Here is a 51,565-nt window from a genome sequence, read left to right as displayed (position 1 = left end):
CCCTTTGCTGACGACAATAGCACGATGGAACCACCTGATCCCTTCCCGAACTCAGAAGTGAAACATCGTAGCGCCAATGGTAGTGTGGTTCGCCCATGTGAGAGTAGGTCATCGTCAGCTCCCTATACCTAAAAGCCCCCTTGACTTAATTGTTAAGGGGGCTTTTCTTTGTGCGGGGATTAGTACTAGAAGCCAGTTATTCTTAATGAAGCGTTTGTCTATCAGTTCTGTAATTAAGTAGCAAAAGCACTAGCGCAGCCTGTGAGACTTAATCAAAGAGACGGTCCGTGTCATTGTTCGCCAAAGTTGGTGCTCTCATTACTAAGATATGTCAATTCATTGGCGCTATCCGCTGTTTTTTTATATTGTTAGGTGCTGAAGTACTAGGCTACTTGATCTCTGTCTCACGACTCTCTTATTTACTAGTGATATGGACTAGCGCTTTGGCTGTTAGCCCCATCATCGTTTTATTGTCTATCCTGATGATGTCGTTCGACTATAAAATAAGATACTTTTGAATGATTGACTTTTTTAGCTTATAGCGACCTTTTATGACCACATTATTGCCATAATAATGTGGTTTTTTTTGCAAAGTAGGCAATGGTATGATGGGGCTATCTACATTTTGTCTTTTATGAGCGCTTGCTCATACTGTATTGATTTAAATTGCGATTATACATTCGTGTTTTTATAGTACTTTTAAATCATAACTTTTTATAATAAGTGGCATCTAAATATGGCAGTTGATCTTTCTAACACCCTTATCGTCGCGATATCTGCGACGGCTTTATTTGACTTGAGCGAGTCAGAACAATATCTACAGACGCTTAGCGAGCAAGATCCACATACTGCTTTAGATAAATTCCGCGAGTATATGAAGCTGCGCGAAAGTCAGCCACTAGCGACAGGAGCTGGCTATCCTTTAATAAAAGCTTTGCTCAATCTAAATCACTGGAATCAACAGTCGCCAGATGAATATCAAAGCACTACGCCCCTTGTAGAGGTGGTGATTGTCTCCAAAAGTAGCCCTGATACGGGGATTCAAGTACTCAATGCCATTCGCCATGAAGGGTTGAACATTACGCGCTCGGCGTTTATCTCAGGCTGCGCGGTATCAGACTATATTGCAGATTTCAATGTCGATCTGTTCTTAACCACCAATCGAGAAGATGCTCAACAGGTAACGGATGCGGGTATCTGTGCTTGCGCCATCCTTGATGCTACGCCAGTGAATACCTATGAGCTAGATACCGATCAGCTACGCATAGCCTTTGATGGGGATGCGGTATTATTTGATGATTCAGGAGAGCTACTTTATAAGCAGCAGGGCCTTAAAGCGTTTCATGATAGAGAAGCTAGAATGAGTGACTTGCCTATCGAAAAAGGCCCTTATGCTGATTTACTAATTAAGCTGTCCAAACTACAAAAGCGCTTGCCAACGATGTTAACTCAGAATCCTATCTGCATTGCTTTAGTCACTGCCCGAAATGCACCAGCAGACCTGCGGGCGATAAAAACACTACGCGAATGGGGCGTTAACGTGGATTTGGCATTTTTTTTGGGTGGCTTAGAGAAGACAGCGGTATTGACGACTTTTGCTCCGCATATCTTTTTTGATGATTCTATCAAGCACATTGATGCAGCGCGGCATGCGGTACCGTCAGCGTTGGTGCCTTATCATTCAAAATCCTTGCTGAATGGTCATCACTCAAGCCAAACTAAAAAAATTTTAAATGAGTTATCAGAGCCATTGACTCCCGTAGCGCCTGAACAACCATGCAATCAAAGCGAGTAACTTTTAGAAGGTTGCCAAGATTGTAGAGTTGTTAAGATTATAGGGCGGCGCACAGCAGTCATTTTAGAGACTATGAAAACTTCTCCCATTCTCACTGTTGTCGCTTAAAATGATAGTGATAATAGCTGTTTAATTTAACACCGCCTTTTCTACCACTGTTTTTATCATTTAGTACCGAGATTAAACCCTATGAATCAAATGACTTGGCAAAACATTACCAGCTTAATTGCTCATCGAATCAAGCAAGTTGTTGGGCTGTATTTGTGGGTACTAGTGCCAATGTGGCTCATGTATTTTTTAAATACCACGCTACTGTTCGGGCTGTGGAATCGATTCGGTATTGTCCCACGTAGCTTAGATTTGGGTAGTCTGATAGGCATAGTTGCATCTTGGACGATGCATGGCAGCTTTGCTCATTTGCTGGGTAACTCATTGGTATTGATTCAGGTCTTATTTTTATTTGGACTGTTTGAGCGCCGCGCTTATCGCACTATATTGATACTGATAGTCGCCTCAGGATTTATGACATGGGGACTAGGGTCACCATTTTCGATACATATTGGCGCGTCAGGACTGGCTTTTGCCATGCTTGGATTTATGATCGGCGGTGCTGTATTCGCCAAGCGTTGGGGCTACCTGCTAGCGTGTATTATTATGGGTACAGGCTATTGGCTGACCATTAAGCAAGGGCTGATTCCGCAAGATGGTATTTCATTTGCTGGTCACTTTGGCGGTCTATGTGCAGGACTACTGCTAGGTGCTAATTCAAAGCATGATTATCCCAAAGTTAGCTATCGCTAATAGGACTGAGGCTATGTGTTTGGCGTACCCCTTAGTTTAGGGCGTTTGTTAAAAGCTTATTATTGTTAAAGATTTTGGGCCTTTGCTACCTACTCATCTAATACTTGATAAATTATTGGCAAACAGTCAGCAGTAAGGGGTCGTCAGCCGCCACTTTACGCCACTGCGCCGCTGTTAAATCAAAAATGGCATTAGTCGCTTGCGCAGAAGAATAGTCGGCTCGAGCGTGCTCGGTACAATCTATCAATTGCGCAATTCGCTTGACACTCATCCGCCGAGAAAATAAATAAAGGTTCACCAGCTTGATCTCTGGATTTTCTTTGTACCATTTTGCTTGACCGATATCCACTGCCATAAAACGTACTGTTTGTGGTTTGAGATAGGACCAAGGTCGATACCACGCTGTGTCTTCAATCTTTTTGATAACCTCAACCCCCTCTGGTAGTTTGTTGACCTCCTGATTGTACCAGTAATACTCTTGATGAATCTGAAAGGCAAATATACCCACGGCAGCAAATAGGGGAATAAGCCACTTGGGTGCGCGAAAGCCAGCGAGCTTGGCTAGATGGGTCACGATTAGTGCCATGCCTGCCATGCCAAAAGCTGCCGCCAGTGTGGCGATAAATTCATAAATCATTGGTAGTTTCCTCAACTCAAATAAAAATCACTCATAAGCGAAGTTAACTTATGAGTGATGTAGAATAATCAAATCATGTGCTCAATAGTGGCCATCGGTTAATGATCGACTGCACCGCCAGCGCCGCGAGGATAACGGACGCTTTCGACCAATTGTTGAATCTCAATCGGTGGTGCTTTGGTCATCATTGATACCACAAATGCGACGATAAAGTTGAGTAGCGCGCCGATAGCACCAAATGACAATGGTGAGATACCTAATATCCAATACTCAGCGGTATCAGGTAGGTTAGCGGTACCTGCGACAAAGAACCAGCCTTTGTACATAAAGATATAAACCAAAGTAGTGATTAGTCCCGTCAGCATTCCAGCTACTGCACCATGGTTATTGATACGTTTGGAGAAGATACCCATCATCAGGGCAGGGAACAAGGAGGCTCCCGCGATACCAAAAGCAAGTGCTACAGTTTGAGCCGCAAAGCCTGGTGGGTTGAGTCCTAACCAAGTCGCCACTGCGATCGCTACCCCCATTGAGATTCGGGCTGCGCGCAGCTCCCCTTTATCACTAATATTCGGATTAAAGTGCTTTTTTATTAAGTCATGACTAATCGCAGAAGAGATAGCGAGCAGTAGGCCTGCGGCAGTAGATAGGGCCGCCGCTAAGCCACCCGCTGCAATCAAACCGATAACCCATGGTGGTAGATTGGCAATTTCTGGATTGGCAAGGACTAGGATATCGTTATTGACATCAAGCTCGCTACCTGCCCAGCCTGCATCAGCAAACTTACCGCCCATCTGTGCATCGTGACTCGCTCTTGCAGTAGCAACTGCAGTCGTCGCTGCACCCACATCTCCGCCTTCCGTTTGAGTATTGGTAAGTGCTAGCTCAGCCGCGCCAAGCCCACTATCATTATACATCTGGATTCGACCATCATTATTGAGGTCGTTGTACTGTATTAGACCGGTATCTTCCCAGGTTCGCATCCAGTCGGGACGCTGATCATAAGGTAGAGCAGGCTCATTAACCCCTTGTGGGTAGATAGTATCAATAAGATTTAGTCGTGCCATAGAGCCAACGGCAGGTGCGGTGAAATAAAGCAGAGCGATAAATACCAATGCCCAACCAGCAGACCAACGGGCATCAGCTACCTTAGGGACAGTGAAAAAGCGAATGATAACGTGAGGCAGACCCGCGGTACCGATCATAAGTGACAGGGTGAACAGTACCATATTGAGCTTGTTTGGCACATCAGCCGTGTAAGCTTCGAAGCCTAAATCAGTGACCACTTGGTCTAACTTAGTTAATAGCGGCAGACCGGACTCAGTGTGAGTAGAGAACATACCAAAGGCTGGAATAGGGTTATCAGTCAACTGTAATGAGATAAAGACAGCAGGAATGGTGTAGGCAATAATAAGTACCACATACTGGGCTACCTGAGTATAAGTGATCCCTTTCATACCACCGAGCACAGCGTAAAAAAAGACTACAAATGCAGCAATAATTAGCCCTGTAGTATTGTCTACCTCTAAGAACCTAGAGAATGCCACACCAGCGCCGGTCATCTGTCCGATGACATATGTGGTGGAAGCAATAATTAAACAGGCCACTGCCACCAGTGCTGCGGTCTTTGAATAAAAGCGATCACCAATAAAATCAGGTACGGTAAACTTTCCAAACTTGCGCAGATATGGCGCTAGCAACATGGCCAGTAGCACATAGCCCCCTGTCCAGCCCATAAGATAAGTCGAGGAGGCATAACCCCCAGCTGCTAACAGACCTGCCATTGAGATGAACGATGCAGCACTCATCCAATCTGCGCCGGTAGCCATACCATTTAGTACAGGATGGACGCCGCCCCCCGCGACATAAAAATCACTTGTAGAGCCTGCTCGGGCCCAAATCGCAATACCAAAGTACAGAGCAAAAGATAACCCTACAAAGATGATATTAATCATAAACTGGCTCATAGGTTACTCCTCATCTAGACCATATTTTTTATCTAGCTTGTTCATGCGCCAAGCGTAGAAAAAAATAATTGCGATAAAAAATGCAATTGATCCTTGTTGAGCGAACCAAAAGCCTAGATCGGTACCACCTACGGCAATGCCAGATAATAGCGGACGCAGTAATATTGCGCATCCATAAGAGACGAACGCCCAGACGGCAAGGCAGCCGAGAATAAGACGCACATTGGCTTTCCAATAGCCGGATGGGTCAAGGTTATGATCCATAAGACAACTCCTTTTGTCAGTGAAAAATCAATTAATACCTAGAGGCAGTCAACACAAATAACTCGCTTCAACCACAAGTTAAATAGCGACACCTATTAAACACAGTACTAAATCAATGCTAATAACGACTGATGACAGTACTATTTAGAGGACTCTGAACTTTGATAGCTTTAGAGCCACTAGCGACGACCATTAAGGTCGAAGTTGGACTCATTCATAGGAGGACTCAAAGTGATAAGTGGCTTTGATCTTATAAAGCCACTCCTAACGATATGGGCAGACAATCGCGCATCGCTAAGTCACAAATTGTGTAGAGGGGGAGAAATAGAAAGGACGAACGTAACCACTCCTTGGTCTATTTGACACTCTATCTTCCTTGAAAGAGCTTAGTTAATCATTAATTTATTGATTAACAATTTTTTTAATTTATTGGTCAAAACCAATTAAGTATCTAAGCCAAATATTAAATTAACTGTAGTTAATAGTCGCTTTAATCAAATGAAACATAAAGTCCATATTACCTTCATTTGTAAGATCACCGCTTATTTACTTTAATAGGCTAAAACAAGTTCTAAACCTCATTAGTGTTATCATAGTGTATCACTTTAATGATAAAACATGCATTTTTCAACGAAATACTAAGGTGTTAGTCTATTTAATTTCGTTATTAAGGTGAGTGAGTTTGGCACTTCATAATGTACCACCGTTGTAGAGTTGTAGTTTAGAAAACGACAGTAGCTATTGAGAAAGTCGCAATATGACCTGACACTACTTGAGGGTAGAGTTTGGCTTTTACAGATACAGCGTAGAAGACTATGAAGCATGATACAAACTAAAGTCTGATAAATAAGTTGTTACAGCTGCTCTTTATGAAGTGACAGTGTGACGAGGTAATGACGTGCTGACGTAATAACATGATAAAACTGCTTAATTTTGAATACTTGAGTGTCTATGAGCATTCAAATTTATAATTTTGAATGTCAAGCTCCAGCCCCAGTGTGCTAGCGCTGGGGTTTTTATTTTGTGATTTTTATTAGAGCTTATCTCTAGCGAGAGCGCTAGCGTTATGATTGTCGTCACCCCCTCTAGCAAAACACGATATAGTAAGTTGATTATAAAAACGCTACAGCGGTACTGGGATGAATTTTTTGCAGCCTCCAACATATCGCAGCAAGCCAGAAAAATTGATGCCAGTTGTGCGTCATATTACGATGACTGCATTTTATTTAGACTCGTACTATGCATTAGTTATCAAGGAGGACTGTTAATAGTATTTATAATAGTATTTAGATTAATTTTATAAAAAATTTAGTTAATTTTACCACCTATTCAAGGCCACTGTCTGTATAAAAATTGGAATCAATAAATCCCTTGTTTACAAGCTCATAACACGTTATAAAACCCTGTCAAATTTAAGTAGCATTATAAATACTACCTTAGTCGAAGACTTAGGTTGGGTTTTGTTGCTGATATATAAGAGTTAAGCTAAAAGGACAGAGTTATGGTTGAGTGGTTTAATGAGTTGGTCAGTACCGGTGTCGGTCTGATCTGGGGTAATGATAACTGGTTAATTATGAATAACCCATGGTATGGGCTGTTGGTATTCGTACTTATCGGTGCAGGGATTTATTTCACTATTGCCTCAAGATTTATTCAAATTCGGCATTTCACTCACATGTGGGGGCTGCTTCGCACCTCAGGTCAGGGGCGAAAAGATGGCGGTATTAGCTCGTTTGAGGCATTGATGACTTCGCTTGCAGCAAGGGTTGGTACTGGTAACCTTGCTGGTGTGGCTATTGCTATCTATATTGGTGGGCCTGGCGCGGTATTTTGGATGTGGATTACGGCGCTGGTAGGAATGTCAACCAGCTTTGTTGAATCGACATTGGCGCAGGCTTATAAAGTACCGCACAATGATAACGTCTACCGTGGTGGTCCTGCTTACTATATCCAACGCGGCCTTGGTCAGCGCTGGATGGCGATTTTTTTCTCTGTGTGTTTGTTGATCGCTTTTGGTTTAGCTTTCAATGGCGTTCAGTCCAATACTATCGCCCAAGCAACCCATGAGGCATTTGGCATACCGACTTGGATGACGGGCGCAGTGTTGGTGGCTTTGGTAGCGCCAGTAGTCTTTGGTGGTCTACGTTCAGTTGCGCGAGTCGCTGGTAAGGTCGTTCCGATTATGGCGATAATGTATATCGTGCTAGCGCTATTTATTATCGTGACCAATATTACGCAGTTCCCTGCCGCCATCGCCTTGATTGTGAAGTCGGCATTTGGTTATGAGCAAGCTGCTGGCGGGGTGTTGGGTTATGGGATTGCGCAAGCGATGATTAATGGTATTAAGCGTGGTTTGTTCTCTAATGAGGCGGGTATGGGCTCGGCGCCTAATGCTGCGGCTACCGCTAAGAGTCATCCTGATCACCCAGCCGTTCAAGGCTTTATGCAGATGCTAGGGGTATCTATAGATACGCTAATCATCTGTACCGCCACTGCCTCAATCATTATCCTCTCAGGCGTGGTCAATCCAGATGTTGAGCAAGAAGGCATTCAGCTTACCCAGCTAGCACTGTCGCAGTATGTCGGTGATTGGGGTGCTATCTTTGTTGCTATCGCTATCTTCTTTTTCTCATTTACTTCTATTATCGCTAACTATAGCTATGGTGAGTCTAACTTGGAGTTTATCTCCGGTGAAAAGAGCGCCAAGGTAGCCATCATGGTCTTCCGCTTTATGGTTCTTGCTATGGTCTTTATTGGCGCGATTGCCAGTCTTCCTGCTATCTGGAACTTCGCGGATTTATCAATGGGGCTTATGGCATTGACCAACTTAATCGCTATCGTGCTATTGTCTCCTGTGGCGCTGCGTATCTTAAGAGATTATGAGCGTCAAGTGAAAGAAGGTAAGACGCCAGAGCAGATCAAGTTTGACCCTGATAAATTTATTAAGCTTAAAAACGAAGTCAACCGTGACGCTTGGAGCGATTAAGCTACGCTTTAGTTGACTACTAATAAGAAAGCCCCACTCATTGAGCGGGGCTTTTGTTAATTCTGTGATTGTATTAACGCTTACATATTTGGATAGTTCGGACCACCGCCGCCTTCAGGCGTCACCCAAGTAATATTCTGAGCGGGATCTTTGATATCGCAAGTCTTACAGTGCACACAGTTTTGTGAATTGATCACAAACTTCGCCCCATCGGCATCGCGAACCACTTCATAAACACCAGCTGGGCAATAAAGTCTCGCAGGCTCTGCGTATAAAGGTAGATTTACTTCAATCGGTACCGTAGGGTCAGTCAGCTTTAAGTGGCAAGGCTGGTTTTCAGCGTGGTTGGTGTTAGAGATAAATACTGATGACAGCTTATCAAAGGTCAGCTTACCATCGGCTTTTGGATAGTCTGGCTGATAGGCATGTGCCGCACGCTCTAACTGATCGTAATCAGGCAGATTGTCGTGGATAGTCAAAGGCATCTTGCCGCCTAGCAAATTTTGCTCAATAAAGTTAAACGCGCCTCCCATCCATTGGCCCATTCGGTGCATTGCAGGAGAGAAGTTGCGGGCTTCATAGTTGTCTTGATATAGCCACGACTGTTTGTACAAGCTGGCATAAGCCGTTACTTCGTCATGCTGACGACCCTCTTGAAGGGCTTCATAGATAGCCTCAGCTGCTAGCATTCCTGACTTCATTGAGGTATGCGTGCCTTTAATCTTCGCCGCATTCAAGAATCCAGCATCATCACCGACCAAGACACCGCCTGGGAAGGCAAGCTTTGGTAGGGAGTTCAGACCACCTTTGGTTAGCGCCCGAGCACCGTAAGAGATACGTTTGCCGCCCTCTAAGATATTACGAATCAAGGGGTGTAGCTTGAGGCGTTGCAGCTCATCAAAGGGAGATACGTAAGGGTTGTGATAGGATAAATCCATCACCATACCAAAGCTGACTTGATTGTTCTCATCGAAGTATAACCACCAACCTCCAGATGACCCGGTGTCGGTTAGCGGCCAGCCTGAGCCGTGCATGACCACGCCTTGCTCATGCTTTTCAGGCGTCACTTCCCAAAGCTCTTTGAGACCAATACCATAGTGCTGAGGATCGCTGTCTTTATCTAGGGCAAAGCGACTAATAAGACGTTTTCCTAAGTGCCCACGGCAACCTTCGGCGAAGATAGTATACTTGGCGAGAAGCTCGTAGCCTGGCTCATAGCTTGGTTTTTCTGAGCCATCTTCTGCGACTCCCATGTCCCCTGTTAAGATACCTTTTACTGAGCCATCGTCGTTGTATAAGATGTCAGAGGCAGGGAAGCCTGGGAACATCATGACTTCAAGCTCTTCTGCTTGCTCTGCCATCCAGCGCACAACATTACCTAGTGAGACAATATAGTTGCCATCATTGTGCATACTGGTAGGAATGATAGCATCTGGAAGTCGCGTAGATTTTTTGGCAGAGTTCAGCATATAAACGCGATCTTCGGTTGCGGCTACATTAAGCGGTGCGCCTTTTTCTTTCCAATCAGGAATCAGCTCATTAAGAGCACGAGGTTCAATCACCGCGCCAGATAAGATATGAGCACCAAACTCCGAGCCTTTTTCGACCACACAGACCATAAACTCATCATTGCCCGCTTCAATAGCCAGTTGGCGCAAGCGAATGGCTGCAGCAAGGCCAGAAGGACCGCCACCGACGATAATTACGTCGAATTCCATAGATTCACGTTCGACCTCAGGTTCTGGCTCAGGCTCAGGTTCGATGACGGCCTCTTCGGCAGTAGTAGGCGCTTCAGTTGTTACCGCTGCATTAGCAGGTTCTACTGCTATCTCCTTCTCTAATGCCACTGTGTCTGTTACCTGTGCGTCTTCTACAGGAGTATCAACTGCGGCGGTCTTGGGGGTTAACTCGTTGCTATCTTGCTCTTGCATAAAGACTCCTAAACTCTTGGTGGCTTATCTTATTGCTGCCAATGTCACTCATTCATTATCCGGTTGTCCCACCTGCTAACCATTCGCAGTATCTTGATTGCGATAATATAAAATCGCATTAGCGTGACTCAATGAGTCTTGCCTATGGTTTGCTCTGCGCTCAGTGATATCACACTCATAGCGTCTCGTCGCAGTCACATCACATGGCTAAATAGCGATAGACGACTCAATATCTCAATGGCTATAGAGAAGGCGATAAAATGAACGCACCGGGTGGTAATAGATAAAATAGCTGCCTGCTTTATCGAACTTTACGACCTGCTGCCGTAGTAAAGTAGACTTTGAAGGGCTGTCTTATCACTATGGTAACTAAGGCAAGGCCATCGAAAACCACAGGGATAAAAAACGTTACTCATTATAAAAGAAAAGTCCTACAAACACGATACGATTTTGCCTCTATCGATGTTATGGTAATTACTATTCGATACGGCAATACTATTATATAGATAGCTTAAACCGCAACCTAACATTACGACGCTGTTACTATTGTAGCGCTAGCATATGAGTTAGTGGCCGGTAATTTATAAATAAATGGGACTAAAAGCATGAGCAATTCTTCAATAGATTACAGTAATAAGTATAATGAAAACAATAACTTAAATTCTATAGAAGGGTTGAGTCAGTATTTAAAAGCCCACGCAGGGACTCGAGAAGGGCGGCCCATTCCACCCTTAGATAAATGGCATCCTAGCAGTGTCGGTGAGATAGATATGGTCATCAAAGCCAATGGTGAATGGTGGCATGAGGACAGTAAGGTGACTCGTCAGTCACTTGTGAGCCTGTTTGCGACAGTCCTGTGGAAAGAGCAGGCAGAAGATGGGTCGCAGCAATACTATCTCAAAACCCCTGTCCAAAAGCTGAAAATTACTGTCGAAGATGCGCCTCTACTCATTAATGATGTCGGGATAGTAAACGAAGAGGGCGAAAGCTGGCTAGAATTCACCACTTTTACTGGCGATGTGGTGCGCTTAGATCCAGAGCATCAGATTGAATTAAGAGCTTATCAGCCTAATGGACTATTAGATGACAAGCAGTCAGATGATAAGACGTTAGACACTGCTCAAGTCAGGCCTTATATGCCAGTTAGAAATGGCCTTGAGGCGCTGATTGGTCGCAATACCTTTTACCATTTGACCGAGTTGGGTGAGCTATCAGAAAAAGAGGGGCAGACGATTCTGACCCTGCAAAGCGGTGGTCAAGACTATACGCTATCAATGCCTAGTGAGTAATACTGATAGTAAGGGATGCTAAGATTAGTGATGCTAAGCGAGTAAAGTTAGAAAAACCGAGTAGCGAATGAAATAACTTATTTTTAAGCCACGTAAGCTTTATACTGCCTAGAGCAGATGACTGACGAAGTTGGCTGTTATTTTGGGTAACTATATATCTATATATCTACCATCACTAAATGTGTAGGAAGTATAGAATATCTAGCGCTGAAGAGGGCCTTTGACCTAGGTTTTTATGGATTTATCCATTCATCTAGGCGTAGAGGGTAGTATAAGGATTTTGGTAGTGTACCTGCTGTGAGACAAATGCAATTATCTGATGAGTCGGCGCCTATAGGGCTGTTTGATTCAGGCGTGGGTGGTCTGTCGGTATATCTGCATCTGGCCAAGCAGCTTCCCAATGAGCGCTATATCTACTATGCCGATACCAAAAATGTGCCTTACGGTGCGCGCAGTAGTGATGAGATTGTACGATTTACTCTTGCGGCAGTCTCATGGCTGTATGAGCAAGGCTGTAAGCTTATCGTTATCGCTTGCAACAGCGCTTCTGCTTATGCTCTAGATCAGGCGCGAAAGCTCTACCCTCAGCTGCCTATTGTCGGACTAGTACCTGCTCTTAAGCCTGCGGTATTAGCCAGTAAGACCAAGCATGTCGCAGTGTTAGCAACGCAGGCGACCTTAACAGGAAAGCTGCTTAATCAAGTCATTACGGAGATAGCGCAGCCCCTAGAGACGAGTGTCACTAAGTGCTTTGATCCGCAGCTGGTGCCTTGGGTCGAAGCAGGAATGCCAGCACAAGATGTCACTGCCTTACGTTTAAGTGAACGCCTTGATGAGTTTCACCGGCTAGGTATCGATCATCTGGTATTGGGCTGTACACACTATCCATTTTTCAAGCCCATCTTGCAGACGCAAATTGCGCAGCAAAATCTTGGCATTACCGTTGTCGACTCTGGCGCTGCCATTGCAGCTCGAGTCCAGCAGCTATTGGCCGAGACTGCGCCGCCCTCTTATCGTCAGTTGACGCTTTTGCCATCTGATACTATCTCATCACCAATGCTTGATTTTTATGCCACTAATTACTATCCGGGCATAGGCGACTTGGTACAGAGCTTGATTAGTCAGCCTGTTCGGTTATTGAGTGAGCAGTCTATTGCTTATCAGTAAAGTACAAATTAGCGGCCACTAATTACCTTTAAGTTGGCAGTTAAAAGTCTAGATTATTTAATTATTTGCGCCTGTAATTTGTTAGAATACTTTGCATGTACATTGTAGGCTTAATTCTTTACTAAACAGGCTTAAATCTAGCCATTCTGCCTTATCATGCCGCTTGTTATAGTCTGTACTGTTATCAACTATCCTCTGACGCTGAGTAAGGTTTTGGGCGGTTAAAGTTAATTATTATAATAACAATTAAGAAAGATGGTCGGCGTTGTTGAGCCGATCTCGTTAGACAATGAAGTTAGAAAAGTATGATTAGATCAATGTGACATTTACTCAATCTATAGGACGCTAGTTAGGTGCTGAATCGTCAATATCATATTCATGTTGCTTGCTCTCAAAATATGGCGGCCGAGCTTCATGATAGCCTTGTGTTATTTTTTGAAAAAAAAGCATTTTTGACTTTTGATCTGCTGACGAATAAACAGCAAGCCTTAGCTTATAGTCACCGCTGTATTGAGCGCTGTGATTATGTGTTGATAGTCATTGAGGACAGCTACGGTGAGTGTAATAGTGCTGGGGTCAGTCAATTACACTTAAGCTATTCATATGCTAGAACTAAAAAGAAACCTATGCAAGTCTTGGTGAAGGCGCAGGCAAGCGTTCAGAGTGGCTTGAATCAAAAGCGAGCTGACTTTATCAAAGTGATAGAGCAGCAAGTCCCTCAGCTTTACTACTTTAATAGCCAGCTTGAGATGTCACGGCAGCTGGCGGAGGCCTTTGCTGAGCTGACCAACAACCACGCCAGACTAGGCTGGGTGCGAGGTATAGAAGCTGCGGATACGACGAAGATGGCCGTGACCCCACTCAAGCAAAATCCGCTAGTCAATACTGTAAATAATATGAGCAGTATTGATACCACGACATACGCATTTAAAACCAATGAGCCGACAGAAACCATACGCTTTGAGCTTGAGGCAACCCCCATCGACCCTAAATATCCCGCAGCCGATAATCTACTGAAATCAAATATTGGCGCTATAGACGATATGTCATTGGACGATGTGTCATTAGACGATACGATTACTTTGAATTATTCAGCGCATGCTTATGAAGAAGGTAATCTTAGTGAGGTCAATATGACGTTAGATGTGCGCTGGGAGGCAATACTTAGACCACTGATAAATCTATCGATGCCATTTAGTGACTATGGCTTGCAGCGCTGCCTTAACGATCTTGCCGCAGGCTCTGCGAACCGAGATATCAAACTAAAAAGACCACGTGTCCATGCCATCTCTCGCTGTCAGGTCAGCTCATTAGATATAAAAAGGGTACAGCAAACGCTAGAGCACATGGGTTGGATTCGGCGGATACCGACCTCCTACCTACAATCACGAAGGCTTTGGCAAGTTAACGACGATATCGCCCTTACTCTCACCGCGGCACAAGACTAAGCCTGCCTTACCTAAAATGCTAGCTATGGTTATATTTATAGCGATCAATAGCTCTCCGCTGTCTAAAGGTCTGCTTATCCTAGCAGACAGCCGCTTATAAGTAGCATTTAAACAAAGTTAAAGATAATGTCATTATTTTTAACCTAAACTACTTTGCATAAACGCTATTCTTACAAATTTACCTTTGCGTCATCGCCGTATATTTGCTTCACTATAGGTCATTAAATCGGTATGGTTCTCAGTACTAAATCTAGCTTATGAGCCGTTAGTCCTCTGTATTTAGAGGCTATTAATACGTTAAGAAAGGCATTATAAGGTAGTAGTAGCTAGAGATAATGACAGTAAATACTGTTATAACCACACTTGAACTAACGTGATGACAGGTAAGGAGCCAATCATGAGCACTCCAAAAAGCGAAGCACTTAAACACGAAATCGATGATCTAGAAAACACCATGCACGAAGCCGATCAGTTTCACACTTTAGAAGAGCAGGTCGCTGATATGAAGCGCCGTGGTATTGACCCAAGTGCTGCCTACAAAAAGTGGGATGATGAAAAAGAGGACGACTGGGGTGATAAAAACTGGAAAGAAAATGGTAAGTGGGAACCAAAAACGCCAGCTGATTTAGACGAAAAAGCTCGTGAAAACTGGGATGGTGATAATGGTAAGCTTAATCCACCACCATTTGTTTAACTGCACTGCTAGCGTTTAATTAATGGCGAAACCACAGCTTACTGGGTCGATTAAAGCCTCATGCTTATAGCAGGCAAGTCTAAGTGTAAATACAGTTCGCTGTTTAGCCGGCTAAATGTATTTGCCAGTTGAGTAACTTGGTATATTGAATAATTTAACCTATTAAGTAGCTTAGCCTGTTCAATAATAAGCTTCGCCAAATAAAAGCCACCAAGCTTATAGTTTGGTGGCTTTTTTGCAGACTATTGGTGCAGCTTAAGCCAGTGAGCGACTATTATTCATAGCACACTTAAGAATAGTAGTGGCTTCATTCTTAAAGCTTAGCCTCGATGGCTTCACTATTGAGCACCATCATCTATACGCACCAAGCTAATCGTTCCATCAGCATTCGTCACACGGCGATAGCCTTGCTGGGATTCAATCAGCCGTGCCATATTATCAGGGCGCGTGGCTGGCGTAGGTGCTTGGTACTGCGGTACAGGACGATTGAAGTCGTTACTTGGTTGGCGATATTGACCGCTTTGCTGGCTTTGCCCATTTTGTATGATCAACTGATAGAACTTCTGACCAGCACGACCATCAGCAGGGAAGACACCACGACTGGTCTGATATTGTTGAATGGCTTTGCGGGTATTATCACCAATAATGCCATCGACTTCACCGATATCGTAGCCAGCATTCAATAACGCTTGCTGGATATCTTTGGCTTGCTGACGGCTAATACCGGGGTCATCGGTCGGCCAAGCAGTAATAAAGTCAGTCTTACTGCTGTCTTCACGAGTGATAAGGTCAGACAAATGGGCGATGGCTAGCGCGTAGTTTTCTGAAGCATTGTATGAGTAGAAGGTATCGAAGTTTTTACCCACTAAAAATGCAGGACCATTGTCACCGGCTGGCATAATAAGCCCGGCTTGGTCAAGATCATAAGGTAAGGGGCGACCATCAGCTAGGGTAAAGCCTTTGCTACGCCAATAGCTCATTGACTTTTTGTCTTTTCGATTGCTGGCTGCCCAAAATCCTGATGGCTTTTTGACTTCATAGCCCCATGGCTCACCAGTGCGATAGCCGCGTTTGTCCAAGAAGTTGGCGGTCGAGGCTAGGGCGTCTGGAACGCTATTAACCAAGTCGCGACGACCATCGCCATCAAAGTCGACGGCCAGCTCTAAAAAGGTGCTGGGCATAAACTGAGTCTGACCAAAGGCGCCCGCCCAAGAGCCGGTCATGTCGCTTGGCGCAATGTCACCCTGCTGCACAATTTTGAGCGCATTGGCGAACTCGCCCTGAAAGTAAGACTGGCGACGATCAAAGCAAGACAAGGTCGCCAATGATTCAAACAATGGCTTTTTGCCCAATGTCTGACCGAAGTTGGACTCTACGCCCCAAACGCCAAGGACGTGCTCCGCTTTGACGCCATAGCGCGCCTCAATCTGGCGCAGGGTATCGGCCCATTGATGCTTGGCACGAATGCCATCTTCGACCCGTTCTTTATCTACTAAAGAAGCTAAGTAGTCCCAAACGTCTTTTTGGAACTCTGGCTGGTAATTGAGCGAAGAGATGACACTAGGATCAGGCTGGCTAGGACGATAGTTATTGAAGGTATAGCTGTCTACACCGCTAAATTTGCTAGAGTTTTTTAGCCCGTTTAGACATTGCTGAAACTCTGCATTGGATAAGTCTGGTGCTGGAGGTCTGGCGGCATGAGCCATGCTAATACTAAGGGCTAGTCCTACAGCACTGGCCAGTGGCTTTTTAAACGAGGTTATAGCAATGTTTTTTAGAGTCATAAATATATTATCCTGAGTTTCTATTTGAGAGAAAACGTTAAACAATTGAGGTATGAGCAACGTTATAAATGTCATCAATGTCCGTGTATTACTAATAATAATATAGAGTAAGTACCATTATAAAAATGATACAGCGGTGCTGGGATGATTTTTTTGCAGCCTCTGCCGGCATGTCCGCAGTAAGCTAGAACAATTTATACCAGTTGTGCAGCATGGTATAACGACTCTATGTTATTTAGAATCGATATTAAGAGCATATCCTTTACAAACTGAGTATCGTCATTTTTATTCAATTGCACGAGAGTATCGGGTACGATTTGACAGCTCAATGGTGCGTTAAGCCTAGTATAAAAATATTTAGAACATAACGTTTGCTAATAACGTCATAGCGTAGCGAAGCTTTGATTGAAAAGGAAGCGGCGGGGCGATGTGGTTACGATAATATAGTGAAGTAACCATAAAGCCGTTACTCAGAGATGGCCTTGTAGGTACCGATTATAATTAGCAAGTTACTGATTAATCTCGCTGTATAAATCAGCTATCCTAAGAACACTATAGCATGGCAATGAAGATCCTCATCTTACGCTGCTAATTTAAACGTGTTTATAACGCGCAGTGCGTTACGACCGTTAAAAAATACGTTAAGCCGCCGCCATTAAAGAAGCGGGGCAGATCGTAATATTGACTGTATCTTAAGATGGCTATACAGCCTAATTAGAGCGGTCACTATTATATGCTTTTACCACATGATAGCAGCATTCATTATGATGACCGTCGGCTCTAGGGCTGTGTTCATAATAGCTGCTGACTTCGATATCTACAAAGCCGGTCTCAACGAGTAGCTCACGAATGGTATACGGCTCATACATGATCATTCCGGTGAAATCTAACGGCGCTGTCACTAGCGTGCGGATATCTTTAAAAGCAATCGCCACGCAGCCTCCAGGCTTTAATACGCGCCGATACTCCTGTAGCGCCGCCATGATTCGGCTGTAAAAGTAAATCACATTCACTGTGAGTATTTTTTCAAACTGATTGTCTGTAAATGGCAATAAGTAGCTATAAGCTGCCACCTTGATAAATTGGCAGTTAAACTGGGTTAGTGCCTCATTATTAAGACATAAATGATGCATGGTATGGGCATGCTCGACCCCAGTATATGTCACTCCTTCATATCGTTGCATCAACTCAAAAAGATGCTGACCGCTGGCTTGCCCTATCTCCAATAGTTGATCGTCAGGCTGGATAGCTAAGACATCAGCGGCATGAAAAATCATCGATTCATTACTCTCATACATGAGGTTGGCTAGCTGTCTACCAACAGGCCCCTCAGGTCGCGCAAAGTCCGCAGCGCTTAAGCCGTCATTGGGTAAATTCAACATAAGAGCCTCTATTACTTCGCTAAATAGTGACTATATCATTTTTTAGTTGATAATGATTATCATTTTCATTATTATGTAAATTGATTCGACAAAAGTTTTCTAAATAATTGAGTTATTCAACCTATTAACGGGACAAGTTTTTAGCAAATTAACAAGGAGCCGTCATGCAGTCGAGCAGTGAGCAGAGTCAAAATTATCCTACAGAGGTTCAACAACTGGCCAAGTTTGTGGTTCAGGCCGATAGCGCTGTGATGTCATTAGAAGCCAAGGATGAGCTAAAAAAGCGCCTTTTAGACAGTATCGGTGTCGGTATTGGTGCTTTAGAAGGCGAGCCTATTCAGTATCTGCGAACCCACATCGAAGATTTTGGCGGCAATCCACTGTCAACGATGATCGGCGGTGGTAAAACATCACCAGATAGAGCAGCACTGTACAACGGCGCGCTAACCCGCTATCTCGACTTTATGGATTCTTACTTGGCCAAAGGGGAGACCTGTCACCAAAGCGACAACCTTGGGGCAGTACTAGCAGCTGGTGAGTACGCAGACTTAGATGGCAAAGGGCTGCTGACGGCAATGGCAGTAGCCTATCAAGTGCAGGGTCGCCTGTGCGATGAGGCACCCGTTCGCGCTAAAGGCTTTGACCATACTGTCCAAGGGGCGTATGCCAGTGCGGCCGGTGTGGCAAAAGCCCTAGGATTCGATGCGGACAAAACCGCCAACGCTATTGCCATCTCAGGCACTTGCAATAACGCGCTGCGTGTCACCCGGACAGGCGCACTCTCGCACTGGAAAGGACTGGCTTATCCCAATACTGGCTTTATTGGTACGCATGCAGCATTTCTCGCCATGCGCGGTATCACAGGGCCAGAAGCGGTATTTGAAGGCAATAAAGGCTTTAAAGAGGCTATTGCCGGAGACTTTACTATTGATTGGGCGCAAGAGGATCTTGAGAACGTAAGTAAGTCAATTATCAAAAAATACAACGCTGAGATCCACTCGCAGTCGTCTATTGAGGGCGCCCTCGAGCTGCAAGCCGCTCACGGCTTTAGCGCTGAGCAAATTGAAAAAATTGAGATCGACATCTTCGATGTGGCTTATCACATCATTGGCGGCGGTGAAGAAGGCGACAAGACCATAATCCGTACCAAAGAAGAGGCCGATCACTCGCTGCAATACATGGTTGGGGTGGCCTTGCTAGATGGCAATGTGTTGCCCGCACAGTATGATCCCGAGCGTATCTTAAAAGATGATATCCAAGACCTGTTGCAACGTTTTGTGGTGCGGCCTAAGCAGGCCTATACCGACCGCTTCCCGCAAGAGGTCTGTACCGATCTGACGGTCTATCTCAAAGACGGCACGCAGTTTGCGATTACCAAGACTGACTATGAAGGCTTTAATACGCGGCCGATGAGTTGGGAGACGGTAATTAGCAAATTCAATGGTCTAACTGAACCGTTTACCAGCCAAGCCGTTCGTACACGCATCATAGAAGCCATAAAGGATATAGAGTCTGTGACGGTGCGTGAGCTGATGCAAATTCTGAGTAATCTTCAAGGTTAATATCAGCTGCATTAGCAAGTGCAGCGCCAAGTATTAACTGTCATTCGCCAAGTGTCACTCATCAATCAATGGCATATCAATGTCTAATATGACTAACATCAAGGAGTTTTCCATGAGTTATGACAATCAAGATAATGCGCAAGAACAGAAAAGAGAACAGACTGAAGTCTGGAAAAATCGTTCGTTCCCTTATGTTCCTATGAATGGCCGCGAACCAAAACCGCGAACCAAGTCTATCACTGAGATCCGTGGGCCGTACTATGCCATGGTCACCCCGACTTACACCAAGGAGCTGTTAGAAGGGATGGGCGAGCACGTTGATGGTTTTAAGTTTGCGGGAGGCTCTTTTTCTTTAATGCCTGCCGACTATGTCAAAAAGCTCAATAATATCTGCCATGATCATGGTGTCTATGTCTCTACTGGAGGCTGGATTGAAAACCTTCTGGTGCGTGCGCCGAATCATATTGATGACTACATAGCTGAGTGTAAAAAGCTGGGCTTTGATATGATCGAGTTATCGACTGGCTTCATTCAGCTAGCCATTCCTGACCTACTGCGACTGATCGAAAAGGTGCAAAAGGCTGGCATGAAAGCCAAGCCTGAGATTGGGATTCAGTTCGGCGCGGGCGGCGACTCTACCAAAGCGGAGCTTGAAGCCGAAGGCACCCGCGATCCACAGATCCTAATCGACACTGCCAACGCTTGCCTTAATGCGGGTGCGTCTATGATTATGATTGAGTCCGAAGGCATCACTGAGAATGCAGATCCTTGGCGTACCGATGTGGCGGCAAAAATCATGAATGAAGTCGGTATGGAAAACGTTATGTTTGAGGCCGCAGATCCACAAGTGTTTGACTGGTATGTCAAAAACTATGGTATCGATGTCAATATGTTCATCGATCACAGTCAAATCGTCCAGCTTGAGTGTCTGCGCCGTGGTATCTGGGGGATGAAGAGCACCTTTGCTCGAATCACTTCGCACCGTGACTATTAACGACAAGTATTAAAGTAGTTTAAATAAAAATAAACCCTGCTTTGTGCTCGATATAAGGCAGGGTTTATAATTGAAACTACTACTATAATCTTTTTAGCCTTAATACCCACTAAGCGAAGCCAGAGACAAGAGAGTAAGAAGGCCTAAACCGAACCCAGCATACGCCAAGAAATCGTCTGCTAATAGGTGCGATATGCTCAAAAAGTGGTACTAAATAACGGCGAATACCACGAGGGAATAGAAAGGATTCAAAAAAACCTCGCTTTTTAAGTGATAATTCTGTAATAATTAACCAGACCTTGTCGGGGTGTCCCAAGCGATTGCAGCAAGCCAAACAATCGAAACAATCGAGAATTGGGACTGAGATCATACCCGTGAACCTGAAGCAGTTTGCACTGACGTAGGAAACAAGTATGAACAGCACTACAATGCGTTATTGCGCGTGGCGTTTTCGTGCCCGTGGAATAGCGCGATGATTAGCATTCAAATTAGCGACTTTTCACTATCTTATCCTAAGCGCCCTCTATTATCTGGGCTTGATCTTAGCGTAGAGACAGGTCAGTGGGCGTGCCTGCTAGGCCGCTCTGGCTGCGGCAAATCAACACTCTTGCAAGCTATCGCCGGGATAAATCATGGGGCTTTGCAAAGTGGTGAGATAGTACTGCGCCCAGCCGCCTCAGGATTAACCCCGCCAGATACCACGAGCAGCAGTGCGAGTCCCAATACCAGTATCAGTACTAATACTAATCGCAAAGTTAACGGCAGCGTTAATGGTTCGGTTGATAATAATACTGGTACTGCAAAAATTGCCTATATGGCGCAAAAAGATGCCTTGCTACCTTGGTTATCGCTGCTTGAAAATGTTCAATTCCCCCACCGTTTAAACCATACCCGATCTAAGCAAACCACTGCCAAGGCCCGCGCTCTGCTTGAGGACGTCGGGCTTTGTGATCATGCCAACAAAAAACCTTATGAAATCTCTGGCGGTCAGCGCCAGCGGGTCGCTCTTGCGCGCACGCTAATGATCAATGCCGATATCGTACTAATGGATGAGCCATTCTCAGCGCTTGATGCCATCACTCGGCTCGAACTCCAAGCACTAGCGGTCAAGTTGCTGCAAGACAAGACCGTATTTTTAATCACTCACGATCCGATTGAAGCCATTCGGCTTGCCGATGTGATCTATGTAATCCGCGAGCATAGCCTGACGCCTGCCTTTATTCCAGAAGGACCGAGACCTCGCTTTGATCCGCAGATGGCGCAGCCGCAATTACAAAAAGCGCTGTTGGAGGCGCTACTGTGAAAGAGTTGATATGAATAAAGCTGTTATGAATAGAGCTGTTTTAAAGAAAGCTATGAGATCTCTATTAAAAGCCAGTGTAATTACCGCCGTACTGATCGGTCTGTGGCAGCTGATTATTACCGTGTTTGCCGTACCACACTTTATTGTCGCCTCACCGTTATCAGTGGCGCAGACGTTGATAGAGAAGTGGTCACTGTTTGCCCAGCACGGCAAGGTTACACTGATTGAGATTTTACTCGGGCTGGTTTTCGGCTTTGCATTGGGGCTGACTTCCGCGTTATTGATGATGTTATCTCGCCGCTTGTCACGGGTAATGATGCCGGTATTTGTCATCTCGCAGGCTATTCCCGTGTTTGCTATCGCCCCGCTACTGGTACTTTGGCTCGGCTACGGCATGGCCTCAAAGGTAGTGATGGCGGTGCTGATCATCTATTTTCCAGTGACGGCGACCTGTTATGACGGTCTGCGGAATGCCCCTGTGCAGTGGCTGGATCTTGGACAGAGTCTCTCTGCCAATCGGTGGCACACGCTATATCACATCCGCCTGCCAGCCGCGTTGCCGTCCATGGCTTCAGGACTGCGAATTGCCACCACTTTTGCGCCTATTGGGGCTGTTGTCGGAGAGTGGGTAGGCGCGGCAGAGGGTCTTGGCTATCTTATGCTGCAAGCTAACGCTCGAATGCAAGCACCGACGGTTTTCGCGGCCTTATTTGTCTTGGTAGCGATGTCACTTACTATTTATTTTACGGTGGATTATTTGCTAAAGCGGCTCATCCCTTGGCAAAAACACCTTTAGGTTTAGCTCTAGTTTAAGGAGTATCAGATGGCTTTTTTTGACCAGTTTAAAGAGCAGTGTCCCGATTGGGAGTGCTATGTCGATCACGAGTTTGTTCGGCAATTGGCTGATGGCAGTCTGCCTGAGGCAAGCTTTAAGCACTATTTGCAACAAGACTATGCCTTTTTAATCCAGTTCATCCGAGCTTGGGCATTGGCGCTGTATAAGAGTCGAACGCTGGGCGAGATGCGTGAGGCGCAGGCTGGGATCAATGCACTGCTCGATCTAGAGATCGATTTGCATATTAAATACTGCCGGGAGTGGGGCATTAGTGAGTCTGAGTTAACTGCGCTTGATGAGTCAGCCGCGTGCGTGGCTTACACGCGTTATGTTCTCGATTGCGGGATGAGTGGCGGCTTAGCAGAGCTTTATGCAGCCCTTTTACCTTGTATTTATGGCTATGCGGAAATCGGTCAGCGCTTGTCACAGCAAGATGCCGATAAAAAGTCAATTCATGGTATTAATCCTTACCAATCATGGATCGATATGTATGCCAGTAGTGAGTATCAAGCAGTAGCAGAGGCGGCAAAGGCTAAGTTTGACCAGCTTTGCATGGAAGCAGCCGAGCCACAACTTGCCCAGTTGCAAAAGATTTTTAATACCGCAACTCGAATGGAAGTGGCCTTTTGGCAAATGGGACTAGATCTAAGTTAAGGGGCAAGCAGTATCTCTTAATCATCACCTCAAAACATGCTTGGTTAAGCGGGCTAACTATAAGATTTTAAAATTCTAACTTAAAAGGACAAGGTTATGAGTGAGCAAAAATTTAGCGAAGAAGTGCGCTGTTATGGCGAGCCTTATTGGAGCGCCGCGACGGATCATGTTTTTATTCGAGAGATGGTCACTGGTGAGCTGTCATTAGATGCGTTTCGTCATTATCTCATTCAGGACTATGCCTTTTTTAGACATTTTACTGATCTTATCGCCCACGCCATTGTCCATGCTCCTGAAATGGCGCAAATTCACCAACTATCAGGTTTTTTGAGCGATGTTACTGATGGTGAGAACGACTATTTTATACGCTCGTTTGCTGAGCTTGGCGTGACCGAAGCGCAGTATTTAGATCCGCCATTAAACCCTGTGATGCAGCGCTTTACCAAGGTCATTGAGCAAGCGATTGAGCGCGGCTACCACGACTGCTTAATGGTGCTGCTCTGCGCAGAATGGGTGTATTGGTCTTGGGGCGATAAATATCGTGAGTGTGAGCCCAAGGCGTTTTATTTCGCTGAGTGGCTCAAGCTGCATAACCATACTGGCTTCACAAAGTTCGTCTCGTGGTTACGATCTGAGGCGGATCGCTTGAATACCTTAGACACTGCTGAACAAGCGCGGCTAAAAGAAGTGTTCCGTACATGCTGCCAGTTTGAAGAAGACTTTTTTACTTATGCCTATCAGCAAGGCCAGTAGCAACCTCAACAAATTTAACAACAAATTTAACAATAGGTTTTAAACCGCACTTATCAGCAGCTATCAATCATTGCTCATCACAAAAAGGGAATTACTCATGAAAAACTATATATTAAAGGCCGCACTGATCACGGTGCTAAGTCTGTGCTCCACTGTCACTTTTGCCAAAGATAAGGTAACGGTATTGCTAGATTGGTTTGTCAATCCTGATCATGCCGCGCTGATTGTCGCCAAACAAAAAGGATTCTTTGCTGCGGAAAATCTCGATGTGGAATTTATTGAACCTGCTGATCCGTCAATGCCGCCTAAACTTGTCGCTGCTGGCAAGGGTGATCTGGCCGTGGATTATCAGCCGCAACTGCAGATGTCAGTAGATGCAGGGCTACCGATTAAGCGTATCGCCACCTTAATCGATTCGCCGCTCAATACCTTGACGGTGCTCAAAAAAAGCAAGATTAAAACTATCGCTGATCTCAAGGGTAAGACAATTGGCTATTCAGTCAGTGGTATTGAGCAAAGCTTGCTTGCTGCTATGCTAGCAACTGAAGGCCTCACCCTAAAAGACGTGAAAATGATTAACGTCAATTTCTCACTAGCACCTGCTTTGATTACTGGCAAAGTCGATGCGGTGATTGGTGGTTATCGTAATTTTGAGCTTAATACGCTAGCGCTAGAAGGGCGACCTGGCCGCGCATTTTATGTAGAAAAGCACGGCGTTCCCTCCTATGACGAGCTAGTATTAATCAGCGCCGCAAACAAGGTAAATGATCCGCGATTTAAGCGCTTTGTGACCGCATTAGAGAAAGCCACCATCTATACCAAAAAACATCCAAAACAAGCTTGGCATGCTTTTCAGTCTTATAAGCCAAACGACTTAGACAATGCGCTAAACCGCCGTGCGTGGAATGATACGGTGCCACTATTGGCGACGCATCCGCGATCACTAAATAAGGGTAAATATCAGCGAATGGCGCAGTTTTTACAGCGTAACGGCATTATTAAAACCGTTAAGCCCGTTAGCACTTATGCGGTGCAACTTGCCAAATAAGTTAAGTAGGTTATCGCCAAGTTTAAAATTATGCATAAAGCCATAATGGCTTTAGCATACGCTATAACGCTATTTTGTACTGGGCTGTTAGCCTAATAAAAGCCGCACTTGATCGCCGTTTAGCAAGCTCTCAGAGACTCGGTGATTGAGTCGGCTATTTCTAGCCGTGTTTCTTTAATAACCACACCAAGCTGCGTCCAGGCGTTCCGTCTCTAAGTAGGGCTTCTAAATAGATATCTTCGAGGCAGTCAAGTTGATAATGAGCGCCGTAATAGGTCTGCAATTGCTCAGTAGTGATGACAAAAGGTGGGCCAGGGCGACGCTCTTGATCAAAATCAAAAGTAATGACTAGCTGGCGCGCGCTGTTGGTTAAGTCAATCAACTGCTGGGTGTAACGGGAGCGTAAATATTGCGGCGGCGTATCAGGCAGAGCGACTAGAGCGGCGCGGTCATAGATGGCGTCGACAGGCCCGATATCGCGAATGGTCATCTCTAAGATATCGCCGACCCAGATGTCAATATTGCGCCCAGCGTATTGAACATAATAGTGGGTAAGGTGCCGGTGCTGAGTGATGCTTGGTATGACGTCTAGGGCTTCAAATAATCCTACGACTGCACTCTCAACCAGCTCAATACCGACCACGTCATGCCCTTGACGGGCTAACCAGCCAATGTCGCACGTCATGCCGCATAAAGGTACGAATATCCGGCTACCGCTAGCCAAATCCAAGGCATAGAAATAGGTAGCTAGCTTTGGATTAACTTCAGGCTCATGGAAGCCAATTTTTTTATTCGCCCATCGGTCTTGCCAGAATTTAGCTTCCATATTCTCGATCCTTGTTATTGGGTGTCTATTACTATAGTTCAGCAAAGCGATCTTGAGTAACGGGCTAGGGTAATAAATAAGCTGACGCTGAGCAAAGTATAGCCCAGCACCGAGCAAAATATAAATTGACAGTAGATGATTACAACAGCACCAATAATTTTAATCAGCCCCTGTTCTCTGGTGGCTTTTGTTAATTGGCAAGTTAATTTGCCACATACTCGTTAAACTCTTTACGAAGCTTAGCAAGCTTTGGCGGAATGGCAAACTGGCAGTAGCCTTGGTCAGGGTTTTTGTTAAAGTAGTCTTGATGATAGTCCTCAGCTTCGAAGAACTCACTTGCCGGATGTACTTCTGTCACGATGTCGAGACCCATATCACGAAGTTTATTGATAGTACGGTCTATGGTCGGCTTCTGCTGCTCACCGGTGTAAAAGATGACTGAACGATACTGACTGCCGACGTCATTGCCCTGACGGTCACGAGTGGTAGGATCATGGGTGGCAAAGAAAATATCTAAAATGACTTCCAGCGGAGTTACAGACTCATCAAAATCAACCTTAATAACTTCGATATGGCCCGTATCACCGCCACAGACGGCATTATAATTTGCCGTTGCTGCATCACCGCCTGTATAGCCTGACGTCACCTGCTGCACACCTTTGACCGATAAAAACACCGATTCAGTACACCAAAAGCAGCCACCGCCTAAAATAATGGTTTGCATAGTTTGCTCCTTATTATGGGACATTATAAAATGTCAATCGCCAATAGTATTCTAATAGCATTGACGCTTATTAAGCTTAGCAGGCGCGCCGCAGTAACTGAGTAACAATCAGTAAAAGTCAGCCAGTAAAAAGCATGCGGTAAAAGTTATTGGCGAAGCTAAGTCTATTTATAGTTATGCTTATAGGTACGCGGATAATGTGCAGCGCGCCATCGTCACTTACTTGAATAACAACTTAGCACCAGTCGCTGATAAAATGATAAAAACTATGGAATAAGGTAGACGATAGGAACAGTCACCCTACCATTAACAGGTTTGCCATCTTGCATAAAAGGATAAAATTTTACCTTTTTAAACTCCCTTAGCGTATATCTATCCAGCGCTTCATGACCTGAAGAAGATTGTATCGTGATGTCAGTCACCTCTCCTTGTTTGTTCACGCTCAATCTTACAGTGACTTTTAAGGTTGCTCTAGATACTCCATCTGTACTTAAAGTCCTGAGCAATCTTTGCGGAAGCTCAGGGTTAGGCGCTCGCCTAAATCTAGCTTCTGAGCTGCTCTTTATGACAATGTCTTTTGGTTCTCGCGTAGCCTCTTGATATTCTTGCTCTTGTTGCGCTCGTTCTTGCTCCAATGCTCGCCGCTTTAACTGCTCATAGGTATCATAAGGGTAGGGTCGGTTCGGGCGGGCGGGATAATAGTCAGTATTGTCATAGATTGGTGTCTCTTTTACTGCATTACCGGCTGAATTTGACTCATTATCTTGTACTAGATTATCCTCTACTTCAGCTATTTGAGCGGAGTGTACCTGAACATAGCTGCTCTGATTTGATGTTGAAGATGATGGGCGGTAAAAGATACTTAAGGCCGCGCACAATATAATAACGATACTAATGAGCGCAGCTGGATAATGAGTTATCAGCGCAATCGGGACTCGAAAGATAATATTGCGTGGTGTCGGCTGAATGCCTTTTGCTATCGCTAAAGGAGCCGGACTAAAGGGGTGCAGTGATTTTGATTTGGCACGGCTGCTAAGCCAAGAGCGATGCTGCGTCTGACTAGGCGGAGTATTATTACCATAACTGCGTTTTTGATAGCGCGAGGTTTGTTGTTTTACCGAACTCTGATGGGCCTTAGCACGCTGATGTGATGAACTGCGAGTCTGGTTAATACTATTGCTTTTATTAGTAGCGGTCGACGTAGAGGCTTTAGGCGGTTTAGCTTTAGACGATTGCTGACGTTGTCGTGATTGATAATTATTAATCCCTGCTATCAGTCGTAAGAGTGCCTTTGATAATGCCGTAATCCAACCAGTGCAGGTGCTAACAATAGATGACTGTGAAGATAAGGCGCTTAAAGAGAAAGCGGCAGTAGCTCGACCCTTAATTGGCTTAACAGACTTGACAGGCGGCGGCGTAAGGCCATGTGAGTGCTGCTGGATATGCTGAGATAAGGTTTCTTGCCAGAGCGTGGCTGATGCCCGATAATCGGTTCGATTATCAAAGGAGGTCCTAAATAGCTGCTGAATATCATCGTGCAATAGATTGAATCGGTTATGCGGCGCTGGTAAGGCGCTAAGATGGCGCTGGCCTTGACCATGAACGAATAAGTTTTGTTGAATCTTGTCGCCTAGACTATTTAGCTGCTCAAAAGGCGGCGCAAAGGTCGCCATATAAGGATGAATGCCGAACAGTATCTGATAGAGGATAACAGCGAGGGAGAATTCATCCCAACTCTTATTAACCAACGTGTCTTTTACCGTGATGTTCGCGCCCTCAGGCGGCGTGTACTCTAGGGTGTTAACCCGTCCATAGTGTGGCTCCCCCGACTCATCAGCACGAATCTGTAGGGAGTCTAAGTCCACCAAAGCGACCTTGCCATCCGCGGTAAACATAATATTCTGTGGTTTAAAGTCAACAATAGCGTAATTGGTATCTTGATGAAGGAGCTGAACGCTAGTACACAGATTGACACAGATATTGAGACGCTTATGAGCGCTCTCTTCGCTTTGATCGAAGTAAGGTTGCCACTGAGCTCCTAGGCGCTTGTTGGTTAGATTCGACAGCAGGTACAGCTCCTGGCTATTGGTATAAGCCAGCGGCATGACATAGCCGACAAATTCGCTAAAGCCTGCATCATATGCGAGGGCGACGGGCCAACACAGCTTACCATTCGCGTAGTGGAGCGGCTCAGGCGGATGATCAACCATAAACTGTAGCTTGGCTTCTTTGGCCGCAGTTCTGTACTTCTCAACATACTCTTTAATACAGTAGCCTAGCCACTCTTGAGGCGCGGTAATAGGGTAGATGGTCCCTTCACCGCCACGACCAATCGCTGCGCCAACCTCTAAGCGGGTAAGCTCGTCGTGTTGCCAAACATAAAATACAGTCATAACTTAAGGCAGTCAGTTAGAAGGCGCGTTAAGAGGCTGATAGACGGCAAAGACTAAAGTTTTATCGTCACCTTCTTTTTTTAGACTGTCTGCTCCTTGCTGCAAAAACGCTGCAAACCGCGAATTGATAGCTGCACTATCATTGCGATAGTGGTGATGCAGCTGCATTAAGGTTGATTTTACTGGGTCTAAAAACCTAGCAAAAGGTCGATTGGGCCTGATGTATTGCTGCTTAGCGGCATCAAATACCTGACATTCAAACGCGGAAGATTCACAGCCGTCACTCATCAACACCACAGCCTGAATAGGCTGCATGACGGTCGTGGCGCGGATATAGTCATGGTTGTTGCTGCTGGCTTGTCGCGAGGATTGTTGTAGTGCTTGAGTCGTGACAAAGACAGTATAGCCCTCATCATCTTTCCAAGGCTGCATTAAAGCATGCCAGTCACCCGCGGTGTCTTGATAGGCAGCGCGGCCATCACCGATGTGAATGAGGGTAACACCAATAGGCGATAAAATACTGACAATCAATGTGCATCCTAATGCTGCTATGGGGATATCTTGCTGGCTAGCGTAATCGTGCAGCCGAGAATATAAATGCTGATACAGCTGATCGGCCAATTGACTGAGCTGAGAGTCTTTAGGTAATACTGGGGGGAGGAAGGGAGCTTGCCAAAAGACGGGTGGGGCTAGCGAAGCTTTGTTATAGCTAGCATTGATATAGCTTGGTACGACCTTGTAGACACTATTATGAGAGTCGCTGCCTCTTAAGCCGCCTGCGAGGGGAGAAGAGGAAGGGCTAAGGTATGGAGGATGAAAGTCACAGTGCGGATAAAATATCAATTGAGACTGCGCGGATGACTCAAGCTGTGAGCGTAGCCATGATTTAACAAAGCTGAGGGTCTCAGCCACGACGATCTGAGCGCCGATATCAGAGTGACTTTTGGCACCAGCCCCATCTGCCACGACCGCAATCGCCCAGTCGGGATACTCGGCAAGCTGACAGTAGCCATGTCGATCTTGACAAGGCAGACAGTGCTGCTGGTGCGATAGGCCACGAACACTAGCGCCGCTGAGTTGCCAGTGGCCGGTAGCAGGCGCGGTATCTGCTGTGATAAATACCTCAGCGAACTTGGGTTCAGCTGAGCTGGACGTGGTATCGCTAAAAGAAATTGACATAGCCATCACTTTAATTGATTGTTATTTAAACCACTGATTATTTAAACTACTGATCGCTTTAACTAGTTATTGTTTAAGCTACTTATTATTTAAGTTATTACCATTTAAAGCAAAAAGCTAGTGCTTTGATATGCTGTCTACTCTTATGTATTAGCAAATTCTTTATTGTAAATTAAGATAAGCATTTCCTCACACAGAGAGTCCGGACATCCATTTTGGCGCTTCAAGATCGACGGTATCGCCCTCACGAGAGTGTGAAATTTTATCCATACTATTAGATAGCCATTGAAAGAAATCAGAGAAACGAATACCGTCCAGCTGAGCGGCTGGCACTAAGGGCGAGCTTATGCGGTTGAGCGTTCTCATAGCCGATCTATTCACTTTGACACCGATGGCAAAGAAGTGAAAGCTGTTGTCCGCCATACCGCTGTGCACCGTATCGGCGATTCGGGAGATCTCGTTATCGCTATTGGTCGGCATACCATCGGTCATGGGAATAATCCAAGGCCGCTTATAACTGATACCATGCTGACGATAAAATTGCTTACGCTCGTCGACGATCTCAATAGCCGTCTCGATACCGTCCACTAAGTTGGTCATGCCGCCGTGTGCCTTAAGCTTGGGCATCTTCATGTCCTCAACTAGCGCTGGCTCTAGGACGCGCTGCGCCGCATCACCAAAGGTGACGATAGCAATCTCTAAAGCATCAGCAAGTGAGTAGTTTTGACGGATGTCTTCATAAAAGCTTTGCAGCCCGTCGTTTAACGCCTTGATACGCCCTCCACGCATAGAGCCTGAGATATCAAGAACTAGCACGCAAAGACACTTTTCTTGATAGTTACTTGGCGTCTCTATGTTGGCAAATTCTATTTCCATAATCTCTTTTATTCCTTTATTGGTTATTTAAGAAAAGCTAAAAGTTAAAAAAGCCCTTACCGACCTCTAGGTAGCGACCAAGGCTAAGTTATTATTTTTATTTATTATAACTGGATAATTGGTGCAATAATAATTGACTTAAGTTTAACGTTGTCTTACATAGTATTAAATAGTGTATATAGTGAACCGCCAAAGAGTTTTGGTGAGTTATGGATTAAAGGCTGATAGCGCAGTCTCACTATAAGCTGCATTATTTTGGATGCGCTTAAAAGCAATTTGTAAAAGGGCGTATTTGCTATAATATTCACCACTGATATTGCAGGATTGCCCGAATGAATGACGCTAAATCTAATCAAGACCAAAGCTCCCATGAGACCTTGTTTGATACGGTATTTACCACGCCTCTAGACCGCGCCGCACGCTTCTCATTTGATGAGCAGGTGGTGGCTTGCTTCCCTGATATGATCCGCCGTAGCGTGCCAGGCTATGGTCAGGTACTGGCGATGCTACCAATATTCGCCCAGCGTCATTGTCAGTTTGGACAGACCAATGCTGAGGGGCATAGGGTCAGCCGAATTTATGACTTGGGCTGCTCTCTTGGCGGCGCAAGTATGGCGCTTGTGAGTGCGTCGGGTGGCTTTGATGCGAATGATTTGCAAATTAAAGCCGTTGATATCTCACCTGCGATGACCGATAAAGCCAAAGCGCTATTGGCAGATAATTACCCCGAGCATGACATTGAGGTCATTACCGCGGACATTCGCGAGATTGACTTTGCACCGTGTGATATGGTCGTGTTGAATTTAACGTTACAGTTCTTGCCGCCAGAGGACCGCTATCGAGTGTTAGCGAATATCTATGACGCGCTAAATGACGGTGGTATATTGGTATTGACTGAAAAGACCCATTCGGGTGATGAGCAAGACGATGCGTGGCTGGTTGAGCGCTATTATGACTTTAAACGCGCTAATGGCTATAGTGAGCTTGAGATTAGTGGTAAGCGTAATGCTTTAGAAAATGTATTAATCACTGATACCCTAGCTCAGCATCATGAGCGACTAGCGCAGGTGGGCTTTAGCCGAACTCTGACTTGGTTTCAATTTTTGAACTTTGCGTCGATGATTGCGTTTAAGTAATGTGTTTTGATGACTGGCCTTTCAGCTTGGCTCAACTGCGGCTTTTACAAAGTCGCTTTTGAGGGAGACCGATTGATAAGCAGTGAAGGGAACAAGCTAGCAGTGCTATGAGATGATGCCAAAACACAAGCTTTAGTTTTTAACTTCGTTAAGACATCATTATCAGTGAGAGTCTATAGGCTAATATTGTAGTGACTCACAAGCCCTAGTTAGCAACAGCATTGATTATATATCTGACTTTATAGGCGTTAAGAGCTTATAGACACTCAGTCAGTTGATTTTGGCTGACAGTCTTAAGAGTAGTTAGCCGCTCAGCAAGCTTTTTGTCATTATGCTCTTTGGAGCGTAGCCCTGCTTTACTGCCATAATAGCGTACCACTGTAGTATTAGCGTCTTTAGGCTCGAAGGTAATATGCTGCTGTGCTTTTCTGCCCATAAATACATCAATAGAGGCAGTTTGATGGTCTCTATCAAGATTAGAGCTGATAGTGGTGTCTGGGGTTTGGGCCATAGTGGTGACCGTCACTCCATTAGTGGTTACCGTGTTGGGATAAGAGACGCCAGCTTGAGCAACGCATTTATTGTAATAGGCTTTGGTATTGGCATAAGCGTCTAGATAATTTACCGGTAAGACAATATCATTTGACGGTGTGCTAGTGACCAACTTATTCAGACTGTTCTTGGCGCTGGTAGCGCAGCCGCTAACTGTTAACATAGCGGATAAGGCCAAGGCAAGGGTCATATAAGTATTTTTATTAGACATAGCAGGTTACCTTTTAAAGTATTGATGGGTTAGTATTTTAGTCAGTAGGGCGATTTCTAAGTTAATGAGAACACTTTAGGGAACAACACTCTCAAAAGCCACGCTTTTTAGCGATTTGCAATGCAAGAATGGATTGTGTGTTAATATTTCCTCAAGATAATATTTAAATTCAATCTAATAAAATCAATGTCTTATTAAACACTGAAAGTTATTGTTATTACAATAAGTTTATTTATGTTCAGTTAATTTATTGTCTTATAAACAAAGTCAGTAACAGATTGCATGCCTATATAGTCTTCTCGTGCAGCGCACGGATCAGCTACCTAGTCAGCTGCGGCGAAGCTATACACGGTCAGCAAAAAGCCCCCCGCAATCGCACTGCCTAACCCTTAGAATATTTCATTATCGATACAGCTTGACGTAAACCCTGATTGACATTACACCTATTTAACATAGGATTAGCTACCAGCTAATTTTATTCAACGTTAGCCAACATCTGCTCTAACTAATCTATGACTATGACCAATAAAACCATCTATAACGCCGAACGCGCCCTCTATCTTGACCTACTTGAGCGCGTGCATTATCACCCTATCGTTAATGAGTGGCTGGCCGCACTGCCAGAATGGCTAGCGGCAATTAAAGACAAGCAGCGCTATGCCCACGCACCAGCATATCTGGCAGCAGTAGAAAAGCTGCCGCAAATAGATGTGCATAGTGTGGACTTAGATACCGACACGATTACCATTCAGGCTGATTTATCAGAGGCCGAATACAAGCAGATTACGGCTTTGATGAAGCAATTAATGCCATGGCGAAAAGGTCCATTTCAGATTGGTTCAGGTGTTGAGGGTGACCGTCATACAGTATTTATTGATACCGAATGGCATAGCGACTGGAAGTGGCAGCGAATTGCCCCGCACCTTGTTGCAGATCATGGCACGCTTGAGGGGCGCTATGTGTTAGATGTCGGTGGTGGCTCTGGCTACCATGGTTGGCGTATGGCGGGCGCAGGTGCCAAACAGGTCATCATCATCGATCCGTCATGCTTGTTTTATCATCAGTTTATGGCGATTCGCCATTTCGTTGGTGCTGCGGACAACAATAGAACGCACTATATCCCTGTGGGCTTAGAAGCACTGCCTAGGCAAAGTCAGCTTTTTGATGTGGTGTTCTGTATGGGGGTTCTCTATCACCGTCCATCCCCGTTTGAGCATTTACAACAGCTCAAGGGTCAGCTAGTCAAGGGCGGTCAGCTGGTACTTGAGACACTAGTGGTTGAAGGCGATGACACGACTGTCCTCGTGCCACATAACCGCTATGCGAAGATGAATAATGTCTACTTCCTGCCCTCAGTGGCAGCCTTAACGGGCTGGCTTAACAAGGTGGGCTTCACTGAAGTGCGCTGTGTCGATATCGATATCACTAGTGTTGAGGAGCAGCGCGCGACTGAGTGGATGACTTATCAGTCCCTCAGTGACTTCTTAGACCCTAGTGATTCTAGCAAGACGATTGAGGGTTATCCGGCCCCAATGCGCGCGACCCTTATCGCCACTAAGTGAGGGCGGCTTCATAAAGGTAACCCCAAAAGATGAGTGCAAGGACGGTTGGCGCGGAAATTAACAATTGGAAATAATAATCACGACTAATTTAATAATAGTACTAACAAAGAGCTACTATTAAACTAGGCGCCGGTTGATCTTAATAACTATGACCATATAATCTCGGCAAGGAGCGGTGACGGTGAAAGTATTCAAGCGATTAACTATAGCCTTAAGTAGCTTGCTGTCCCTGCCAGCGTTGGCCGCTTATGGCGAGCCCTTTTCAGGTTGGGGCTTCGTGCAGAATGATTGGCAGCTGGTCTGTGACAATACTTTGACTTGCCGCGCCGCGGGCTATGCAGAAGAGACGTCGCCGCCAGCTTCACTACTATTCATTGTCGCTGCGCAAAGGCCTGTAACCACAGCCTATATTAATTATACAGACGAATCTGACGAACCTGATACAGTCGATAAAACAGAGTCAGCTAATAGGCAAAAGCCGCCAGAGCTATGGCTAGACAATAAAAACTATGGCTTTATCAATTATGATACTAATAACCACCGCTATGAGTTAAACGCAGAGCAAATCAAGCAAGTGATCCGCCGTGCGCGCAAGGCGACCAACATAGAGATAAGAGCGGGTGATAAAAGATACCGGATCAGTGATAATGGCTTGGCTGCTGTTCTTCTTAAGCTTGATGAGGTTCAGGGCCGGGTCGGAACCTCGCTAGCGCTAGTGAGTAAAGACAGTCGCAACCGGCAAATTCCTAAAAAAGCGCTGCCTGCTCCGGTGATCCATGCTGCTTATGCGTATCCCATCTCGCAGTATGTCTATCCTAATTATGAAGAAGATGCGACTGGCGCAGAGCGAGCCGTCGCTAACGACCCAAAGCACCTCAGACGTATAAGCAAAAGCCAAAAGGCCTATTGGCAAGATAATATGACAAGCTGGGTCAAGCCGACTTTAGACAGTGAGGATAATCAGTGTGATGTCTTTGACACTGATAATGCCTATTATAATAAAGACCCTAAATGGTTGTTTTTGCCCGTTGATGACCAGCATACCCTAGCCATTCATCCTTGCTGGACAGGCGCTTATAATGAAGGCTTTGGTTACTGGCTGCTCAGTAACGACAGACCCAGTAGCCCCCTGCTGGTCACCACAAGTGGCAGTGATTATGAGAAGGGAGAGATTTGGGCCTCTCACAAAGACCGAGGACTGGGCGACTGCTGGAATACTGCGGCTTGGATTTGGGATGGTAGCCGCTTTGTGAAGTCGGAAGAGTCAACTACAGGTCTGTGCCGAGGCTTTGCTGGTGGTGCCTGGGATTTACCTAGCTATGTCAGTAAGGTCGTAAAAAAAGACGCTGCTAAAAATAACTCAAAGTAGCTTTTATTTAAGTTACTAAAAAATAGCGGCAGATGGTGGTGAATATCTATATAAAAACAGAGTAGCTACTAAGTCACCACTGCCTAGCATTATAAGCACAGCTGCTGACTATTGACCAACAATACTGCGTTGCTATTTTCACTACCGTTGTCAAGACAATGTCATTAAATCGTTATTAAATCAATGATATCAAGGCAATGCTAGCGCCTTAAATAAACCATCTTTCGAATGCCATTTCTATAAGAACTTTAATAATAAAGCCAACAAAACCAGCACCTAAGGCCAAAAACATCCAAAAAGTACCCGCACGGCCTGCGTTGGACTTTCTAGACAAATCCCAAATAATAAAGAATAAGAATGCGATAAAGACGGGCAGTAATACGTACAGCCCCCAGCTAGTGACTGTCTCGGCAGCAATGGCAAACATATAATTTTCCTAATATTAATTAGGCCTAAAACGTTAGGCACTATATGAAGGTATTATAACGTGTCTGTGGTTAAGCGGACACCACAAAAACAGGAACGCTACAGTAGCCATGCTAGGTTTTACTGAAGGCTTTAGGGCAAATTTTTTGCTCATCTCGGGCAGTCGATAGCCAGTTAATTCGCCATAAATGATGCAAATTAGGGCAAACATTGCTATATTGACAAGTTATTTTGTCATTGCTAATTTTTTAGATTATCCGACTTTTAGAGTTGTTACTATTATGTCCCAAGCTCAGATTGATACCCTATTCAAGCTATTTAATGATGCCGCTCAAGCACTGCAAGCAGAGGGCACCTTACCGGCTGACTGGCAAAACAGCAGTCAAATTACGCGCACCAAAGATGCCTCGCATGGCGACTTTGCCAGCAATATTGCCTTAATCGCGGCAAAAGCGGCGAAAATGAATCCACGCGCCTTGGCAGAGAAGATCGTCGCGGCCCTGCCAGACAATGCTGATATCCGCCAAGTAGAAGTCGCTGGACCAGGCTTTATCAATGTGTTTTTAAACAGCGATGCTAAGTTTGCGGTATTAGATGATATCTTCGCTGCAAAAGAGCGCTTTGGTCTTAGCGATGAGTTTGCAGAGCAAAAGGTGCAAGTCGAGTTTGTCTCGGCCAACCCAACTTCGAGCCTGCATGTTGGTCATGGCCGCGGTGCTGCCTTTGGTATGAGTGTGGCAAACTTGCTTGAAGCCGTCGGTTACGACGTGACCCGCGAATATTACGTCAATGACGCAGGTCGGCAAATGGATATCTTGGCGACCAGTACGTACCTACGCTACTTAGAAGCCAATGATGAGGTCATTATCTTTCCGGTCAATGGCTACAAGGGTGATTACGTCCGTGATATTGCTAATACCATCAAGACGCAGCATGCAGATACCTATGTACACCCATTTGCGCAAATAGCCAAAGATGTGCCAGCAGATGCAGTCTATGAGACGGATGCTGAAGGCAAAAAAACGTTGGTCTCTGGCGATAAAGAAGCGCATATTGATGGCCTAATCAATAATGCCAAAGTGACGCTTGGCGAAGCCTATGAGATATTTTTAAATGCGGCATTGAGCAGTATCTTAGAAGACATCAAAGATGACCTAAATGATTTTGGCGTGCGTTTTGAGCAGTGGTTTAGCGAGAAGTCAATTGAGCCTGAGATAGAGCCTGTTCTGCAGATACTAGATGACAAAGGCTATCTATACGAAAAAGATGGCAATATTTGGTTTAGATCTACTGATTTTGGTGATGAAAAAGACCGAGTAGTGCGCCGTGCTAACGGTCAAAGCACTTACTTTGCTTCAGATATCGCTTATCACAAAAATAAGTTTGACCGCGGCTTTGATAAGGTCATTAATGTCTGGGGTGCTGACCATCATGGCTACGTCGCTCGCGTGAGAGCAGCGCTTACAGCGCTGGGCATTGACGCTAATAAACTAGACGTTATCTTGGTTCAGTTCGTGGCGCTTTGGCGTGGTGAGCAAAAGGTACAGATGTCTTCACGCTCGGGTCAATTCGTGACCTTGCGTGAGCTTCGTGAAGAAGTCGGCAACGACGCAGCACGATTCTACTATGTGGCAAGAAAGCCTGAGGTTCACATTGATTTTGACCTTGAGCTGGCCAAGTCGCAGAGTAAAGACAATCTAGTACACTATATTCAGTACGCTCATGCTAGAGTGTGCCGTGTCTTAGAAAAGCTTGAGCAATTTGGCTATAGTGTCGATGATAGCGTAGGTCTTGAGCATCAAGAGCTACTGGTCAATGAGGCTGAAGGCGAGCTATTAAAGCTCCTTGCTGCCTATCCTGCGACGCTGAAACGGGCAGCGACGGGCTATGACCCCCATGTATTGACCAATTATCTAAAAGATTTAGCTGCCTTGTTCCATGGTTGGTATGATACCAGTCGTATCATGCCCGTGAGTCTAACCTCGGGTGAGACTCCTAGTGATGAAGAGCTGGCCTTAATGCAAGCGCGCTTGCGCCTGTCAAAAGCAGTGCGTCAAGTTATCGCCAATGGCCTTAGCTTATTGGGACTCTCAGCACCGTCTAGCATGTAACTGCTAGTGGGGTTAATATAATCAGCATCATGAGCTATATTGGTACGTCAGGCACTATGGACATGATGCTGATTGGGTACATTACTTATTTCACTCGTCATCGACAACATCTGTCCCTATATAGGAGGCAGGTTTTAGATGACGGTTTAATTCAAACCTCATGAAATCTTGATGAAAAGCGCGCCTAATCAGTGCTCAGACTAGTGAGGCGCTCTATAATCATAGTTTAAAATATAGTTAATCAACTAACTGCTTATCTAAACACTGAAAGCTGTCATCCTATCTAAAATTAAATCAAAGGGATTAGCTGGCTTGAAGATAAGCACCGAGAGGGACAGTCATGTTAGCCAAAAAACCAAAAGGTGCAGTTGAAAAGCGCCGCAAGAGTAGCAGTCTTTCAGGCTTTTTATGGATGCTGGTCGGTGCTATTTTGACACTGATGATCTTGGTGGCTTTATATTTGTTCAACTCTTTTGACTTCTTTAGTCCAGTGGGTGGCTCAGAGACAACAACCGCTGAGCGTCAGGTTCAGCCCAAAGTTGAGACAGATACTGATAATGGCGACTATGAGTTTTATGATGTGTTGCCCAATCAAGAGATGGCAACCATCCCTGATGAGTCTGTGGCTATTGATGATGAGGGTATCGAGACAGTGCCCAATACTTTTGAGCCAGATGCAGTTGTTACGCAGCCAAGAGTAGAGCCGCGAGCGGATAGTAATAGCAATTTAAGCATTCAAGAGCAGACGACGCTCAGTCCACAAGCTGACGGCGTACAAAGTGGCGCGGATGATAATCAGATCGTTGTGGTAGAAGAAGACACCACTTATGATGGTGATGATAATGTGCCAGCTGCCACGACCAATAATAGCTCAGCGACCGCTTCAATCTCTGCAGCTACTCCAGACAGTGCGGGTACCAGGACTTATATCTTACAGATTAATAGCTTTGGTAGTGCCGATGAGGCCGACCGCCGCCGCGCGCAAGTGCTAATGGCAGGCGTGGATGCTAATGTGGTGAAAAAAATGACGGGCAATGGTCAGCCGCTCTATCAGGTTATCTCGCGTCCCATGAGCAATCGTCAAGCGGTCATTAGTGCCCAGCAGCGTTTACAGAATAATGGTATCGACTCGCTCATCGTTGAGCAGCGCCGCTAAATAATAGCTGCCAAAAGTTGGCAAATTTAAATATTAAAATATATGATAAGCGTCTAGTGATAGACGCTTTTTTTGTGGCTATGTTTGAGCTCTATAGTCATATGTTACATAAAAACCGAAGATTAACCATTAAGGGATTAAGATGACAAGCAGCACGCAGATGGCCCAGCAAGGTCGGCTTAAAAGCTTCTTTCAGACCTATTTTATTGATGCCTTTACCGGTATGGCGCTAGGGTTGTTTGTGACCTTAATAGCCGGTCTTATTATCTCACAGATAGGACAATGGCTTGATTTGCCGGTACTTATGAGTATCGGTAAGCTGGCGAGTATTCTAATGGGAGCTGGGATTGGCGTTGGTATTGCCTACTATCTTAAAGCGCCGACGCTAGTCATGCTCAGCTGCTTGGTCGCTGGTATGCTAGGCGCGCATTCTGAAGCCTTAATGGCAGGAACATTGTTTACGCCGCAGGTGGGCGCTGCGCCGACATTTTTGGCGCTACCTGGCAATCCGATAGGCGCTTATCTAACGTCGGTATTTGCCTATCGCGTCGGTGTCCTTATCGCTGGTCGTACCAAGCTAGATATCCTATTGATACCCTTGGTGGTCTGCGGCGTTGCTCTTGCCGTGTGCGCCACTTTAAATCCGCCAGTCGTCGCTGCAGTAAATGCCATCGGTCAAGGTATCCATGCTGCCACTGAGCTACAACCTTTCTTTATGGGGATTGTCATTGCTGTCGTCGTCGGAATCTTATTAACCATGCCCACATCTAGTGCGGCTATTTGTATAGCGATTGGTCTCGGTGGTCTGGCGGGAGGCGCGGCGGTGGTCGGCTGCGCAGCACATATGGTCGGCTTTGCCGTCGCCAGTTATAGGGACAATGGTGTGAGTGGACTGGTGTCACAGGGGATTGGTACCAGTATGCTTCAGATTCCTAATGTCCTCAAAAAGCCAATTATCCTACTGCCAGCAGTGGTTGCCAGTGCGGTCGCAGGCCCTATTGCTACCAGCGTATTTGCTCTGCATTGTACGGCGACAGGAGCAGGCATGGGCACAGCAGGGTTGGTCGGGGTATTTGGCGTATTAGAGGCCTCAGCTAGTCTGATGAGCCCGGGCCGGTTATGGTTAGCGATTGTTCTCTTAATGTTGGTACTACCTGCCATTATCGCTTGGCTCGTCGCCACGCTAATGCGAAAAGCTGGTTGGCTTGAGCCAGGAGATATGACACTACCTTAGTAATAGGATAACAGGATCAGGATAATAGGCTGGGGTTGCTCTATTGTTCAGGCAGCGCGCTGATCGGGAATTCTATGCTAATTGACTAGCTATTTAACTACTGAATAATACGACCTAACTTAGCAGCTTGGTTCATGAGCCGCTGATAGTGACTCGTGAGTAGCCGCTGAACCACATCAACCACTTTGGCATCGCTGCCGATAAGACAGCGCCTAGCATCATTGACCACTGCGGATAAGATAATCATAGCGGCTTCATTCGCATCAAAGCGTAGTACTTTATTGAAGCTGCTGATGGTGCTCTCACCTCGCGCCATGCCTAGCGAGCGAATACTATCATTGCCTCGAGCGCTATTAGCAATATTGGTCTTAATGCCGCTAGGGTACACACAAGTTGCCGAAACGCCACATTTTTGTAGCTCAAGTTCTTGACGTAGACTCTAAGTAAGGCCGCGACCTGCTCAGCAAAATACAATCTTAGCTCTGGCTGGTAACGTCGACTTAGTCAGCTGTGCTAATCGTTGCAGAGGTGCAGGTAAAGAGAAAAAAGTCATAATGCCCTTCCTTGGTGTTGATAGATCGATTAACAAGTCAAAAGTATAACGAATAAACGACCCTGATATGACAGTCTTATGAAAATTTAGCAAACAATAATCTATAAATTATCAGCATCTAATTAAATTATCTTTGTAACTAATTTGTATAACAGCCCATTAGGGCAATAAAAAAGGCAGTATCCAAACTATTGGATACTGCCTTGTGCTTGTATGAAGATGAGCTAAGTAGATACTAACTCAATCTAAAATCAGCGATTAAGCAATCTTAGGGGTAGCACCTTCATTGATTACGGTATCGTCTACTAACACGGTCTTGACATCCTTCATGGACGGCAGCTCATACATGGTCTCAAGTAGAGCATTTTCGACGATAGAGCGCAGACCACGGGCACCGGTTTTTCGCTCCATTGCTTTCTTAGCGATAGCGTCTAGAGCTTCGTCCGTGAAGGATATTTTCGCGCCTTCCATATCGAATAAGTACTCATACTGCTTGACCAAAGCATTTTTTGGTTGAGTCAATATTTGTACGAGGGCGTCTTCGTCCAACTCTTCTAAAGTAGCGATAACTGGTAAGCGACCAATGAGCTCAGGGATTAGACCGAATTTGATTAAATCTTCTGGCTCGACCTCTTTAAACAGCTCAGAGACTTGGCGACGATCTTCTTTAGAGCGCACGTCGGCGTTGAAGCCGATACCGGTCTTTTCAGTACGCTGCTGAATCACTTTATCAAGTCCGGCAAATGCACCACCGACGATGACTAAGATATTGCTGGTATCGACTTGGATGAGCTCTTGCTGCGGATGCTTGCGACCACCGTGCGGTGGAATAGCGGCGACTGTACCTTCAATAAGCTTAAGCAAAGCCTGCTGAACGCCTTCACCTGAGACATCACGAGTGATTGATAAGTTCTCACCCTTTTTACTGATTTTATCAATCTCATCGATATAGATGATGCCTTGTTCTGCCTTACTTACGTCATAATCTGATGCTTGCAATAGCTTCTGAACGATATTTTCGACATCTTCACCCACATAGCCGGCTTCAGTGAGAGTCGTTGCATCAGCCATCGCAAATGGCACATCAAGTAAGCGAGCTAAGGTCTGAGCCAATAGCGTCTTACCAGAACCGGTAGGACCGATAAGCAAGATATTACTCTTTGACAGCTCGATCATGGCATCATCAGCACCAATCTTGGCTTGCTTCTTATCTTGGGCCATTTGCTGACTGACTTTAAGGCGTTTGTAGTGATTATAGACAGCGACTGATAGGGCTTTTTTGGCCGAATCCTGACCGATAACATAGTCATCAAGATGGGCGCGTAGCTCTTTAGGGGTCGGTAGCTTTTTATTGACCCACGAGGTATCAATATCATCGTCTAAGTTGTCGGCTGTGTCGCTACCATCAGCGATGAGGTCCGTACATAGCTCAATACATTCATTACAAATATTGGCGTTATCAGCGGCGATGAGCTGCTGGACATCGTCTTTCGATTTACCGCAGAACGAGCACTGCGGGGTGGTATCTTTTGCCATAAAGGCGCTCCTAAAATTTGTTCAGCTGGCGAAAATGTATGCGAAGACTAATCGCTTATGCGCTAAAAGATGCCTCAGCGTTTTGAGGCATCTGCGAAATATTAAATAGTCCTTATCGTCTCCATAGGACGCGGCCCTACATCTCTTGCGGACGGCGATTTAGTACTTCATCGACTAAGCCATATTCTTTGGCTTCTTCAGCGTCTAACCAAAAATCGCGCTCGACGTCTTTTTCGATTTTCTCTAGTGGTTGACCAGTACGCTCGGCCAAGATTCGATTTAGACGGTCACGAATTTTTAGGATCTCGCGAGCGTTAATCTCGATATCTGTGGCTTGACCTTGCGCGCCGCCTGAGGGCTGATGGATCATCACGCGAGAGTTGGCAAGGGCATAGCGTTTGCCTTTTTCGCCTGCTGCGAGCAAGAATGAGCCCATGCTATAAGCGCCGCCCATACAGATGGTTGATACTTCGGGCTTAATGAAGTTCATGGTATCAAAGATAGCCAGGCCAGCACTGACTGATCCACCTGGCGAGTTGATGTAGAGATGGATATCTTTTTCAGGGTTTTCCGCTTCCAAAAATAGCATCTGCGCCACGATGAGATTGGCCATGTGATCTTCTACTTGACCGGTCAAAAAGATGACACGTTCACGCAGTAGGCGTGAGAAGATATCAAAAGAGCGTTCGCCGCGAGCCGATTGTTCAACCACCATCGGTACCAGCGCACTTCTTGGCGCTTGGCTGGCAGATTGATGAGCGCTCATGAGCAAATCAAAATGAGGGTTGGCTTTAATGTGGTCAATATTGGACATAGACTGAGTTCCTATTGCTATAGTTATAAGTGTCAAAATAAATAAGGTGGGTGACGAATAAAATGGCTTGCTTGACAATAAGGCCGTTAGTAAGTCTTTATTTATACCCTATCAATAAGCTTAAATCAGCAGAGTTAAAATAACCATCGAATACTTGTCTTAATAGGGGGGTAGTTACTGATTATCAAGTGCTAATACCCAATGTCAAAAATAAGCTGACTTTTTTAGACGGGCTGTACCTATCTGTGGCTCGCGAGCAAGTTCACCTGCCGGCTTACCATAGACGTCAACAAGGACAAAAGATAACTGCCGACCTATAAAAATGCCCCAACGTTATCGTTGAGGCATCTACTTGCTGCTCCTACCAAAGTATCTTTGGACACTTAGTAGACTTAGACGGTAAGTAACCTTGATCAGTAGCTTTAATTTAAATATAAATTATTTAAATATAAATCCCTACATTAACTTTAAAACATAAGAGTTGCAGCTATAGCCATTTAGATAATGGTATTAAGGTCATCTGATTAAGGCTAAACCTGCAAAGCTAATGTATTAGATTTAGGTTACAAGCCTCTTTACATAGCAGCTTGTTGCTGAGCGGCAAGCAGGTCTTTATAGCTGACTTCTTTGTCAGAGACCTTGGCTTGAGACAGTAAGTAGTCGACCACTTGGTCTTCTAGTACTACAGATTCGATATTAGCACGTTGCTGCTGATCGTTAGTGTAGTAATCGATAACTTCTTGTGGATCTTCGTAGTTTTCAGCCGCTTCACGGATGAAGGTCTCAACACGGTCTTGATCTACTTCTAGCTTTTGCTCTTCGATAACACGGGCGACGATGATACCTAGACGGGCAGCACGCAATGCCTGCTCTTCAAATAGCTCATCAGGCAGCATGTCTTTGTTGAAGTTCTCAGGGTTAGCGCCGAACTGCTGGGCGAAACGCTGCATCATCAAGTTGCGCTGACGCTCAATCTCTTGATCTAGCATCGCTTGCGGTACGTCAAATTCGTTTTTCTCAAGTAGCGCATCAAAAGTCGCTTGCTTCACTTGGCTACGCGCTGCATTTTTGATTTCGCGTTCCATGTTTTTGCGCACGTCTTTTTTGAGCTGCTCTAGGCCGCCTTCAGTCACGCCAAATTGCTCGAAGAATTCTTCATTTAGCTCAGGAAGCTTAGATTCTTCAACTTTTTTGACATTGATTTTGAACTGTGCTTCTTTGCCCGCAAGCTCTTCAGCTTGATAGTCCTCGGGGAAAGTCACATCGATGGTTTTTTCTTCACCTGCTTTAAGACCTTTGATACCATCTTCAAAGCCTGGGATCATCTGGCCGCTACCGATGACCAATTTGAAGTCTTCTGCGCTGCCGCCGTCGAATTTTTCGCCATCAATTGAGCCTTCAAAGTCAAAGGTAACCTGATCGCCCTCATCCGCTGCACCGTCTTTGTCTGTGAACTCTTGACGCTGCTTTTGTAGGTTTTCGATCATGGTATCGACGTCTTCGTCGCTGACGGTCGCTGATTGACGCTCAACTTCGATTTCGCTTGCACCCTGAACTTCGATTTCTGGGAAGATCTCGACAGTAGCTTGATAGACCAAGAAGTCGTCTTCTAACTTAACGTCATCGATGTTAGGCATGCCTACAGCGCGTACGTCTTCAGATTTGATAGCCTCAAAGACCGTATCACGGATCACATCGTTGATTACTTCTTGCTGGATGCCCGCGCCATACTGAGCACGGATGTGTGACATAGGGACTTTGCCTTTACGGAAGCCATCAATCTTAGCCGTCTTAGCGACTTGACGAATACGACCGTCGACTTTGTTTTGAATCTTTTCAACAGGTACCTTAACGGTAAGTTGAGTTTGATTGTCTGCCACTTTATTGGTAGTAACTTGTAGATCTGTTGCCATGTTAAATACACCTTTGGGTTAATTGGAGGGCAATCGGTCTTTACAATATAGGTGGTGATGACTGCCGATTGCACTATCTCAATGAATAAATAAAAGATAAAAACGGTTATAACGATTCAATCGGAACCGTAAAACTGGTCGTGCTGTAAAATTTTAAAAGTAGAATAGTATAGTCTATCTCATTATCAAAGTAAAAGTTATCTAGGCAGCTCAATCAGGTGCGTATCGACCATATAGATTAAAGCTGTATTTAATAACCGCATTTAGTAACCACAGTTGCATGACTTTTCTTAGCGAGTTAAGCGTATTAGAAATTATCCAGCTGTTTTAGTAAAGATTCAATGGCTTGACCGCGATGGCTTAAGCGGTTTTTGACAGCACTATCTAGCTGCGCTGCACTTAGTGCCAAGTCTGGTACCAAAAATAGCGGATCATATCCAAAGCCATGCGCACCGCGGGGCACTTCTAATATCTCACCGTGCCATAACCCTTGCGCTATTATCGGTAGCGGGTCATCAGCATGACGCACCAATGCTAGCACACAAACAAACTGACCAGCGATAGGCGCACGAGGATTAAGCTCACGTATGGGGGATAAGTCAGCGATTAACTTCGCATTATTCTTACTATCATTACCGTGCTCACCGGCGTAGCGCGCTGAGAATATCCCAGGAGCATTGCCTAAAGCAGGGACACAAAGCCCTGAGTCATCAGCGATAGCGGGTAGGCCACTACTACGGCTGGCGTGCCGCGCCTTGATGATGGCATTTTCTACAAAGCTCAAGCCATCTTCAACCGCATCTTCGATACCTAGCTCGCCTTGCGGCACTATATCTACGTTTAGATTGGCATCTGCAAACAATCGCTGAAACTCTCTAAGCTTGCCTTTATTGTTACTCGCTAATACCCAGCGCTGCGGGTTGTGAGTAGTGCTGTTTGCAGCATCGCTAGCGTCATTAATTCTAGAAGCACTGGTGAAAGAAGGACTAGCAGAAGGTTCGATAGTAGTGTTGGACTGCATTGTTATGACACCTCGTTGTATTTTGGTTGTATCAAAGTGGGGTTAATCCTCTGCGCTATACGCTCATCGCTAAGGTCACTGACGCCTAACAGCTGAAAAATTCTTTAATATAATAAGTGAAAATATAGTCTGTGAATAACGCCATCATTTGTATAACATTCAGTAACGGTTATTACGTCGTCTCCTTGTTATACTGCAGCGCAAGTCTTTAAGATACTTACTAATTTTAGTATAATGCGTTGACCCAATTAGGGCGCAGCACTGTAGGAATTAGTAAGATAATAAGAGACCATTATAGTTAGGGCGACCCTAATTCGATGTTGGTTTCACTATATTTTTAATAACAATTCAGCCATTTTAGCTAGCCGCTTATGGCTCTAATGACGGTAGGTAATAAATCGTTCTAGAGTCTATAGATATTGCTTTTATGACGTGAAGTAGCGTCATGAAAGATAGCAATAACTTATAGTAATAAGCGACGCTAAATCAGCCAAGGATACAAGAATATGTCAAATATTACTCTACCAGATCTTCCTTATGCAAAAGGTGCTTTAGAGCCGCACATCAGTGCTGAGACTCTTGAGTTTCACCATGATAAACACCACGCTGCTTATGTGAACAAGCTAAACGAATTGCTACCAGGATCAGGCCTTGAAGATAAGACCCTTCCTGAAATCATCAAAGCCACTGCTGAAGATGACAGTAAGCAAACCATGTTTAACCAAGCGGCGCAAGTTTGGAACCACACTTTTTACTGGAACTGCATGACGCCAGAAAATGGTGGCGGCGCACCAACAGGTGATCTTCAAGCTAAAATTGACGAAGACTTCGGCTCTTACGATAAGTTCCGTGAAGAGTTCAAAAATGCAGCAACCTCTCAGTTCGGTTCAGGCTGGGCTTGGCTAGTAGCAGACTCTGAAGGTGGTAAGCTATCTATCATGAAGACTGCTAACGCAGATACGCCACTAGCGCACGGTAAAGTTGCTGTGTTGACTTGTGATGTATGGGAGCACGCTTACTATATCGACTATCGTAACCGTCGCCCAGACTACGTAGACACTTTCCTAGACAAGCTAGTGAACTGGGACTACGCTAACGCTAAGTACAAAGGACAAGACGCTGGCGTTGAAGAGTAATTGATAGCTTTTTAACCTCGCGTTAGATGATAAGAAAGGGTGCCTAAGGCATCCTTTTTTTTGTGCCTGCTTTTTTAAGCTTCAGGTAGCCAGCATCAGTTATAGGATGCGTATAACGAGAGAGTAGGGAGGCAGCTGACTAGATAACTTGTTGGTAATGAGATATTATCTAAGAATAATAAACAAAAGTTTATTATAAAAATATAAATGAGATATATTTACATTTAGAGCTATTCAGGCTATGGTTGATTGGTATTTATTTAAATGGAAGCGTGATTAAGTGCATAATCTTCATGTGACCGGCTTTAGTTGGTTAAACTACCTTTAGCTAGCCATAGACATCAGTTATCTAACTTAAGGAACCATTTTTAAGTACGCCTAACTGCGTCTAAATATATAAGTTAGTCATAGTCATTTGTCATATTGAGCAGATAACCTTGTGATAAGGGCTACCGAAGATATAGCAGCTACCGACATATCACAGCCATTGAGGAGCCTATCTTTTAGGTGATTCAAATAGTCCCAATCGTGCCATCCCATTATCATCACTAAAACTTGGAGCGCAGTATGAAAAAACAATCTTTAGTTCACTCCGTTATTTCGGCCATGCTAGCAGTTATCTCTAGCATCATGATGACCTCGCAAGCTTTTGCCCATCCAGGCCATGACCACAGTGCCAACAGCTCTATGCTTATTCACATATTATTCTATGGCAGCATCATCGCCGCGTTAGGCGTTTGTGCTTGGGTTGGCTATCGCTACGTCACCCAACAAAATAATAAGTAGTTGGGCGTCAGCTTCTATGCTTGGCCGCATTGATTTAAGCACTATCGGTTTAAGCGCTGAGTATATGAGTATTGAATAGTCCCATCGCAGCAGTCTATCGCTGCCAAAGTCTCTTTTTACAGTAGTTTTGAAAAACAAGGAAATCGCTCATTGAATCTTACCGCTAACTGAACATCGAACTAATATTGGCGTTGAATCAATCGCGAATTAATTACCAGTATTAAAGTTATTTAATCTCATTTTTTATTCGCAGCTGTTTATTTGCATTTATTTATTCGAATCAAAGGATAAGGAATCTATCATGCTACATTCACTACTCAAAAAGATTGATCAAGTTCGCCCATTTACCGCTGTTTCCGCTCATTGTGATATCCCTTGTGGTATCTATGACACCACCCCTGCTCAGATTTATGCGCTAAGTGTATTACGTTATTGTCAACAGATTCAGGGCCTTGGCGATAGTAAAGAAGATTTGGCGAAGTTTGGCCGTTTAATAGAAGATAAAGAAAAACATGCTGAATCGGTTAAAAATGAGATTCGCATCATTTGGGGTGACTACTTTAAGGGTGAGCTATTAGAGAAGTATCCTAATATTCATAAGCTGACGCACGATATTATGCTAGCAGGCTCTGGAGCCAAGCAGCATATCACTATGGATAAAGCGCAAAAATTAGTAGACTTGGTGAATGAGTTCACTGAGATATTTTGGCAGTCTAAAGGCGTTGAGACTTATCGTGCGACTTGTCCATACGAGCCTAAAGTCGAAACCGTTTATCCAAAATTTAGCTAACTAATCATTACGGTATAATTAATATATACAATCATGATTAAGCTAAAACTATTAAAAATAGATGGTATTAGCATGCACCCGGCCCTTGAGTCGGGTGCATTTGTTTTGGTGTGGCGCTGGGAAATTGGCCGCTATCGGCAGCAAGTACAAGTCGGCGATATCGTCGCCGTTCGTCATTCTTATTATGGTGAGATTATCAAGCGAGTTAGTCAGGTGCGACTGGATAACAATGGTCAAGCCATAGCACTGCGACTGTGCGGTGATAATGCTGCTGCTAGTGTGACTGAAGTGCAGATGGGCTGGATAATGTTAGAGCAAGTGATAGGAAAGGTGGTTTGTGTGGTGAGGGCTAGCACTTGACTTGTGGGGCTTAATGAATAGTTATTAAACCTGACTATTGCACTACAAACCCAAGCCCAGTCAAAGCCTCGCGCAGCATCTTAATATTATAATAAGCATGAGCATTGACTGAGTTTTGAAAGAACACGTACAGCTCATCAAAATGCTGGCGCTGGTTGGCAATCGCCTGCGCCCAGCCTTGCATCTCCTCCACCGAATAGCGATAGTCATGACGCTCGCTGGCGGATAGGGCATCCCACCATTGTAGATTATTGCCATGCATGCGTAGATAGCCAGTACGCAGGCCCGATCTTGCGTCACTTTGGGTCAACATCAGCCGCGACGGTGGCAGTCCCTGAACTTTCGGATAATCCACGCTACACCAGATTAGACCTTGCTTACGAAAGCTGTCTAGCACTTGCGGCACATGCCAGCTGGCGTGACGAAATTCGATAGCGAGTGGGTAGTCGCTAAACCATTTGACCAATCTCGCTAAATACAGCCGGTGCGCTTGGGTGCGGTCAAAGCCATGTGGGAATTGTAGGAGAAGGGGCGCAAGACAGTCCGCTTCGATGATGGGTTTTAGCGCTTCGATAAAGGCAAGTGCATGCTCAGCTGAGCCTGAGCGCACATGGGTAAAGTCTTGATGGAGTTTGACCGCAAAGCGAACCTTGGCATCCGACTTTCGTAGCATTCCGGCAAAAGCCTTTTGACCTATCGGTGCATAAAAGGTGCTGTTGATCTCGACCGCACCATAGTGCTTAGCATATTCAGTCAGAAAGTCGGACTTTTTAGTGCCTTTAGGGTAGAGCGTACCAAGCATATCCGTATCGCTATAGCCGCCCGTGCCAAGATATACGGTAGGCGTGCGCTGAGACTGATCGGTAGATGCGACAGCATCTGATGAGCTAGTATGCGTCTCGCTCTCGTTGCTAGGCACAAGATCGTCAAACGCATCATCAAATAAAACGTCAAATAGCGGAAGGGGCGAATTATCAGTGGTCATAAATCTACAGCAGCTATTGCCACAAAGTCCAAATCGCCATCGACCAAAGAATAAAGAGTAGTACTAACGCTAAAAACTGAGCTGCGGAGCCGACGTCTTTGGCGATCTTTGCTAGAGGATGACGAGCGGTAGAGGTATGGTCAATACTGGCTTCAATACCGGTATTAAATAACTCAACAATGAGTGACAAAAACGAGGCAATTAATAGTGCCATTTTGAACAGCATAGTAAATGGTGCAAATATGATTACGATGAGCAGTACGCTATTAAGCCAAAGCACTTGCCGAAAGGCCGCTTCGTTTTTGTAGGCGGCGATAAAGCCATCAGCTGAGTAGCCTGCGGCTTTTATAATCCGCATCACCCCAGCTTTGCCTTTGGCGCTACTAGCGAAATTGTCCGCTACTTGTGAGCCTACATGTGGGGTATGCTCATCGTGCGAGCTTTCATGATGGTGTGAGGGTACAGTCATACGCTTCTCATTTATTTAAAAGCACGCAATCAGGGAAGGCGTGCTTAACAGACTCTGACCAACCCAATATTAAATACCAAATTTAAGCCGCGTTAGTCATTTAGCGAGCTTATCGGGTTTTACCTGGCAAGACAAGCGCTGACGTCTCATTAT

General features: G+C 45.1%; 45 protein-coding genes and 1 rRNA gene (1 of these 46 cut by a window edge). 25 read left to right on the top strand and 21 right to left on the bottom strand.

The genetic code is table 11. The annotated features are described in order from the left end of the window. Positions 1–6: 6 nt before the first annotated feature. The 3 genes from rrf to EGV92_RS04740 all read left to right on the top strand — a co-directional run bounded on the left by rrf (position 7) and on the right by EGV92_RS04740 (position 2,596). Positions 7–120, top strand: a 5S ribosomal RNA gene (gene rrf / locus EGV92_RS04750). A 616-nt stretch (positions 121–736) separates the two neighbouring features. Beyond that, positions 737–1,795 (top strand): 5'-nucleotidase, encoded by a 1,059-nt coding sequence (locus EGV92_RS04745; RefSeq protein WP_131668029.1) that lies wholly within the window; start codon positions 737–739, stop codon positions 1,793–1,795. A gap of 189 nt (positions 1,796–1,984) precedes the next feature. Beyond that, complete coding sequence (locus EGV92_RS04740) at positions 1,985–2,596, top strand: rhomboid family intramembrane serine protease (protein ID WP_242678601.1); 612 nt, start codon at positions 1,985–1,987, stop codon at positions 2,594–2,596. A 112-nt stretch (positions 2,597–2,708) separates the two neighbouring features. Here EGV92_RS04740 and EGV92_RS04735 read toward each other — a convergent pair whose 3' ends face one another. The 3 genes from EGV92_RS04735 to EGV92_RS04725 form a co-directional block, all read right to left on the bottom strand. Continuing rightward, entirely contained in the window at positions 2,709–3,233 is a 525-nt protein-coding gene (locus EGV92_RS04735; protein WP_131668028.1) for a hypothetical protein, read from the bottom strand. Between the two features lie 98 nt (positions 3,234–3,331). Continuing rightward, positions 3,332–5,200: a sodium:solute symporter family protein gene (locus EGV92_RS04730; RefSeq protein ID WP_131668027.1), complete on the bottom strand. Its 1,869-nt coding sequence runs from the start codon at positions 5,198–5,200 to the stop codon at positions 3,332–3,334. Positions 5,201–5,203: 3 nt separating this feature from the next. Further along, entirely contained in the window at positions 5,204–5,464 is a 261-nt protein-coding gene (locus tag EGV92_RS04725; RefSeq protein ID WP_131668026.1) for a DUF4212 domain-containing protein, read from the bottom strand. A 1,501-nt stretch (positions 5,465–6,965) separates the two neighbouring features. Between EGV92_RS04725 and EGV92_RS04720 the strand changes: the two genes are divergently transcribed. Next, a complete protein-coding gene (locus EGV92_RS04720; protein WP_131668025.1) occupies positions 6,966–8,450 on the top strand; it encodes an alanine/glycine:cation symporter family protein in 1,485 nt (494 codons plus the stop codon). 80 nt (positions 8,451–8,530) lie between these two features. Here EGV92_RS04720 and EGV92_RS04715 read toward each other — a convergent pair whose 3' ends face one another. After that, on the bottom strand, positions 8,531–10,168 hold the full coding sequence (locus EGV92_RS04715; protein ID WP_131668118.1) for an electron transfer flavoprotein-ubiquinone oxidoreductase: 1,638 nt from the start codon (positions 10,166–10,168) through the stop codon (positions 8,531–8,533). 818 nt (positions 10,169–10,986) lie between these two features. Here EGV92_RS04715 and EGV92_RS04710 point away from each other — a divergent pair. From EGV92_RS04710 to EGV92_RS04695, 4 genes are all read left to right on the top strand, one after another. After that, positions 10,987–11,670: a DUF1285 domain-containing protein gene (locus EGV92_RS04710; RefSeq protein ID WP_131668024.1), complete on the top strand. Its 684-nt coding sequence runs from the start codon at positions 10,987–10,989 to the stop codon at positions 11,668–11,670. Positions 11,671–11,976: 306 nt separating this feature from the next. Then, on the top strand, positions 11,977–12,837 hold the full coding sequence (gene murI / locus EGV92_RS04705) for a glutamate racemase (protein ID WP_131668023.1): 861 nt from the start codon (positions 11,977–11,979) through the stop codon (positions 12,835–12,837). Between the two features lie 353 nt (positions 12,838–13,190). Next, positions 13,191–14,285, top strand: a complete 1,095-nt coding sequence (locus tag EGV92_RS04700) for a DUF4062 domain-containing protein (RefSeq protein ID WP_131668022.1) — start codon at positions 13,191–13,193, stop codon at positions 14,283–14,285. A gap of 397 nt (positions 14,286–14,682) precedes the next feature. Further along, on the top strand, positions 14,683–14,979 hold the full coding sequence (locus tag EGV92_RS04695; RefSeq protein WP_131668021.1) for a hypothetical protein: 297 nt from the start codon (positions 14,683–14,685) through the stop codon (positions 14,977–14,979). 338 nt (positions 14,980–15,317) lie between these two features. Here the strand turns inward: EGV92_RS04695 and EGV92_RS04690 are convergent, their stop codons facing one another. Together EGV92_RS04690 and EGV92_RS04685 are read right to left on the bottom strand one after the other, a co-directional pair. Continuing rightward, a complete protein-coding gene (locus tag EGV92_RS04690) occupies positions 15,318–16,763 on the bottom strand; it encodes a lytic murein transglycosylase (RefSeq protein WP_131668020.1) in 1,446 nt (481 codons plus the stop codon). Positions 16,764–17,473: 710 nt separating this feature from the next. Beyond that, positions 17,474–18,145, bottom strand: a complete 672-nt coding sequence (locus tag EGV92_RS04685) for a class I SAM-dependent methyltransferase (protein ID WP_131668019.1) — start codon at positions 18,143–18,145, stop codon at positions 17,474–17,476. 164 nt (positions 18,146–18,309) lie between these two features. Here EGV92_RS04685 and EGV92_RS04680 point away from each other — a divergent pair, with 164 nt between their 5' ends. The 7 genes from EGV92_RS04680 (at position 18,310) to EGV92_RS04650 (ending at position 25,294) form a co-directional block, all read left to right on the top strand. Beyond that, complete coding sequence (locus EGV92_RS04680; protein WP_131668018.1) at positions 18,310–19,707, top strand: MmgE/PrpD family protein; 1,398 nt, start codon at positions 18,310–18,312, stop codon at positions 19,705–19,707. Positions 19,708–19,819: 112 nt separating this feature from the next. After that, positions 19,820–20,701: a phosphosulfolactate synthase gene (locus EGV92_RS04675; protein ID WP_131668017.1), complete on the top strand. Its 882-nt coding sequence runs from the start codon at positions 19,820–19,822 to the stop codon at positions 20,699–20,701. Positions 20,702–21,173: 472 nt separating this feature from the next. Then, positions 21,174–22,004, top strand: a complete 831-nt coding sequence (locus tag EGV92_RS04670; protein WP_131668016.1) for an ABC transporter ATP-binding protein — start codon at positions 21,174–21,176, stop codon at positions 22,002–22,004. A 52-nt stretch (positions 22,005–22,056) separates the two neighbouring features. Further along, positions 22,057–22,800 carry an ABC transporter permease gene (locus EGV92_RS04665; RefSeq protein WP_131668015.1) on the top strand — a complete coding sequence of 248 codons (744 nt, stop codon included), beginning with the start codon at positions 22,057–22,059 and terminating at the stop codon, positions 22,798–22,800. A 27-nt stretch (positions 22,801–22,827) separates the two neighbouring features. Next, complete coding sequence (gene tenA, locus EGV92_RS04660) at positions 22,828–23,493, top strand: thiaminase II (RefSeq protein WP_131668014.1); 666 nt, start codon at positions 22,828–22,830, stop codon at positions 23,491–23,493. Between the two features lie 96 nt (positions 23,494–23,589). Next, a complete protein-coding gene (locus tag EGV92_RS04655) occupies positions 23,590–24,246 on the top strand; it encodes a TenA family protein (RefSeq protein WP_131668013.1) in 657 nt (218 codons plus the stop codon). Between the two features lie 97 nt (positions 24,247–24,343). Next, entirely contained in the window at positions 24,344–25,294 is a 951-nt protein-coding gene (locus tag EGV92_RS04650; RefSeq protein WP_131668012.1) for an ABC transporter substrate-binding protein, read from the top strand. A gap of 160 nt (positions 25,295–25,454) precedes the next feature. Here the strand turns inward: EGV92_RS04650 and EGV92_RS04645 are convergent, their stop codons facing one another. From EGV92_RS04645 to EGV92_RS04625, 5 genes are all read right to left on the bottom strand, one after another. Next, positions 25,455–26,120, bottom strand: coding sequence for a class I SAM-dependent methyltransferase (locus tag EGV92_RS04645; RefSeq protein WP_131668011.1), 666 nt, complete (start codon positions 26,118–26,120; stop codon positions 25,455–25,457). Positions 26,121–26,322: 202 nt separating this feature from the next. Then, the gene (gene msrA / locus EGV92_RS04640; RefSeq protein ID WP_131668010.1) at positions 26,323–26,844 is read right to left on the bottom strand and encodes a peptide-methionine (S)-S-oxide reductase MsrA; all 522 of its coding nucleotides are present in this window, start codon (positions 26,842–26,844) and stop codon (positions 26,323–26,325) included. Positions 26,845–27,110: 266 nt separating this feature from the next. Beyond that, positions 27,111–29,237, bottom strand: a complete 2,127-nt coding sequence (locus EGV92_RS04635) for a TonB family protein (protein WP_131668009.1) — start codon at positions 29,235–29,237, stop codon at positions 27,111–27,113. 12 nt (positions 29,238–29,249) lie between these two features. Further along, positions 29,250–30,416 (bottom strand): PP2C family serine/threonine-protein phosphatase, encoded by a 1,167-nt coding sequence (locus EGV92_RS04630; protein WP_165525561.1) that lies wholly within the window; start codon positions 30,414–30,416, stop codon positions 29,250–29,252. Positions 30,417–30,605: 189 nt separating this feature from the next. Further along, positions 30,606–31,292 carry a vWA domain-containing protein gene (locus EGV92_RS04625; protein WP_131668007.1) on the bottom strand — a complete coding sequence of 229 codons (687 nt, stop codon included), beginning with the start codon at positions 31,290–31,292 and terminating at the stop codon, positions 30,606–30,608. Positions 31,293–31,624: 332 nt separating this feature from the next. On the opposite strand from EGV92_RS04625, the gene cmoA reads away from it, so the two are divergent. Continuing rightward, positions 31,625–32,428, top strand: a complete 804-nt coding sequence (gene cmoA, locus EGV92_RS04620; protein ID WP_131668006.1) for a carboxy-S-adenosyl-L-methionine synthase CmoA — start codon at positions 31,625–31,627, stop codon at positions 32,426–32,428. Positions 32,429–32,684: 256 nt separating this feature from the next. On the opposite strand, the gene EGV92_RS04615 is transcribed toward cmoA, so the two are convergent. Beyond that, positions 32,685–33,191, bottom strand: coding sequence for a hypothetical protein (locus tag EGV92_RS04615; protein WP_131668005.1), 507 nt, complete (start codon positions 33,189–33,191; stop codon positions 32,685–32,687). 518 nt (positions 33,192–33,709) lie between these two features. Between EGV92_RS04615 and cmoB the strand changes: the two genes are divergently transcribed. Both cmoB and EGV92_RS04605 read left to right on the top strand, forming a co-directional pair. Continuing rightward, on the top strand, positions 33,710–34,753 hold the full coding sequence (gene cmoB, locus EGV92_RS04610; RefSeq protein ID WP_131668004.1) for a tRNA 5-methoxyuridine(34)/uridine 5-oxyacetic acid(34) synthase CmoB: 1,044 nt from the start codon (positions 33,710–33,712) through the stop codon (positions 34,751–34,753). A 181-nt stretch (positions 34,754–34,934) separates the two neighbouring features. Next, positions 34,935–36,122, top strand: a complete 1,188-nt coding sequence (locus EGV92_RS04605) for a DUF1176 domain-containing protein (protein WP_165525560.1) — start codon at positions 34,935–34,937, stop codon at positions 36,120–36,122. A gap of 208 nt (positions 36,123–36,330) precedes the next feature. Here EGV92_RS04605 and EGV92_RS04600 read toward each other — a convergent pair whose 3' ends face one another. Beyond that, on the bottom strand, positions 36,331–36,549 hold the full coding sequence (locus EGV92_RS04600; protein ID WP_131668002.1) for a DUF2788 domain-containing protein: 219 nt from the start codon (positions 36,547–36,549) through the stop codon (positions 36,331–36,333). A gap of 280 nt (positions 36,550–36,829) precedes the next feature. Between EGV92_RS04600 and argS the strand changes: the two genes are divergently transcribed. The 3 genes from argS (at position 36,830) to EGV92_RS04585 (ending at position 41,049) form a co-directional block, all read left to right on the top strand. Then, a complete protein-coding gene (gene argS, locus EGV92_RS04595) occupies positions 36,830–38,659 on the top strand; it encodes an arginine--tRNA ligase (protein WP_131668001.1) in 1,830 nt (609 codons plus the stop codon). Positions 38,660–38,999: 340 nt separating this feature from the next. Beyond that, positions 39,000–39,815: an SPOR domain-containing protein gene (locus EGV92_RS04590; protein WP_131668000.1), complete on the top strand. Its 816-nt coding sequence runs from the start codon at positions 39,000–39,002 to the stop codon at positions 39,813–39,815. A gap of 142 nt (positions 39,816–39,957) precedes the next feature. Beyond that, positions 39,958–41,049, top strand: a complete 1,092-nt coding sequence (locus EGV92_RS04585; protein ID WP_131667999.1) for a PTS sugar transporter subunit IIC — start codon at positions 39,958–39,960, stop codon at positions 41,047–41,049. A 97-nt stretch (positions 41,050–41,146) separates the two neighbouring features. On the opposite strand, the gene EGV92_RS04580 is transcribed toward EGV92_RS04585, so the two are convergent. The 5 genes from EGV92_RS04580 to rdgB all read right to left on the bottom strand — a co-directional run bounded on the left by EGV92_RS04580 (position 41,147) and on the right by rdgB (position 46,886). Continuing rightward, the gene (locus tag EGV92_RS04580; protein WP_131667998.1) at positions 41,147–41,437 is read right to left on the bottom strand and encodes a hypothetical protein; all 291 of its coding nucleotides are present in this window, start codon (positions 41,435–41,437) and stop codon (positions 41,147–41,149) included. Between the two features lie 423 nt (positions 41,438–41,860). Continuing rightward, positions 41,861–43,138: an ATP-dependent protease ATP-binding subunit ClpX gene (gene clpX / locus EGV92_RS04575; RefSeq protein WP_131667997.1), complete on the bottom strand. Its 1,278-nt coding sequence runs from the start codon at positions 43,136–43,138 to the stop codon at positions 41,861–41,863. 136 nt (positions 43,139–43,274) lie between these two features. Further along, on the bottom strand, positions 43,275–43,904 hold the full coding sequence (gene clpP / locus EGV92_RS04570; protein WP_165525565.1) for an ATP-dependent Clp endopeptidase proteolytic subunit ClpP: 630 nt from the start codon (positions 43,902–43,904) through the stop codon (positions 43,275–43,277). 623 nt (positions 43,905–44,527) lie between these two features. After that, the gene (gene tig, locus EGV92_RS04565) at positions 44,528–45,865 is read right to left on the bottom strand and encodes a trigger factor (RefSeq protein ID WP_131667995.1); all 1,338 of its coding nucleotides are present in this window, start codon (positions 45,863–45,865) and stop codon (positions 44,528–44,530) included. 307 nt (positions 45,866–46,172) lie between these two features. Beyond that, entirely contained in the window at positions 46,173–46,886 is a 714-nt protein-coding gene (gene rdgB, locus EGV92_RS04560; RefSeq protein ID WP_131667994.1) for an RdgB/HAM1 family non-canonical purine NTP pyrophosphatase, read from the bottom strand. Between the two features lie 506 nt (positions 46,887–47,392). Here rdgB and EGV92_RS04555 point away from each other — a divergent pair. The 4 genes from EGV92_RS04555 to EGV92_RS04540 all read left to right on the top strand — a co-directional run bounded on the left by EGV92_RS04555 (position 47,393) and on the right by EGV92_RS04540 (position 49,958). Then, positions 47,393–48,022: a superoxide dismutase gene (locus tag EGV92_RS04555; RefSeq protein ID WP_131667993.1), complete on the top strand. Its 630-nt coding sequence runs from the start codon at positions 47,393–47,395 to the stop codon at positions 48,020–48,022. A gap of 567 nt (positions 48,023–48,589) precedes the next feature. Beyond that, positions 48,590–48,808: a hypothetical protein gene (locus EGV92_RS04550; protein ID WP_131667992.1), complete on the top strand. Its 219-nt coding sequence runs from the start codon at positions 48,590–48,592 to the stop codon at positions 48,806–48,808. 301 nt (positions 48,809–49,109) lie between these two features. After that, positions 49,110–49,598 carry a superoxide dismutase, Ni gene (gene sodN / locus EGV92_RS04545; RefSeq protein ID WP_131667991.1) on the top strand — a complete coding sequence of 163 codons (489 nt, stop codon included), beginning with the start codon at positions 49,110–49,112 and terminating at the stop codon, positions 49,596–49,598. 33 nt (positions 49,599–49,631) lie between these two features. Beyond that, the gene (locus EGV92_RS04540; protein WP_131667990.1) at positions 49,632–49,958 is read left to right on the top strand and encodes a S26 family signal peptidase; all 327 of its coding nucleotides are present in this window, start codon (positions 49,632–49,634) and stop codon (positions 49,956–49,958) included. Between the two features lie 34 nt (positions 49,959–49,992). On the opposite strand, the gene EGV92_RS04535 is transcribed toward EGV92_RS04540, so the two are convergent. From EGV92_RS04535 to EGV92_RS04525, 3 genes are all read right to left on the bottom strand, one after another. Beyond that, positions 49,993–50,760, bottom strand: coding sequence for a DUF72 domain-containing protein (locus tag EGV92_RS04535; protein WP_341352799.1), 768 nt, complete (start codon positions 50,758–50,760; stop codon positions 49,993–49,995). Positions 50,761–50,956: 196 nt separating this feature from the next. Next, positions 50,957–51,412 carry a diacylglycerol kinase gene (locus EGV92_RS04530; protein WP_131667988.1) on the bottom strand — a complete coding sequence of 152 codons (456 nt, stop codon included), beginning with the start codon at positions 51,410–51,412 and terminating at the stop codon, positions 50,957–50,959. 109 nt (positions 51,413–51,521) lie between these two features. After that, positions 51,522–51,565, bottom strand: the end of a protein-coding gene (locus EGV92_RS04525; RefSeq protein ID WP_131667987.1) for a hypothetical protein. It continues 1,165 nt past the right edge of the window; only the last 44 of its 1,209 coding nucleotides appear in the window; the start codon falls outside the window, past its right edge; the stop codon is at positions 51,522–51,524.

It is taken from the genome of Psychrobacter pygoscelis (assembly GCF_004335015.1).
GTDB lineage: Bacteria > Pseudomonadota > Gammaproteobacteria > Pseudomonadales > Moraxellaceae > Psychrobacter > Psychrobacter pygoscelis.
This window is presented reverse-complemented; position numbering and strand designations above follow the sequence as displayed.

Bases quoted from the DNA above. Each gene is read 5' to 3' on its own strand.
- EGV92_RS04745 (WP_131668029.1), top strand. From the start codon at position 737: ATGGCAGTTGATCTTTCTAACACCCTTATCGTCGCGATATCTGCGACG.
- EGV92_RS04740 (WP_242678601.1), top strand. From the start codon at position 1,985: ATGAATCAAATGACTTGGCAAAACATTACCAGCTTAATTGCTCATCGA.
- EGV92_RS04735 (WP_131668028.1), bottom strand. From the start codon at position 3,233: ATGATTTATGAATTTATCGCCACACTGGCGGCAGCTTTTGGCATGGCA.
- EGV92_RS04730 (WP_131668027.1), bottom strand. From the start codon at position 5,200: ATGAGCCAGTTTATGATTAATATCATCTTTGTAGGGTTATCTTTTGCT.
- EGV92_RS04725 (WP_131668026.1), bottom strand. From the start codon at position 5,464: ATGGATCATAACCTTGACCCATCCGGCTATTGGAAAGCCAATGTGCGT.
- EGV92_RS04720 (WP_131668025.1), top strand. From the start codon at position 6,966: ATGGTTGAGTGGTTTAATGAGTTGGTCAGTACCGGTGTCGGTCTGATC.
- EGV92_RS04715 (WP_131668118.1), bottom strand. From the start codon at position 10,168: ATGGAATTCGACGTAATTATCGTCGGTGGCGGTCCTTCTGGCCTTGCT.
- EGV92_RS04710 (WP_131668024.1), top strand. From the start codon at position 10,987: ATGAGCAATTCTTCAATAGATTACAGTAATAAGTATAATGAAAACAAT.
- murI (WP_131668023.1), top strand. From the start codon at position 11,977: ATGCAATTATCTGATGAGTCGGCGCCTATAGGGCTGTTTGATTCAGGC.
- EGV92_RS04695 (WP_131668021.1), top strand. From the start codon at position 14,683: ATGAGCACTCCAAAAAGCGAAGCACTTAAACACGAAATCGATGATCTA.
- EGV92_RS04690 (WP_131668020.1), bottom strand. From the start codon at position 16,763: ATGACTCTAAAAAACATTGCTATAACCTCGTTTAAAAAGCCACTGGCC.
- EGV92_RS04685 (WP_131668019.1), bottom strand. From the start codon at position 18,145: ATGTTGAATTTACCCAATGACGGCTTAAGCGCTGCGGACTTTGCGCGA.
- EGV92_RS04680 (WP_131668018.1), top strand. From the start codon at position 18,310: ATGCAGTCGAGCAGTGAGCAGAGTCAAAATTATCCTACAGAGGTTCAA.
- EGV92_RS04675 (WP_131668017.1), top strand. From the start codon at position 19,820: ATGAGTTATGACAATCAAGATAATGCGCAAGAACAGAAAAGAGAACAG.
- EGV92_RS04670 (WP_131668016.1), top strand. From the start codon at position 21,174: ATGATTAGCATTCAAATTAGCGACTTTTCACTATCTTATCCTAAGCGC.
- EGV92_RS04665 (WP_131668015.1), top strand. From the start codon at position 22,057: ATGAGATCTCTATTAAAAGCCAGTGTAATTACCGCCGTACTGATCGGT.
- tenA (WP_131668014.1), top strand. From the start codon at position 22,828: ATGGCTTTTTTTGACCAGTTTAAAGAGCAGTGTCCCGATTGGGAGTGC.
- EGV92_RS04655 (WP_131668013.1), top strand. From the start codon at position 23,590: ATGAGTGAGCAAAAATTTAGCGAAGAAGTGCGCTGTTATGGCGAGCCT.
- EGV92_RS04650 (WP_131668012.1), top strand. From the start codon at position 24,344: ATGAAAAACTATATATTAAAGGCCGCACTGATCACGGTGCTAAGTCTG.
- EGV92_RS04645 (WP_131668011.1), bottom strand. From the start codon at position 26,120: ATGGAAGCTAAATTCTGGCAAGACCGATGGGCGAATAAAAAAATTGGC.
- msrA (WP_131668010.1), bottom strand. From the start codon at position 26,844: ATGCAAACCATTATTTTAGGCGGTGGCTGCTTTTGGTGTACTGAATCG.
- EGV92_RS04635 (WP_131668009.1), bottom strand. From the start codon at position 29,237: ATGACTGTATTTTATGTTTGGCAACACGACGAGCTTACCCGCTTAGAG.
- EGV92_RS04630 (WP_165525561.1), bottom strand. From the start codon at position 30,416: ATGTCAATTTCTTTTAGCGATACCACGTCCAGCTCAGCTGAACCCAAG.
- EGV92_RS04625 (WP_131668007.1), bottom strand. From the start codon at position 31,292: ATGGAAATAGAATTTGCCAACATAGAGACGCCAAGTAACTATCAAGAA.
- cmoA (WP_131668006.1), top strand. From the start codon at position 31,625: ATGAATGACGCTAAATCTAATCAAGACCAAAGCTCCCATGAGACCTTG.
- EGV92_RS04615 (WP_131668005.1), bottom strand. From the start codon at position 33,191: ATGTCTAATAAAAATACTTATATGACCCTTGCCTTGGCCTTATCCGCT.
- cmoB (WP_131668004.1), top strand. From the start codon at position 33,710: ATGACCAATAAAACCATCTATAACGCCGAACGCGCCCTCTATCTTGAC.
- EGV92_RS04600 (WP_131668002.1), bottom strand. From the start codon at position 36,549: ATGTTTGCCATTGCTGCCGAGACAGTCACTAGCTGGGGGCTGTACGTA.
- argS (WP_131668001.1), top strand. From the start codon at position 36,830: ATGTCCCAAGCTCAGATTGATACCCTATTCAAGCTATTTAATGATGCC.
- EGV92_RS04590 (WP_131668000.1), top strand. From the start codon at position 39,000: ATGTTAGCCAAAAAACCAAAAGGTGCAGTTGAAAAGCGCCGCAAGAGT.
- EGV92_RS04585 (WP_131667999.1), top strand. From the start codon at position 39,958: ATGACAAGCAGCACGCAGATGGCCCAGCAAGGTCGGCTTAAAAGCTTC.
- clpX (WP_131667997.1), bottom strand. From the start codon at position 43,138: ATGGCAAAAGATACCACCCCGCAGTGCTCGTTCTGCGGTAAATCGAAA.
- clpP (WP_165525565.1), bottom strand. From the start codon at position 43,904: ATGAGCGCTCATCAATCTGCCAGCCAAGCGCCAAGAAGTGCGCTGGTA.
- tig (WP_131667995.1), bottom strand. From the start codon at position 45,865: ATGGCAACAGATCTACAAGTTACTACCAATAAAGTGGCAGACAATCAA.
- rdgB (WP_131667994.1), bottom strand. From the start codon at position 46,886: ATGCAGTCCAACACTACTATCGAACCTTCTGCTAGTCCTTCTTTCACC.
- EGV92_RS04555 (WP_131667993.1), top strand. From the start codon at position 47,393: ATGTCAAATATTACTCTACCAGATCTTCCTTATGCAAAAGGTGCTTTA.
- EGV92_RS04550 (WP_131667992.1), top strand. From the start codon at position 48,590: ATGAAAAAACAATCTTTAGTTCACTCCGTTATTTCGGCCATGCTAGCA.
- sodN (WP_131667991.1), top strand. From the start codon at position 49,110: ATGCTACATTCACTACTCAAAAAGATTGATCAAGTTCGCCCATTTACC.
- EGV92_RS04540 (WP_131667990.1), top strand. From the start codon at position 49,632: ATGATTAAGCTAAAACTATTAAAAATAGATGGTATTAGCATGCACCCG.
- EGV92_RS04535 (WP_341352799.1), bottom strand. From the start codon at position 50,760: ATGCTTGGTACGCTCTACCCTAAAGGCACTAAAAAGTCCGACTTTCTG.
- EGV92_RS04530 (WP_131667988.1), bottom strand. From the start codon at position 51,412: ATGACTGTACCCTCACACCATCATGAAAGCTCGCACGATGAGCATACC.